At 72.8% G+C, this 54,754-nt stretch carries 51 protein-coding genes, 4 pseudogenes and 1 riboswitch; of the genes and pseudogenes, 32 read left to right on the forward strand and 23 right to left on the reverse strand.

Annotation, left to right across the window (positions count from 1 at the left end):
• From KBY19_RS21500 to KBY19_RS21510, 3 genes and pseudogenes are all read right to left on the reverse strand, one after another.
• Window positions 1–227: pseudogene (locus KBY19_RS21500) on the reverse strand (hypothetical protein); the annotation flags it as partial.
• Between the two features lie 125 nt (window positions 228–352).
• Complete coding sequence (locus tag KBY19_RS21505) at window positions 353–1,693, reverse strand: prenyltransferase/squalene oxidase repeat-containing protein (RefSeq protein ID WP_210966485.1); 1,341 nt, start codon at window positions 1,691–1,693, stop codon at window positions 353–355.
• A 162-nt stretch (window positions 1,694–1,855) separates the two neighbouring features.
• A riboswitch (cobalamin riboswitch) is annotated at window positions 1,856–1,990 on the reverse strand.
• A gap of 117 nt (window positions 1,991–2,107) precedes the next feature.
• The gene (locus KBY19_RS21510) at window positions 2,108–3,349 is read right to left on the reverse strand and encodes an MBL fold metallo-hydrolase (RefSeq protein ID WP_210966486.1); all 1,242 of its coding nucleotides are present in this window, start codon (window positions 3,347–3,349) and stop codon (window positions 2,108–2,110) included.
• A 160-nt stretch (window positions 3,350–3,509) separates the two neighbouring features.
• Here KBY19_RS21510 and KBY19_RS21515 point away from each other — a divergent pair, with 160 nt between their 5' ends.
• The 3 genes from KBY19_RS21515 to KBY19_RS21525 all read left to right on the forward strand — a co-directional run bounded on the left by KBY19_RS21515 (window position 3,510) and on the right by KBY19_RS21525 (window position 6,396).
• Complete coding sequence (locus tag KBY19_RS21515; RefSeq protein WP_210966497.1) at window positions 3,510–4,988, forward strand: aldehyde dehydrogenase; 1,479 nt, start codon at window positions 3,510–3,512, stop codon at window positions 4,986–4,988.
• Between the two features lie 95 nt (window positions 4,989–5,083).
• Entirely contained in the window at window positions 5,084–5,317 is a 234-nt protein-coding gene (locus KBY19_RS21520; protein WP_099880423.1) for a ferredoxin, read from the forward strand.
• A gap of 89 nt (window positions 5,318–5,406) precedes the next feature.
• On the forward strand, window positions 5,407–6,396 hold the full coding sequence (locus KBY19_RS21525; protein ID WP_210966487.1) for an LLM class flavin-dependent oxidoreductase: 990 nt from the start codon (window positions 5,407–5,409) through the stop codon (window positions 6,394–6,396).
• An 82-nt stretch (window positions 6,397–6,478) separates the two neighbouring features.
• On the opposite strand, the gene KBY19_RS21530 is transcribed toward KBY19_RS21525, so the two are convergent.
• The 5 genes from KBY19_RS21530 to KBY19_RS21550 form a co-directional block, all read right to left on the reverse strand.
• Entirely contained in the window at window positions 6,479–7,639 is a 1,161-nt protein-coding gene (locus KBY19_RS21530; RefSeq protein ID WP_307842310.1) for a DUF2891 domain-containing protein, read from the reverse strand.
• A gap of 92 nt (window positions 7,640–7,731) precedes the next feature.
• Window positions 7,732–8,412: a pyroglutamyl-peptidase I gene (gene pcp, locus KBY19_RS21535; protein WP_210966488.1), complete on the reverse strand. Its 681-nt coding sequence runs from the start codon at window positions 8,410–8,412 to the stop codon at window positions 7,732–7,734.
• Between the two features lie 24 nt (window positions 8,413–8,436).
• Complete coding sequence (locus KBY19_RS21540) at window positions 8,437–9,405, reverse strand: DUF979 domain-containing protein (RefSeq protein WP_099880417.1); 969 nt, start codon at window positions 9,403–9,405, stop codon at window positions 8,437–8,439.
• Window positions 9,402–10,178 (reverse strand): DUF969 domain-containing protein, encoded by a 777-nt coding sequence (locus KBY19_RS21545; RefSeq protein WP_099880416.1) that lies wholly within the window; start codon window positions 10,176–10,178, stop codon window positions 9,402–9,404. Before KBY19_RS21545 ends, KBY19_RS21540 begins: the two co-directional genes overlap by 4 nt.
• Window positions 10,179–10,277: 99 nt before the next feature.
• Window positions 10,278–10,982, reverse strand: a complete 705-nt coding sequence (locus tag KBY19_RS21550; protein ID WP_210966489.1) for a GntR family transcriptional regulator — start codon at window positions 10,980–10,982, stop codon at window positions 10,278–10,280.
• Between the two features lie 124 nt (window positions 10,983–11,106).
• Here KBY19_RS21550 and KBY19_RS21555 point away from each other — a divergent pair, with 124 nt between their 5' ends.
• The 4 genes and pseudogenes from KBY19_RS21555 (at window position 11,107) to KBY19_RS21570 (ending at window position 13,515) form a co-directional block, all read left to right on the forward strand.
• On the forward strand, window positions 11,107–11,886 hold the full coding sequence (locus KBY19_RS21555; protein WP_185016766.1) for a LamB/YcsF family protein: 780 nt from the start codon (window positions 11,107–11,109) through the stop codon (window positions 11,884–11,886).
• Window positions 11,883–12,536 (forward strand): annotated as a pseudogene (locus KBY19_RS21560) (allophanate hydrolase subunit 1); the annotation flags it as partial. The gene KBY19_RS21555 and the pseudogene KBY19_RS21560, both read left to right, overlap by 4 nt.
• 1 nt (window position 12,537) lies before the next feature.
• Window positions 12,538–12,885 (forward strand): annotated as a pseudogene (locus KBY19_RS21565) (allophanate hydrolase subunit 2 family protein); the annotation flags it as partial.
• 48 nt (window positions 12,886–12,933) lie between these two features.
• The gene (locus tag KBY19_RS21570; RefSeq protein WP_185016763.1) at window positions 12,934–13,515 is read left to right on the forward strand and encodes a suppressor of fused domain protein; all 582 of its coding nucleotides are present in this window, start codon (window positions 12,934–12,936) and stop codon (window positions 13,513–13,515) included.
• Window positions 13,516–13,586: 71 nt separating this feature from the next.
• On the opposite strand, the gene KBY19_RS21575 is transcribed toward KBY19_RS21570, so the two are convergent.
• A complete protein-coding gene (locus tag KBY19_RS21575; protein WP_247691257.1) occupies window positions 13,587–14,276 on the reverse strand; it encodes a TetR family transcriptional regulator in 690 nt (229 codons plus the stop codon).
• Between the two features lie 261 nt (window positions 14,277–14,537).
• Here KBY19_RS21575 and KBY19_RS21580 point away from each other — a divergent pair, with 261 nt between their 5' ends.
• Genes KBY19_RS21580 through KBY19_RS21590 form a run of 3 tightly spaced genes read left to right on the forward strand, consistent with a single transcriptional unit; the run spans window position 14,538 to window position 17,894 of the window.
• Complete coding sequence (locus KBY19_RS21580) at window positions 14,538–15,977, forward strand: glycosyltransferase family 4 protein (RefSeq protein ID WP_099880407.1); 1,440 nt, start codon at window positions 14,538–14,540, stop codon at window positions 15,975–15,977.
• A gap of 58 nt (window positions 15,978–16,035) precedes the next feature.
• Window positions 16,036–16,830: a methyltransferase domain-containing protein gene (locus KBY19_RS21585; RefSeq protein WP_099880405.1), complete on the forward strand. Its 795-nt coding sequence runs from the start codon at window positions 16,036–16,038 to the stop codon at window positions 16,828–16,830.
• Window positions 16,827–17,894: a prenyltransferase/squalene oxidase repeat-containing protein gene (locus tag KBY19_RS21590; RefSeq protein WP_185016761.1), complete on the forward strand. Its 1,068-nt coding sequence runs from the start codon at window positions 16,827–16,829 to the stop codon at window positions 17,892–17,894. The genes KBY19_RS21585 and KBY19_RS21590 overlap by 4 nt, the downstream gene beginning before the upstream one ends.
• A gap of 61 nt (window positions 17,895–17,955) precedes the next feature.
• On the opposite strand, the gene KBY19_RS21595 is transcribed toward KBY19_RS21590, so the two are convergent.
• The 4 genes from KBY19_RS21595 to KBY19_RS21610 all read right to left on the reverse strand — a co-directional run bounded on the left by KBY19_RS21595 (window position 17,956) and on the right by KBY19_RS21610 (window position 21,753).
• Window positions 17,956–18,963, reverse strand: a complete 1,008-nt coding sequence (locus tag KBY19_RS21595; protein WP_099880401.1) for an LLM class F420-dependent oxidoreductase — start codon at window positions 18,961–18,963, stop codon at window positions 17,956–17,958.
• Between the two features lie 133 nt (window positions 18,964–19,096).
• Entirely contained in the window at window positions 19,097–19,981 is an 885-nt protein-coding gene (locus tag KBY19_RS21600; RefSeq protein WP_099880399.1) for a hypothetical protein, read from the reverse strand.
• 121 nt (window positions 19,982–20,102) lie between these two features.
• On the reverse strand, window positions 20,103–21,017 hold the full coding sequence (locus tag KBY19_RS21605; RefSeq protein ID WP_210966498.1) for an N-acetylmuramoyl-L-alanine amidase: 915 nt from the start codon (window positions 21,015–21,017) through the stop codon (window positions 20,103–20,105).
• A 100-nt stretch (window positions 21,018–21,117) separates the two neighbouring features.
• A complete protein-coding gene (locus tag KBY19_RS21610; RefSeq protein ID WP_099880394.1) occupies window positions 21,118–21,753 on the reverse strand; it encodes a class I SAM-dependent methyltransferase in 636 nt (211 codons plus the stop codon).
• A gap of 235 nt (window positions 21,754–21,988) precedes the next feature.
• On the opposite strand from KBY19_RS21610, the gene KBY19_RS21615 reads away from it, so the two are divergent.
• The 5 genes from KBY19_RS21615 to KBY19_RS21635 all read left to right on the forward strand — a co-directional run bounded on the left by KBY19_RS21615 (window position 21,989) and on the right by KBY19_RS21635 (window position 29,581).
• Window positions 21,989–23,089 (forward strand): hypothetical protein, encoded by a 1,101-nt coding sequence (locus KBY19_RS21615; RefSeq protein ID WP_210966490.1) that lies wholly within the window; start codon window positions 21,989–21,991, stop codon window positions 23,087–23,089.
• A 47-nt stretch (window positions 23,090–23,136) separates the two neighbouring features.
• Window positions 23,137–24,552, forward strand: coding sequence for a hypothetical protein (locus KBY19_RS21620; protein WP_210966491.1), 1,416 nt, complete (start codon window positions 23,137–23,139; stop codon window positions 24,550–24,552).
• Window positions 24,553–24,633: 81 nt separating this feature from the next.
• Window positions 24,634–26,898, forward strand: a complete 2,265-nt coding sequence (locus KBY19_RS21625; RefSeq protein WP_210966492.1) for an acyl-CoA dehydrogenase — start codon at window positions 24,634–24,636, stop codon at window positions 26,896–26,898.
• A gap of 29 nt (window positions 26,899–26,927) precedes the next feature.
• Window positions 26,928–28,121, forward strand: coding sequence for a beta-ketoacyl synthase N-terminal-like domain-containing protein (locus tag KBY19_RS21630; RefSeq protein WP_099880385.1), 1,194 nt, complete (start codon window positions 26,928–26,930; stop codon window positions 28,119–28,121).
• Between the two features lie 29 nt (window positions 28,122–28,150).
• Complete coding sequence (locus tag KBY19_RS21635; RefSeq protein WP_210955390.1) at window positions 28,151–29,581, forward strand: MFS transporter; 1,431 nt, start codon at window positions 28,151–28,153, stop codon at window positions 29,579–29,581.
• A 68-nt stretch (window positions 29,582–29,649) separates the two neighbouring features.
• On the opposite strand, the gene KBY19_RS21640 is transcribed toward KBY19_RS21635, so the two are convergent.
• Window positions 29,650–30,222: a DNA-binding response regulator gene (locus tag KBY19_RS21640; RefSeq protein WP_210966499.1), complete on the reverse strand. Its 573-nt coding sequence runs from the start codon at window positions 30,220–30,222 to the stop codon at window positions 29,650–29,652.
• 418 nt (window positions 30,223–30,640) lie between these two features.
• Here KBY19_RS21640 and KBY19_RS21645 point away from each other — a divergent pair, with 418 nt between their 5' ends.
• The 3 genes from KBY19_RS21645 (at window position 30,641) to KBY19_RS21655 (ending at window position 33,680) form a co-directional block, all read left to right on the forward strand.
• Window positions 30,641–31,498, forward strand: a complete 858-nt coding sequence (locus KBY19_RS21645) for a MaoC/PaaZ C-terminal domain-containing protein (protein WP_099880381.1) — start codon at window positions 30,641–30,643, stop codon at window positions 31,496–31,498.
• A gap of 78 nt (window positions 31,499–31,576) precedes the next feature.
• Window positions 31,577–32,671, forward strand: a complete 1,095-nt coding sequence (locus KBY19_RS21650) for a Zn-dependent alcohol dehydrogenase (protein ID WP_099880379.1) — start codon at window positions 31,577–31,579, stop codon at window positions 32,669–32,671.
• Window positions 32,672–32,708: 37 nt separating this feature from the next.
• Window positions 32,709–33,680 carry a 3-oxoacyl-ACP reductase gene (locus KBY19_RS21655; RefSeq protein ID WP_099880377.1) on the forward strand — a complete coding sequence of 324 codons (972 nt, stop codon included), beginning with the start codon at window positions 32,709–32,711 and terminating at the stop codon, window positions 33,678–33,680.
• Between the two features lie 349 nt (window positions 33,681–34,029).
• Here KBY19_RS21655 and KBY19_RS21660 read toward each other — a convergent pair whose 3' ends face one another.
• Window positions 34,030–35,418, reverse strand: coding sequence for a hypothetical protein (locus tag KBY19_RS21660; protein WP_210966493.1), 1,389 nt, complete (start codon window positions 35,416–35,418; stop codon window positions 34,030–34,032).
• 213 nt (window positions 35,419–35,631) lie between these two features.
• Between KBY19_RS21660 and KBY19_RS21665 the strand changes: the two genes are divergently transcribed.
• The 3 genes from KBY19_RS21665 (at window position 35,632) to KBY19_RS21675 (ending at window position 38,756) form a co-directional block, all read left to right on the forward strand.
• Window positions 35,632–36,561 carry a Nif3-like dinuclear metal center hexameric protein gene (locus KBY19_RS21665; RefSeq protein WP_210966494.1) on the forward strand — a complete coding sequence of 310 codons (930 nt, stop codon included), beginning with the start codon at window positions 35,632–35,634 and terminating at the stop codon, window positions 36,559–36,561.
• Complete coding sequence (locus KBY19_RS21670) at window positions 36,558–37,301, forward strand: zinc ribbon domain-containing protein (RefSeq protein WP_180289901.1); 744 nt, start codon at window positions 36,558–36,560, stop codon at window positions 37,299–37,301. The genes KBY19_RS21665 and KBY19_RS21670 overlap by 4 nt, the downstream gene beginning before the upstream one ends.
• A gap of 252 nt (window positions 37,302–37,553) precedes the next feature.
• Entirely contained in the window at window positions 37,554–38,756 is a 1,203-nt protein-coding gene (locus KBY19_RS21675) for a bifunctional RNase H/acid phosphatase (protein WP_185016753.1), read from the forward strand.
• A gap of 67 nt (window positions 38,757–38,823) precedes the next feature.
• Here KBY19_RS21675 and KBY19_RS21680 read toward each other — a convergent pair whose 3' ends face one another.
• From KBY19_RS21680 to KBY19_RS21695, 4 genes are all read right to left on the reverse strand, one after another.
• The gene (locus KBY19_RS21680; RefSeq protein ID WP_307842311.1) at window positions 38,824–39,273 is read right to left on the reverse strand and encodes a hypothetical protein; all 450 of its coding nucleotides are present in this window, start codon (window positions 39,271–39,273) and stop codon (window positions 38,824–38,826) included.
• 81 nt (window positions 39,274–39,354) lie between these two features.
• On the reverse strand, window positions 39,355–39,999 hold the full coding sequence (eda, locus tag KBY19_RS21685) for a bifunctional 4-hydroxy-2-oxoglutarate aldolase/2-dehydro-3-deoxy-phosphogluconate aldolase (RefSeq protein ID WP_210966495.1): 645 nt from the start codon (window positions 39,997–39,999) through the stop codon (window positions 39,355–39,357).
• A gap of 80 nt (window positions 40,000–40,079) precedes the next feature.
• Window positions 40,080–40,877 (reverse strand): peroxide stress protein YaaA, encoded by a 798-nt coding sequence (gene yaaA / locus KBY19_RS21690; RefSeq protein ID WP_099880360.1) that lies wholly within the window; start codon window positions 40,875–40,877, stop codon window positions 40,080–40,082.
• A 123-nt stretch (window positions 40,878–41,000) separates the two neighbouring features.
• Window positions 41,001–42,509, reverse strand: coding sequence for an FAD-binding oxidoreductase (locus tag KBY19_RS21695; RefSeq protein WP_307843576.1), 1,509 nt, complete (start codon window positions 42,507–42,509; stop codon window positions 41,001–41,003).
• Window positions 42,510–42,709: 200 nt separating this feature from the next.
• On the opposite strand from KBY19_RS21695, the gene KBY19_RS21700 reads away from it, so the two are divergent.
• Entirely contained in the window at window positions 42,710–43,279 is a 570-nt protein-coding gene (locus tag KBY19_RS21700; RefSeq protein WP_210966500.1) for a Uma2 family endonuclease, read from the forward strand.
• A 90-nt stretch (window positions 43,280–43,369) separates the two neighbouring features.
• Entirely contained in the window at window positions 43,370–43,882 is a 513-nt protein-coding gene (locus tag KBY19_RS21705; RefSeq protein WP_099880358.1) for a DinB family protein, read from the forward strand.
• A 34-nt stretch (window positions 43,883–43,916) separates the two neighbouring features.
• Here KBY19_RS21705 and KBY19_RS21710 read toward each other — a convergent pair whose 3' ends face one another.
• The 3 genes from KBY19_RS21710 to KBY19_RS21720 all read right to left on the reverse strand — a co-directional run bounded on the left by KBY19_RS21710 (window position 43,917) and on the right by KBY19_RS21720 (window position 46,488).
• A complete protein-coding gene (locus KBY19_RS21710) occupies window positions 43,917–44,528 on the reverse strand; it encodes a dihydrofolate reductase family protein (RefSeq protein ID WP_185016751.1) in 612 nt (203 codons plus the stop codon).
• Between the two features lie 127 nt (window positions 44,529–44,655).
• Window positions 44,656–45,954 (reverse strand): radical SAM protein, encoded by a 1,299-nt coding sequence (locus KBY19_RS21715; RefSeq protein ID WP_247691263.1) that lies wholly within the window; start codon window positions 45,952–45,954, stop codon window positions 44,656–44,658.
• 330 nt (window positions 45,955–46,284) lie between these two features.
• The gene (locus KBY19_RS21720) at window positions 46,285–46,488 is read right to left on the reverse strand and encodes a hypothetical protein (RefSeq protein WP_099880351.1); all 204 of its coding nucleotides are present in this window, start codon (window positions 46,486–46,488) and stop codon (window positions 46,285–46,287) included.
• A 207-nt stretch (window positions 46,489–46,695) separates the two neighbouring features.
• On the opposite strand from KBY19_RS21720, the gene KBY19_RS21725 reads away from it, so the two are divergent.
• The 3 genes from KBY19_RS21725 (at window position 46,696) to KBY19_RS21735 (ending at window position 48,944) form a co-directional block, all read left to right on the forward strand.
• Entirely contained in the window at window positions 46,696–47,007 is a 312-nt protein-coding gene (locus KBY19_RS21725) for a hypothetical protein (RefSeq protein WP_099880349.1), read from the forward strand.
• Between the two features lie 529 nt (window positions 47,008–47,536).
• Window positions 47,537–48,436, forward strand: coding sequence for a 23S ribosomal RNA methyltransferase Erm (gene erm, locus KBY19_RS21730; RefSeq protein ID WP_210966496.1), 900 nt, complete (start codon window positions 47,537–47,539; stop codon window positions 48,434–48,436).
• A gap of 97 nt (window positions 48,437–48,533) precedes the next feature.
• The gene (locus tag KBY19_RS21735) at window positions 48,534–48,944 is read left to right on the forward strand and encodes a nitroreductase/quinone reductase family protein (protein WP_099880343.1); all 411 of its coding nucleotides are present in this window, start codon (window positions 48,534–48,536) and stop codon (window positions 48,942–48,944) included.
• A gap of 126 nt (window positions 48,945–49,070) precedes the next feature.
• On the opposite strand, the gene KBY19_RS21740 is transcribed toward KBY19_RS21735, so the two are convergent.
• Window positions 49,071–49,319, reverse strand: coding sequence for a hypothetical protein (locus KBY19_RS21740; RefSeq protein ID WP_210955396.1), 249 nt, complete (start codon window positions 49,317–49,319; stop codon window positions 49,071–49,073).
• A gap of 585 nt (window positions 49,320–49,904) precedes the next feature.
• Between KBY19_RS21740 and KBY19_RS37285 the strand changes: the two are divergent.
• The 6 genes and pseudogenes from KBY19_RS37285 to KBY19_RS21765 all read left to right on the forward strand — a co-directional run.
• Window positions 49,905–50,252, forward strand: a pseudogene (locus KBY19_RS37285) (undecaprenyl diphosphate synthase family protein); the annotation flags it as partial.
• A 38-nt stretch (window positions 50,253–50,290) separates the two neighbouring features.
• A complete protein-coding gene (locus KBY19_RS37290) occupies window positions 50,291–50,791 on the forward strand; it encodes an undecaprenyl diphosphate synthase family protein (protein WP_307843577.1) in 501 nt (166 codons plus the stop codon).
• A gap of 2 nt (window positions 50,792–50,793) precedes the next feature.
• Window positions 50,794–51,750: a squalene/phytoene synthase family protein gene (locus tag KBY19_RS21750; RefSeq protein ID WP_185016749.1), complete on the forward strand. Its 957-nt coding sequence runs from the start codon at window positions 50,794–50,796 to the stop codon at window positions 51,748–51,750.
• 266 nt (window positions 51,751–52,016) lie between these two features.
• Window positions 52,017–52,460 (forward strand): hypothetical protein, encoded by a 444-nt coding sequence (locus KBY19_RS21755; protein WP_143674862.1) that lies wholly within the window; start codon window positions 52,017–52,019, stop codon window positions 52,458–52,460.
• A gap of 262 nt (window positions 52,461–52,722) precedes the next feature.
• Complete coding sequence (locus KBY19_RS21760; protein WP_185016747.1) at window positions 52,723–53,358, forward strand: HAD family hydrolase; 636 nt, start codon at window positions 52,723–52,725, stop codon at window positions 53,356–53,358.
• An 82-nt stretch (window positions 53,359–53,440) separates the two neighbouring features.
• Window positions 53,441–54,622 carry a helix-turn-helix domain-containing protein gene (locus tag KBY19_RS21765; RefSeq protein ID WP_185016746.1) on the forward strand — a complete coding sequence of 394 codons (1,182 nt, stop codon included), beginning with the start codon at window positions 53,441–53,443 and terminating at the stop codon, window positions 54,620–54,622.
• Window positions 54,623–54,754 lie beyond the last annotated feature (132 nt).

Consider the following 54,754-nt stretch of genomic DNA (forward strand, 5'->3'; position numbering starts at 1 on the left):
GCCGGCCCCTGGGTGGCGTACGACCAGGAACCGCCCTCCTTCTGCTGCCAGAACGACCAGTAGCGGTAGCCGTTCGCCTCGGCCACGACACGGGCCTCGGCACCGGCACCCGCGCCCGTACCGGCGGCGGGGTGCTGGGGAGCAGTCGCGCTCGCCGTGGCGGCCGGGAGTGCGGCCGGCGAGGCGAGCGCCGTGACCGCCATGAGGGCGACGACCGGCAGGCGCACGCCCCGCCACCCCGCGACTGCCCCTGCCTTCGCCCCCGCCCCTGCCCTGGGCCTGGGCCTGGGCCTGGGCCTGGGCCGGGGCAGGAGCGGCTCCGGCGCGGTGGCGCCGTGCGCCGTCCGGGCCGTCACAGCTGCTGCCTCTTGCGGCGACCGCTGAGCAGGATGCCGAAGCCGGCGCCGATGGCGAGACCGACCAGGATGAAGGCCCAGACGGGGATGGTGGTGCCGTCGTCCTTCTTGTCGGAGGAGGAGTCCGCGTCGTCCGACGGCATCTTTGCGGGCTTCGGGCCGGTGTCGCCGAGGCGGGAGAGGAGATCGGTCCCGCCGAGCTTCGTGGGGTCGCCGCCGGCGGCGCGGGAGGCGAGCATGAGGGAGCTGATGGCGGCCGGGTCGTTCTTGGCCTTGTCCCACTTGTTCACGTTGTCCGCGAGCCACGTCAGGGAGGACCTGGCCGGCTTCCGGTGGCCGCCGGCCGCCAGCGCGACGACGGCGTCCGCGGTGTTCGCGTAGTCGGGCTGCTTCTTCGTGTCGCCCGGAGTCACGGAGCTGAAGTGGCCGCCGTTCTTCTTCAGCGTCGCGGCCAGATAGGCCGCGCCCGCACCCGCCGCTTGCTTGCGGCCGCCCGGAACGCCCTTCTTGTCTCCCTCGTCGGCGTCCGCGTCGGCGTCGGTGCCCGCGTCCGAGGCGCACTTCAGTGGTGTGACCGGCTTGTCCTTGGCGTCCTTGGACAGCGGTTCGGGCAGCGCGCCTTCGCCCAGCGCGGCGAGGGAGGCGGCCGCGGTGGCGTCGTCGTTCGGGGCGAGCTCGCCCTTCTTGTCCGGTTGGTAGGCGAAGGCGCCCTGCTGGCCGGGGGCGTTCTCGATGCCCTTCGCGCCGCAGGTGAGCTGGAAGGACAGCAGCGCGTCGTAGGGAGACCTGCCGCCCTGGGCGGTGGCCTTCTCCGGGTTCCGGCCCGCCGCGTGCAGGGCGCCGATGGCCAGCGAGGTCGAATTGGCGTCCGAGGCGGCGCGCGGGGCGCTGCCCCAGCCGCCGTCCTTGTTCTGGACCGAGGTCAGCCACTCCAGGGCCTCCCGCACCGCGTCGCTCCGGCCGCCGACTGCGGCGAGGGCCTGCACGGCGAGGGCGGTCGCGTTGGTGTCCGAGGGAGTGGCGTCCGGGTCGCATTTCTTGCCGGCGTCGGCGCGGTAGGCGGTGAACGAGCCGTCGGCGCACTGCTGGCCGGCCAGCCAGTCGACGGCCTTCTTCGCGGGGACGGCACCGGCGCCGTCCAGCGCCAGCAGCGCCATCGACTGCCGCCACACCCCGTCGTACTTCGGGTCGGCCGTTCCGTAGAGCCCGTCCGGCAGCTCGGACGGCTTCTCGGCGGCATGGGGCGCGGTTGCGGCGGCGGATGCCACGGGTGCGGCTGTCGCGCACAGCACGGTGGCGGCGGCGAGGACCGTGGCGCGGCGGCGGCGCGGTGACATTGCGAGTGCCTTTCGGTGACGGAAGCGGACCGCAGCCGGGCACGGCCGCCCCGCCGAGGGGGCTCGCGACTTCGCGGCCCCGCACCGCGGCGCACCGGGCTCGGCTCCGTATACCTCGACGGGCCGGTGGCCTGGTTCGGCCACAGGAGCCCACCTCCGCCCGGGTGCTCCGGCTCGCGGCCGGTCACCTGCGCGCATACGCCGGGTCGTGGAGGACGACCCGCGGCCGGCGTACGGCGACGGGGTGACGGACCGCTCACGGTTGCGGGTCAGCGCCGGATTCGCACCGGCTTCCCCCGGTCGGAGGCGTTGTCTGGCTGTCGGCCACTGTAGCCGGACGGGCCACCGGGTCGTTCCGTCGGGCCGGTCCCGCTTCGTCCGACTCCAGATCGCGGTGGCCGTGCGGCAGGGGTCTCAGCCGGTGGCGCGGTAGGTGACCGGGGTGCTGCCGGGGACGGCCTCGGCCCGGCCGAGCTTGACCAGATGGCGCAGATGGGCCTCGGCCTCGGCCACGGCGATGTTGCGGGAGCTGAACGGGATCTCCCCCCAGGGGCGGTTCCAACGCATCGTCTCGGCGAGCTGCCAGGGGGTGAGGTCGCGCTCCGAGAGCAGTGCTCTCAGACCGGAGAGGCGCTCCGCATGGTGAGCGGTGAGCTCGTCGACCCGGGCCTGCGCGTCCGTGAAGGCGTACTGGTGTGCGGGCAGCACCTCGGCGGGCCGCAGCCTGGCTATCCGTTCGAGGGAGTCGAGATAGTCGCCGAGTGGATCGGTGCTCTCGTCGCTGTCCGGGTCCTCGTACAGTCCGATGTGCGGGCTGATCGTGGGCAGCAGATGGTCCCCGGAGAACAGCCGCCCTCCCCGGCCCGGCCCACCCGGACGGCCCCGACCACCCGAGTTGCCAGGGTCGCCGGAGCCGGAGCCGGAGCGGGCCGGGTTGCCCGGGTGCTGCTCCTCCAGGTGCAGGCACACGTGCCCCGGGGTGTGTCCCGGGGTCCAGACGGCGCGCAGCCGCCGTCCCGGCAGGGCCAGCAGCTCGTTCGGCTCGATCTCGCGGTCGGGAAGTGCGGCCCGCGCACCGGGCAGTGCTCCACCCCTGCCCTCCGCGAGGGCCGTGCGCAGCGGCGCCGTATGGGTCTCGGGGGCGCCGGCCGCCGCGAGTTTCTCGGCGAGGTAGCCGAGCCACTGGCCACGGTCCGAACGGCGGGTGCGGCGCACGACGGCGGTGTCCGCCGCGTGCATGGCGATCCAGGCGCCGGACTCCTCCCGTACCCGCGCCGAGAGTCCGTGGTGGTCCGGATGGTGGTGGGTGACCAGTACGCCGTGCAGCGCTCGGACGGAGGTGCCGCAGGCGGTGAGCCCGTCGGCGAGGGTCTGCCAGGAGGTGGGGTCGTCCCAGCCGGTGTCGATCAGCACGGGCCCCGCGTCCGTCTCGATCACATGGACGAGGGTGTGGCCGAGGGGATTGTCCGGGATGGGTACGGGGATGCTCCAGATTCCGCCCCCGTGATCGGTGACCCGGGGCCCGCGCGGGGCTGCCCGCGATCCGGCGTCCACCCGCGGTCCCCCGTCGTCGACCCGCGGTCCCTCGGCGTGCACCCGCGGTCCCTCGGCCTCGCCCCCCGGCCCCTCGTCGTCGGCCTGCGGTCCGTTCGTCATGGCGACGGCTCCCCCCGGTTCGGTGCGCGGGCGTGGCGGCCTGCGGGCCGGCAGAGGCATTGTTCCCTAGAACTAGAACTGGTACTAGTTCTGATGCGCTGTCAGGAGAGTGTCAGGTGTCACACCGACGGGTGGGGCGGAGAGGGAGGGCACGGGCATGATGGACAACCCCAGCGGAACCGGCGGCGGAATCGCGTACGCCGATCACCGGCAGCTCTACATCGGCGGGACCTTCACCGACCCGGCCGGCGGCGAGGCCATCGAGGTGGTCTCGCCGCACACCGAGCAGCCCATCGGGCGTGTCCCGCACGCCTCGCGCGAGGACGTCGACCGCGCCGTACGCGCGGCACGCGAGTCCTTCGACTCCGGGGTGTGGGCGCAGCGCCCGCTGGCCGAACGGATCGAGACGGTCACCCGCATCAAGGACGCCTTCGCCGTGCGCAGCGAGGAGATCGCCAAGGTCATCAGCGCCCAGAACGGCACCCCGTACACCTCGGCCGTCATGGTCCAGTCCCTCGCCGCGATGATGGTCTGGGACACCGCGGTCAAGATCGCCGCCCACTTCCGCCACGAGGAGCGCCGGGCCGGGGTGCTCGGTCCGCTGCTGGTGCGCCGGGAGCCGGTGGGGGTGGTGGCGGCCGTGGTGCCGTGGAACGTGCCCCAGTTCACCGCCGCCGCCAAACTGGCCCCCGCGCTGCTGGCCGGCTGCTCGGCGATTTTGAAGGTCTCGCCGGAGACCCCGCTGGACGCCTATCTGCTGGCCGAGATCGCCGACGAGGCCGGGCTGCCCCCGGGTGTGCTGTCGATCCTGCCGGCCGATCGCGAGGTGAGCGAGTATCTCGTGGGGCACCCCGGCGTCGACAAGGTGTCCTTCACCGGCTCCGTGGCCGCGGGCAAGCGGGTCATGGAGGTGGCCTCCCGCAATCTGACCCGGGTCACCCTGGAGTTGGGCGGCAAGTCGGCCGCAGTCATCCTGCCCGACGCCGATCTGGAAGCGGCGGTCGCGGGCATCACCCCGTTCGCCTGGATGATCAACGGCCAGGCGTGTGTGGCCCAGACCCGGATCCTCGCGCCGCGCAGCCGCTACGACGAGATCGCCGAGCGCTTCAAGGCCGCCGCCGACGGACTGCGGGTCGGCGATCCGCTGGATCCCGCCACCGAGGTCGGTCCGCTGGTCGCCGAACGCCAGCGTCGACGCTGCCTCGACTACATCGCCCTCGGCCAGGAGGAGGGCGCCAAGGTCCTCGCGGGCGGCGGCAGGCCGGAGTCCATGCCCACCGGCTGGTATGTCGAACCCACCCTTTTCGGGGACGTCGACAACGCCATGCGGATCGCCCGTGAGGAGATCTTCGGCCCCGTCATCTGCCTGCTGCCGTACGAGGACGAGGAGGAGGCGGTCCGTATCGCCAACGACTCCGACTACGGGCTCTCCGGCAGCGTATGGACGGCCGACACCGAACGCGGCATCGACATCGCCCGCCGTGTACGCACCGGCACCTACTCCGTCAACACCTTCAGCCTCGACATGCTCGGTCCGTTCGGCGGCTACAAGAACTCCGGTATCGGCCGGGAGTTCGGGCCCGAGGGATACGCCGAGTATCTGGAGCACAAGATGATCCACCTGCCCGCGGAAGCGTGAGTTCCCGGGAAGCGAGGGGCAGGAGTCACCGGACCGAAGACGATACGCAACGGGCCGACGGACGGCTGGGCACCGGCCCGGGATGAGGAGAGCCGATGGCTGACCGCTGGCACGTCGAGGTGGACCGGGACCTGTGTATCGGGTCGGGGATGTGCGTGGGCGGGGCGCCCGAGGAGTTCCGGCTGGATGCCGCCCGCCGGTCCCACCCCGTGGCTCCCGACCGCGAGCCTTCCGAAGAGGTGCTGGACGCCGCCGAGAGCTGCCCCGTCGAGGCCATCTCCATCACCCTGGCGGAGACGGGGGAGCCGGTCTTCCCACCGGAGGACTGACCGGACGGGAGGGGCGGGAAGCGGGACGAGGCCGGATCGGGCCGGTATTCCGTTGCCCGGAGCCGGAACGCCGGGGTAGGAACAGCCGCATGACATCTTTCGGTGCTGACAACGCTCTCGGTGCTGTTTTCCGGCCTCAGCTGCCTCCCGAACGGCTGCGGAGCGTGGTCCGCGCCGCCGACGAGGCGGGGCTGGAGCAGCTGTGGCTGTGGGAGGACTGCTTCTTGGAGAGCGGCATCGCCACGGCCGCCGCCGCCCTCGCCTGGTCCGAACGGCTCCGGGTGGGCGTGGGCCTGCTGCCGGTCCCGCTGCGGAACGTCGCGCTGACCACGATGGAGACCGCGACACTGCGCCGTCTCTTCCCCGGCCGGTTCGCGGTGGGCCTCGGTCACGGCGTACAGGACTGGATGGGTCAGGTCGGCGCACGCGTCGACTCGCCCGTCACCCTGCTGCGCGAACACCTCGACACCATGCGGGCGTTGCTGCGCGGTGAACGGGTCACGGTCGAGGGGCGCTACGTCAAGCTGGACGGGGTCGCCCTCGACTGGCCGCCGCCCGCCCGGACATCCGAAGCGGCCCCGGTGAAGGCCCCGCCAACAGCACCCGCGACAGCACCGGCGACGGACCTCGCGTCGGGCCCCGTGTCGGCCGCCGCCTCGGACACGGCGGTGCTCGCGGGTGCGCGCGGACCGCGTTCGCTGCGGCTCAGCGGCGAGGCGGCCGACGGCACGGTGCTGGACAGCAACACCACTTTCGCTGGTATCCGCCGCGCGCGGCAGCTCATCGACGAGGGACGGGCGGCGGCCGGACGCACCGACCGCCATGAGGTCGTCCACTACCTCAGCACCGCCACGGGGCCCGACGCCGCAGGCCGGTTGCGCGCCGAACTCCTCCGCGAGGGGCACGACCCCGCCACCGGGCCGGGCGTCGCCGGAGACGCGGCGGCCGTGGCCGAAGCGGTCGGGCAGGCCCTCGACGCGGGCGCCGACACGGTCGTCCTCCAGCCCACGGCGGACGAACCCGATCCGGAGTCGTTCGTCCGCTTCGCCGCCCTGGAGGTCCGCCCCCTGCTGCGGTGAACCCGCACCCGCCCCACCGACCGATGGCCCCCGCCCACCGACCGGCGGCCCCCGCCCACCGGTCGGCGGTCCCGCCGCCCGGTCAGCCGGTGGTTCCGCCGCCCAGGGCGAGCGTGGCGAACGTCGCGAGCCAGTGGTCCGTGGTGAAGTCGCCCGAGGTGGCCGACGGCAGTCCCGCCGCCAGGTTGGCCTCGGCCGCCCCGGCCAGGGTGGCGGCGCGCGGGTCGCCGGACGGGAGCGCGGCGGCGATGCCGCGCAGGGCGGCGGCCCGGCTGAGACAGAGGCCGAGCAGGTGCCCGAGCTGTGGATCGGTCGGGTCCGAGACCTGCGGCGGCGGAAGGAATTCCCGCCCGGAGGCGTGGTTCAGCTCGGGCAGGAAGCGCTCCAGCCATGTGGCGAACTCGCCCTGCGGCAGCACCCGGCGCACCGCGTCCGCCTCGCAGAGCAGCGGCGAGAGGAAGTCCTGCCCGGAGGGCTCCCAGCGGGTGGCGGCCCCGTGGTCGGGGACGTACCACTCACGGATCTTCTCCGCCAGCGGCGCCAGCAGCCGCTGTTGGCCGGCCCTCTCGGCGCTGTCGAGCAGCAGCCCGAGCGCGAAGGCGCTGTTGGCGTGCGTACCGTGCCGTACGGGATAGGTCGCCTTCGGCAGCCAGGCCAGCACCAGTTCGGCCACGGCCTCCGCGGCGGGTGACAGGGCGGCACGCCACCGCCGTCCCGCTTCGAGAGCACCGCTTCCGTACGCGAACGCTGCTCCCTGCGCTCGGTGCTCCGAGTGCGGAGCACCGCTCTCGCCCCCCGGCCCCGCTCCCTCACCCCGCCGCTCCGAAACCAGAGCAGCGCTCTCGCTTGTGAGCGCCAGTAGCCAGGCCCAGCCGTAGGGGCGTTCGAAGGAGGGGTGGTTTTGGAGATAGGTGGCCTCGGTCGCGAGGGCCTCCGGGGTCAGATGGGCGTCCAGCGCCCGCACCACGGCCGCGCGCCCCTCTCTGCCCTGTGCGCCGTTCTCGATGTGCCAAGGGATTCGCAGCAGCCGCATGAGCAGCCAGTGCATATGGACGGAGGAGTGCCAGTCGTAGGCGCCGTAGAAGGCGGGGTGGAGCACGCGGGGTGGGACGAGCTCGTGGGGACCGGCGAGCAGATGCGCGGGAGCGTTCGGGTACTCACGGGTGACGTTGGCGACGGCCACCTCCGCGAACTGCTCCGCGTACCGGGCCAACACCGCCTCGTCATGGCTCCGCGGGGGCACCGGCGCCTCCCCTCCGGGCGCCGGCGCCCCCGCGTTCCCTGCCCCCGCGTTCCCTGCCCCCGCGTCTCCTGCCTCCGCGTCCCGTGCTGTGCTCAATGTGTGGCCCCTCCGGGTTCGCGGATGTCGGTGGTGGTGCGGGCGGCGGCCGTCAGGAGAGCGCCCAGTCCGCGTACGGCGTCGGGTACGGACAGCGAGGGCGGCGCCGGGTTCCGGGTCGCGACCTGCGCGGGGGAGTACGGCACGTGCACGAAGCCGCCCCGCACCCGGGGGTGTTCGGTGGCGAGCAGGTGGGCGAGGCCGTAGAAGACGTGGTTGCAGACGAAGGTACCGGCCGTCTGGGAGACGGAGGCGGGCACCCCGGCGGCACGGACCGCGGCGGCGCACGCCTTGATGGGCAGCGTGCTGAAGTACGCGGCCGGGCCGCCGGGGACGACGGGTTCGTCCACGGGCTGCCGGCCCGCGTTGTCGGGTATGCGGGCGTCGTCCACGTTGATGGCGACGCGCTCGACGGTGAGGTCGGCGCGTCCGCCTGCCTGTCCCAGGCAGACCACCAGCCGCAGGTCGTCTCCGGCGGCGTCCACGGCGGTGCGCAGCTCGTCGAGCGCCGTACCGAAGACGCAGCTCAGCTGTACCGCGCTGATGTCGAGTCCGGCCGGGGGCTGGGTGGCGAGGAGTTCGGCGGCCTGCCAGGACGGGTTGACCTCGGCGCCGTCGAACGGTGCGAACCCGGTGACCAGCACCTTGACGGAAGAGACGGAAGAGACGGAAGACATGGGTGTTCGGCTCCGCTCGGCCCGCTAGAAGGCGAAGAGATAGATGATGAGGATGTTGCAGGCCAGCATGGCGCCGGCGGTCGGCGCCTGGGCCTTGATCGGCCCGTACTGGTCCTTGAGCTCCAGCAGGGCGGCCGGTACGAGGTTGAAGTTGGCCGCCATGGGGGTGCACAGCGTGCCGCAGAATCCGGCGAGCATGCCGACGGCGAGCACGGCGGCCGGGTTGCCGTTCATCTGCTCGATCAGCACCGGCCAGCCGACGGCCGCGGTCATGACGGGGAAGGCCGCGAAGGCGTTGCCCATGATCATGGTGAAGACGGCCATGCCCACGCAGTACACGGCCACGGCGGCCAGCTTCTGCCCGTCGGGCAGCACCGATTCGGTGACCTTCCGGACCTGGTCGCCGACGCCGGCGGCCTGGAATATCGCCCCCAGCACGGCCAGCAGCTGCGGCAGCAGCAGGGCCCAGCCCATGGACTCCAGCAGTCCGCGTCCGGCGTGCAGCGGTACGCTCGCGCGGCGTTCGCGCAGCACCCACATGCCCACGCCCAGTGCCACGATGGCGCCCAGGCCGAGGCCGAGGATGGTCTCGCTGCCCTCCTCCAGTAGCGGCCGGCCGCCGATCTTCCACTTGTCGGCGACCACCGCGCACACCATGGCGATCAGTGGAATGGTCAGCGCCGGGATGAACAGCTTGCCGCCGAAGCGGGCGGCGAGCCGGGCGCGTTCGCTCTCACTGGTGGTGTCGGGCCTGCCCTTGCCGGTGAGGTTGAAGCCGCCGAGGCAGATGAGGGCCAGGACGGCCACGCCCAGCGGTTCGGAGGGCAGGGACTTGTCGTTGACCCCGGTGCTGTAGAAGAAGCACAGGCCCAGCAGCCCCCAGAAGGCGGCGGTGCCGAGCCGTTTGGGGTTGGTGCGGTCGAAGACCATCTGCGCCGCCATGGCGAGGAAGACGGCACCGACGAGCCAGAAGAACCACTCGGACTTGATCACTTGGCGGCCCCGCCTTCCTCGCTGCGGTCCAGCGCGTCTTCCCGCTCGACGGCCATCTGCGCGTTCGCGGTGACCAGTTCGCGCTCCAGCGTGCGGTCCAGCCGCAGCAGCCGGCCGCCGTGGATGAAGAAGGCGCACACGGCGCTGGGTATCGCCCACAGCGCGAGGTGCAGCGGTTCCAGATGCGTGTGATAGGTGCTGTTGACCAGGCCGGTGATCAGCAGGATGGAGCCGATGGCGAGGAAGCAGTCCTCGCCGAAGAACAGGCCCACGGTGTCGGTGCCCGCCGAGTGCGAGCGGACCTTTTCGCGGACCTTCTCCGGCAGCGGCCGCCCGCCTCCCCCGGCTGCTGCTGAGAGATGTCCCCAGCGGCGCTCGGTGGCGGCCTCCGCCATCGGCGCGATCATCGGCCGGACGCTCTGCGCGGGTCCGCCGATGGTCTGCAGTCCGACGGCGGCGGTGACCTGCCGCAGCAGCAGATACAGGGTCAAAAAGCGCCCTGTGGTGAGTTTGGTGCCGAGCTTGCCGATGAGCGTACGGGCCTGTTGCTGGAGGCCGTTGCGCTCCAGCAGGCCGATGACGGGCAGCGTGATGGCGAAGATCGTCACCGAGCGGCTGGAGGCGAAGCTCTCGCCGAAGGTCCTGAGGACCTCGACGGGGGAGAGCTTGCCCAGCAGCCCGGTGACGATCCCCGCCACGCCGACGACGAGCAGGGGGTTGCGGCGCGTCGCGAAGCCGAGGACCACCACGAGGACGCCGAGGAGAACGATCATGTCGTCCGCCTTCCGTGAGCGATTCCTCGGGAGGCTAGAGGATTGTTGAACGATCCCACAAGAGTGAGGCATGTCACTCCGGTGGGATCGCGAGGAGGCTCACTCCTCGGCGGCCTCCTGCGGATACGCGTCCAGCAGTTGCTGCAGCGAGTCCTGCAGATATGCGTCCAGCAGCCGTTCGGCGCTCGCGGCGTCGCCCGCCTCGAGGGCGCCGACGATCTCCTGGTTGCGGGTCACATAGGGCTCGTGGAAGCGGTGCAGATCGCCCATGATGTGGAAGGCCAGCCGCAGCTCGGCCAGCACGCCGCGCATCATCTCGTCGGTGCGGGCGCTCCCCGCCAGGGAGGCCAGCGCCTGGTGGAAGCGGATGTTCGCGGTGGAGCACTCCTGCCACCGCCCCTCACCGGCGGCCTTCTCGCCCGCCGAGACGGCCGCGCGCACCTCGGTCACGTCGTACGGCGGCTCGTCCAGTCCGCGGACGGCCGCGCACTCGACCAGGCGCCGTACGCAGTAGATGTCCCGGATGTCGGTATCGGTAAGTACGCGGACGAAGGTGCCCCGGTTGAGCCGGTGGACGAGCAGCCGCTCGTGGGTCAGCAGCCGGAAGGCCTCCCGCAGCGTGTTGCGCGATACTCCCAGGGCGCCGCAGATCCGCTCCTCCGAGAGCCGGATACCGGGCGGGAAGGAGCCCTGGGCGATCCGTTCGCGCAGGATGGCCGCCACGCGCTCGGCCGTGCTGGTGCGCCCGAGCAGCTCGCGGTCGGCGGCGAGCTCCGAGAGGGCGGCGGACGGGTCGGCGGTCATCGTGGTCTCCCTTGGGTGAGCGGGCGCCGGCCGGGCCCGGTGCGGCATGCGGCACGGCGCCCGTGGAGTGCGGGCCGCCGGACCCCCTTGCCGGATTGTTCAACAATCGCTTACGTTGCTGCTGATGGACCGGAAGATCGACCTTAACGCCGACCTCGGTGAGGGCTTCGGCCGCTGGCAGCTCACCGACGACGAGGCCCTGCTCGCCTCGGTCACCAGCGCCAATGTCGCCTGCGGCTTTCACGCCGGCGACCCCGTCACCATGCGCCGCGTCTGCGAGCTGGCCGCCGAGCGCGGCGTCCGCATCGGAGCGCAGGTCTCCTACCGGGACCTGGCCGGATTCGGCCGCCGGGCGATGGACGTACCCGCCGCCGAACTGGCCGCCGAAGTGGCGTACCAGATCGGCGCGCTGGAGGTCTTCGCCCGCGCCGCCGGCTCCACCGTCGCCTACGTCAAACCGCACGGAGCCCTCTACAACCGCGCCGTGCACGACGCCGAGCAGGCGGCGGCCGTCGTGGCGGGCGTGCGGCTGTCCGGGGCCGCGACCGCCGGGGGAGGACCGCTGCCGGTGCTCGGGCTGCCCGGCTCCCGGCTGCTGGCAGCCGCGGCCTCGGCCGGACTGCCCGCCGTCGAGGAGGCGTTCGCCGACCGCGCCTACCGGGCGGACGGCACCCTGGTGCCGCGTACCGAGCCGGACGCCGTGCTCCACGACCCCGACCAGGTGGTCAAGCGCTCGGTGCGGCTGGCCCGGGACGGCGAGATCGTCGCGGCCGACGGCACCGTCCTGCCCACCGGCGCCCGCTCGCTGTGCGTGCACGGCGACACCCCCGCCGCCGCCCAGCTCGCCCGCCGGGTCCGCGACGAACTGGCCGCGGCCGGCGTCCAGGTCCGGGCCTTCACATGAACACCTCCAGCGGCCCGGCCGCCGCCCCTGCCCCGGCTCCCACACCCACTCCCACTGCCGCCCCCGCCCCTCCCGTGGTACGGCCCGTGGGCAGCCGCGGGCTGCTGGTCGAACTCGCCACCGCCGAGCAGGCCGAGGCCCTGCACGCCGAACTGCTGCGCCGCAGGGCCGACGGCACCCTGCCGCCCGTACGCGAGATCGTGCCCGGCGCCAGAACCGTCCTGCTCGACGAGTTCGCCAGCAGCGGCGCGGCGCGGCGGCTGGCCGCCCAGCTGCCCGACTGGCAGGTGCCGCCGCTGACCGGCAACAGCGCGGACGCGGTGGAGATACCCGTCCGCTACGACGGCCCCGACCTCGCCGACGTCGCCGCGCTGTGGGGCGTGGCGCCGCACGAGGTGGCCCGCAGACACGCGGCCACCGAGTTCCGGGTCGCCTTCTGCGGGTTCGCGCCCGGATTCGGCTATCTGACCGGGCTCGCCGAGCGGTACCACGTGCCGCGACGCGCCACCCCGCGCACCAAGGTCCCGGCCGGTGCGGTCGGGCTCGCCGGCGGCTACACCGGCGTCTATCCGCGCTCGTCGCCCGGCGGCTGGCAGCTGATCGGGACGGCGCCCGAGACCGTGCTGTGGGACACCGACCGCACCCCCGCGGGAACTCGTCCTGCCCGTCGTCCACGGGCCGCGGGACGACTGGTTCACGGCGGAGGGGCTGCGCACCCTGGTCACCGGGGCCTACCGGGTCTCGGCCGCCAGCAACCGGATCGGGCTGCGGACCCGGGGCCCGGCCCTGGCCAGGGCCCGGGAGGGGGAGTTGGCGAGCGAGGGCATGCCGCTGGGTGCCGTCCAGGTGCCGCCCGAGGGGCAGCCCGTCATCTTCCTCGCCGACCACCCCACGACCGGCGGCTACCCCGTGATCGGTGTCGTCCCGGCCGAGGCGCTGGACGCCGCCGCGCAGGCACCGCCCGGCACCCCCGTCCGCTTCGTCCCGTCGGGCTCCTGATCCCGGTGCGCCCGGCGGGTGGCGCACGGGCGGGATAGGGTCACGGGCATGTCGGCGCCCCCCATCCTCCGCGATGTCTTCCATGCCTTGCGCGACGAGTGGGGTGATGAACACGACGGCGTCACCTTCGAGCACGGCCCGCCGCCCGTCGAACGCCTCGACGTCATGCTCTTCCGCGCGGCCGACCCGGGCGGGGTCACCGCCTTCGCGACGGTCGGCATGTCGGCCCACCCCATGCCGCCGCGCGAGGGGCGGGCCGGTGGCCGCGCCGAACTCCGCCTCTTCCGGCGCGGCATCCTCCAGCGCGGCGACGAGCAGGGCCTGGCCACCCGGCTCGCCAACCTGGCCGTCTACCCGTGGACGCAGGATCGGCCGCTGGGCTGGGGCGAACTGGTCGGCTTCGGCGACGAACTGCCCGCTTTCCCCGGCTGCAGCAGCGTCCTGCTGGCGGGTGCCTGGGCGGCCGGCCAGACGTCCACCGTCGAGACCAGCGTCGAGCCGGTCCGGATCCTCAACGTCGTACCGGTCAGTGAACCGGAGCGCCAACACGCCCTCACCCGCCGTCCGGAGGACTTCTTCAGCGACCTGCTCAACACCCGGGACATCTTCGCGCCCCCACCGCACGGCTGACCGCCCCGGCGGAGGCGAGCCGCCGCTCAGCGCGGTGCCGCTCCACGCGTGCCGCTCAGCGGTGCCGCAACTCAGTCCCGTGGGGCCGTCACATCGATCAGCTGGCACACGGTTTCGATGTCGATCTTCACCTGGGCGATCGAGGCCCGCCCCGAGAGCCAGGTGATGAGCGCCGAGTGCCAGGTGTGTTCGATGACGCGGACGGCCGAGAGCTGTTCGGGGGTGGGCGGTCCCTCCAGCCCCATCGCGTCCAGGATGATCGCCGTGGTCAGCCGGGACACCGTGTCCACCTCGGGGCTGACCGAGCGGTCGGCGAAGTTGAGGGCGCGCACCATGGCGTCCGCCAGTTGCGGCTCCCGCTGCAGGGCGCGGAAGGCGCGCATCAGGGTCTTGGCGACCCGGGCCGCCGCCCCGCTCTCCTGAGGGGGGCGTTTGTGCAGGGTCTCGTGCATGTGCTGCAACTGGTCCTGCATGGTGGCGACCAGCAGGTGCACCTTCGAGGGGAAGTAGCGGTAGAGGGTGCCCAGCGCCACGTTCGAGGACTCCGCGACCTCCCGCATCTGCACCGCGTCGAACCCGCCCCGGCGTGCCAACTGGGCGCTGGCCTGCAGGATGCGGCGGCGTCTGGCCTCCTGGCGCTCGGTCAGCGGCGGGGAGGGTGAGGCGGAGAGGACCGGCGAAGACTCGGTCCCGCGGGAGCGGGTTCCCCCCGTACGGGTCCCGCCTGTGGACTGGGGCTTGGGCTGCGGCGGTGTCGGCATCGCGTTGTTGGTCCCGTTTCCGTGGCGTTCTTGAAGCCCTGAGGGAGCCGTGCATTGTTGCAGGCGCCGCCGGGGTGGCGCGAATCACCTGCTCCGGCGGCTCGCCCGAAGTGACTGGCCGGTAAATTCTGCAGTCCGGGCGCGGGTCCGCAGCGGCGTTCTTGCCGGACCCGTCCCTTCCGAAAGTCAATCCTGAAACTTGTTCTAGGTTATCGCGAGCGGCTACGCTCCGGCGGAACGCAGTGACGAAGGGGGCCGCGAGTGACCGCAGAGGCCGTATCCGACCGCCCGCTGCGCATCGCGCTGCTGACGTACAAGGGCAACCCCTTCTGCGGCGGCCAGGGCGTCTACGTACGCCATCTGTCCCGGGAACTCGCCCGCCTCGGCCACAGTGTCGAGGTCATCGGCGCCCAGCCCTACCCGGTCCTCGACGACCTCGGCGCGCCGGAGGCCCCCGCCCAGCCGGCGGACCTCGACGGCCTCGGCACACCGCCGGGCGCGCTCGACGGGCGGCCCGGCGCCGGCTCACCCGGTCGGCTCACCCTCACCAAGCTGCCCAGCCTCGACCTGTACCGCCAGCCCGATCCCTTCCGCACCCCCAAGCGGGACGAGTACCGCGACTGGATCGATCTGCTGGAGGTCGCCACCATGTGGACGGGCGGTTTCCCCGAGCCGCTCACCTTCTCGCTGCGCGCCCGCCGCCATCTGGCCGCCCGGCGCGGCGAGTTCGACGTCATCCACGACAACCAGACGCTCGGCTACGGCCTCCTGGGCGGCGTCCGGGCCCTCGGCGCCCCTCTGGTGACCACCATTCACCACCCCATCACCGTCGACCGCCGGCTGGAGCTGGAGGCGGCGGCCGGCTGGCGGCAGAGCGCCTCGGTCCGCCGCTGGTACGGCTTCACGCGCATGCAGCGCCGGGTGGCCCGCAGGCTGCCCTCGGTCGTCACCGTCTCCGGGTCGTCGCGCCAGGAGATCGCCGACGACCTCGGCGTGGCGCACGAGCGCATCCACGTGGTGCCCATCGGCGCCGACACCCGGCTGTTCGCACCCGATACGGCGGTGCCCGAGGTGCCCGGCCGTATCGTCACCACCTCCAGCGCCGACGTCCCGCTCAAGGGCCTGGTCTTCCTGATCGAGGCACTGGCCAAGGTGCGTACCGAGCGGCCCGACGCCCATCTGGTCGTCGTCGGCAAACGCCCCGAGGAAGGCCCGGTCGCCGAGGCGATGGAGGCCCACGGGCTGGCCGGTGCCGTCGAGTTCGTCAAGGGCATCAGCGACGCCGAGCTGGCCGGCCTCGTCCGTTCGGCCCAGGTCGCCTGTGTGCCGTCGCTGTACGAGGGCTTCTCGCTGCCCGCCGCCGAGGCGATGGCCACCGGCACCCCGCTGCTGGCCACCACCGGCGGCGCCATCCCGGAGGTCGCCGGGCGCGACGGCGAGACCTGCCTGGCGGTGCCGCCGGGCGACGCGGGGGCGCTGGCCGCCGGGCTCGTACGGCTGCTGGGCGACGAGGAGTTGCGGGTCCGGCTGGGGGCGGCGGGGCGCCGACGGGTGCTGGAGAGGTTCACCTGGGAGAAGGCGGCCCTGCGCACCGTCGAGTGCTACCGCGCCGCCATGGGGGCGCCCTCCCGGCGGACCTCGCCCGCTCCGGTGGTGCGCCCGCCCGCCGAGGCGGTGCGGGTCGCCGCCGACAGCCGTTGACCGGCGTCCACCACCCCCGCCCCCCGTCCCTGAAAAACATGTGGAAGGCTGATCCCCCGTGCTGACCGTGGACTTCTCCCGATTCCCGCTCGCCCCAGGCGATCGTGTGCTCGACCTGGGCTGTGGTGCGGGACGGCACGCCTTCGAGTGCTACCGGCGCGGCGCACGCGTGGTCGCGCTCGACCGCAACGCGGAGGAGATCCGCGAGGTCGCCACCTGGTTCGCGGCGATGGCCGAGGCGGGTGAGGCGCCCGAGGGCGCCACCGCGACCGCGATGGAGGGCGACGCTCTCGCCCTGCCCTTCCCCGACGACAGCTTCGACGTCGTCATCATCTCCGAGGTCATGGAGCACATCCCCGACGACAAGGGGGTGCTGGCCGAGATGGTGCGCGTTCTGCGGCCGGGCGGTCGGCTCGCCGTCACCGTGCCCCGTTACGGGCCGGAGAAGGTGTGCTGGGCGCTGAGCGACGCCTACCACGAGGTCGAGGGCGGTCACATCCGCATCTACCGCGCCACCGAACTCCTCGCCAAGCTGCGGGAGGCCGGACTGCGCCCCTACGGCACCCACCACGCGCACGGCCTGCACGCGCCCTACTGGTGGCTCAAGTGCGCCTTCGGCGTCGACCGCGACGGCGACCGGGCGGCCCTGCCGGTGCGCGCCTACCACAAGCTGCTCGTCTGGGACATCATGAAGCGTCCGCTCGCCACCCGCCTCGCCGAACGCGCCCTCGACCCGCTGATCGGCAAGAGCTTCGTCGCCTACGCCACCAAGCCCCATCTGCCGCACCTCGCGCAGCCCGCCGGTCTGAGCGACCCGTCGGCGCGCGACACCTCAGCCGCGGCGGCCAAGTGACCAGCCCGGAGCGGACCGAGAAGCTGGTGCTGCCCGGCGTGCTGACCGCCGCGCAGGCCCGGTCGACCGTCGAGGGCATCCTGGCCGGACAGCGCGCGGACGGTGCCATACCGTGGTTCCGCGGCCACCACCTCGACCCGTGGGACCACGTCGAGGCCGCCATGGCGCTGGACGCCGCCGGGGAACACGACCGCGCCGAGGCCGCCTACCGCTGGCTGGCCACCCACCAGCTGCCCGACGGCTCCTGGTACGCCGCCTACGCCGACGGAGACGCGACCGCACCGACCGACCGCACCCGTGAGACCAACTTCTGCGCGTACGCGGCCGTCGGGGTGTGGCACCACTACCTGGCCACCGGGGACGACACCTTCGTCGACCGGATGTGGCCGACGGTCGTGGCCGCCGTCGAGTTCGTGCTGCGGCTCCAGCAGCCCGGCGGCCAGATCGGCTGGAAGCGGGACGCCGACGGCACCGCCTGCACCGAGGCGCTGCTGACCGGGTCCTCCTCCGTCTACCAGGCCCTGCGCTGCGCACTGGCCCTCGCCGAGCGGCGGGAGGAACCGCAGCCCGACTGGGAGCTGGCCGCCGGATGGCTCGGCCACGCCATCCGCCGCCACCCCGAACGGTTCCTCGACAAGAGCCGCTACTCCATGGACTGGTACTACCCCGTGCTCGGTGGTGCGCTGCGCGGCCCCGCCGCCAAGGAGCGCATCGAAGAGGGCTGGGACCGGTTCGTGGTGCCCGGTCTCGGTGTGCGCTGCGTGACCCCCAACCCGTGGGTGACCGGTGGCGAGAGCGCGGAGCTGGCGCTGGCCCTGTGGGCGACGGGCGAGTCGGACCACGCGCTGGACATCCTGCGCTGGATGCAGCATCTGCGGGCGGATGACGGCATGTACTGGACGGGGTACGTCTTCGAGGACGAGGCGATCTGGCCCGACGAGCGCACCACCTGGACGGCGGCGGCCCTGCTGCTGGCCGTCGCGGCGCTGGGCGGCGACGACGCCACCGTGCAGGTTTTCGGGGGCGAGGGTCTCCCTCAGGGGCTGGAGCCCGACTGCTGCTGAGCCCCGCGCGCGGAGCCGCACACATCACAGCCCCGCGCCCCTTCGGGACATCCCGTCCCGGTCAGTTCAACTCCGCCAGCACCCGCAGTGTCCTCGGGTCGGGCGCCGTCACCAGCAGGTCGGTCACCGGCCCGGAGCGCCACAGCTCCAGCCGCTCCGCTATCCGCCGGCGCGGGCCGACCAGCGAGATCTCGTCCGCGAAGGCGTCGGGCACGGCGTGCACCGCCTCCTGCCGCCGCCCCTCGGCGAAGAGCGCCTGGACGCGGGCGGCGTCCTCGGCGTATCCCATGCGCCCCATCAGCTCCGCGTGGAAGTTGCGGCGCGCGTGGCCCATACCGCCGATGTAGAAGCCGAGCATCGCCTTGACCGGCAGCAGCCCCTCCGCGACGTCGTCGCAGACGCGGGCTTGTGCCATCGGGGCTACCAGGAATCCGGGCGGTGCCTCGGCCAGCGCGGCCTCGTACACCGGGGCCCGGGTGGGCGACCAGTACAGAGGCAGCCAGCCGTCGGCGATACGGGCGGTCTGCGCGACGTTCTTGGGGCCCTCGGCCCCCAGCAGTACCGGCAGATCGGCGCGCAGCGGGTGGGTGATCGGCTTGAGCGGCTTGCCCATGCCGGTGCCGTCCAGGCCGGCGTACGGGTGCGTGTGGTAGCGCCCGTCCAGCCGTACGGGCGCCTTGCGGCGCAGCACTTGCCGTACGACGTCCACGTACTCGCGGGTCAGGGTGAGCGGGGAGGCCGGGAACGGGCGCCCGTACCAGCCCTCCACCACCTGCGGCCCGGACAGTCCCAGACCGAGCAGCAGCCGGCCGCCGGAGAGGTGGTCGAGGGTGAGCGCGTGCATCGCGGTGGCGGTCGGGGTGCGGGCCGCCATCTGGGCGACCGCGGTGCCCAACCGGATATGTGAGGTGTGCGCGGCGATCCAGGTGAGCGCGGTGAACGCGTCCGAGCCCCACGACTCGGCGGTCCACACCGAGTGGTAGCCCAGCTCCTCGGCCTGGCGGACGAGTTCGAGGTGGCGCGGGTCGGGGCCGCGCCCCCAGTAGCCGAGCGCCAGTCCCAGCCGCATCCGCCCGCCTCCCTCTTCCGCCGCAGCACCGCTCCGCCCTGAGCTGACAGGACGTCAGTTCGCTGGTCCGGCAGCGTACGGCAACGGCCCCCCGCCCGGAAGGGCGAGGGGCCGCTGTGCTGCCGGCTGCGGCTCAGCCGCGCTGGATGTTGGAGGTGTCCTGCAGGACGCCGCGGCGGCCGTCCTGCGTCTGCGCGATCAGTGCCTGACCGCGCTGCTCCACGGCCAGGTACCAGGTGCCCGGCGCCAACTCGGCGATCGGCTGCGGCGAGCCGTCCTCGGGGAAGAGCGGACGCGCCATCGGGACGGCGAACCAGAACGGCTGGAAGTTCGGGTCCGGGGCGCCACCGGCGGGACCCTGGGCGCCGCCCGCGGGCTGCGCCGGGCCGGGCTGACCCGGCTGGCCGGCCTGCGGCTGGCCCGGCTGCTGCCCGTACGGCTGGCCCTGACCGGGCTGTGCGCCGTAGGGACCCGGCTGGCCGGCCTGCGGGCCGCCCGGGTAGCCGTAGCCGCCGCCCTGCTGCGGGTACTGCCCGCCGTAGGGGGCGGGGCCCGCGCCGCCCGCGGGCACCAGCGGGGCGCCGAGGGCCGGGACGATCGGCGTGATGAACGCGGCGACCGCGGCGATCAGGGTGGCGAGCAGCGCCAGGATGGCACCGGCGCTGACGTTGGCGCCGTCCGGCGCGAGCATCAGCGACCACACCGCACCCCACGCGGAGGTCAGGATCAGGCCGGTTCCGAGCTGCGGCAGCGTCACCGGGCCCAACTTGCGGCCCTCCGGCAGGAAGCGGCCGATGACCAGCAGCGCGGCACCGATGATGCCTGCCAGGAACACCGAAGGCAGGACGATCAGCAGCTGGTCCGTGTCCTCCCAGGCGTTGAAGCTCGGCGCCTTGTCACAGTACTCAGCAGGGCCGTCGCACTCTGTCGAGAAGTAATCGAGGAACGAAGCGATGAACAGCAGCACCGCTGCTCCTATCACCGCGCCGTCGCCTCGCGTGAGCGAGCGGATGTTCACGTGGGGTCCTTAATCGGTCTTGTCATGGTTGAGGTCTGCCGGGGGTGAGCACCCCATCGTACGGATGACACTACGGGCCGCGCCGGGGGGTTCGCCTGTCGGTTTCATGCTTCCCCGTCTCTCAGTCGAGGAATGCGGTGATGCCGTCCGCGACCCCGCGCGCCGCCTTTTCACGCCACTTCTCCGACGTGAGGAGCGCGGCATCGGCCGGGTCACGCATGTTGCCGCATTCGAGGAAGACTTTGGGGACTTTGCTGAGGTTGAGTCCGCCCAGATCGCCTCTGGTGTCCAAACCGTTGCCGTCGCCCAGGTAGTTCGCGGGCGGCTCGTCGGTGGCTTTGCGGAACGCGTCGCGCAGGTCGGTGCCCAGCTGCCGGGAGGGGCCCACGATCTTGCGGGTGTCGGCCTCCCCCTTGTGCACGGATGCGGGGAGAATCACATGGAAACCGCGGCTTCCGGCGGGTGCGCCGTCCGCATGGAGCGAAATGGCGGCGTCCGCTTGTGCTTGATTCCCTTTCCTCGCACGTTCGTCCACGCACGGGCCGTACGGCTCCTTGCCGTCATGGGTGAACTTGACGGTCGCACCGCGTTCTCGTAGCTGTGTACGGACGCGGCGCGCCAGATCGAGAGTGAACTCGGCCTCCGCGTAACCGGAATTGGTTGCGGTGCCCGTGGTGTCGCATTCCTTCTTTCCCGTGCCGATATCGACGTGCCGGGAAATCTTGCCGGGCTGGTCGCGATTGCGCGGATTGTGGCCCGGGTCGAGGACGATCACTTTGCCCCGCAGCGGTGAGGCCCCGGGCTTGCGCGCCCCCTGGCGCCCGTCGTCGTCCTTGCCGCCGCGCTCCTCCTTGCCGCCGTGCTTGTCGTCGTCGTGCTTGTCGTCGTCCTTCTCGCCGCTCCGGCCCTCGCGCTCGCCGGTCGCGGTCGGTGAGGAACGGGACGGCCGGTCGCTCCCGCCGTCCTCGCTGTCGCCGAACGCCCCGCACCCGGCGGCACCCAGGCACACGGCCCCCGCGACCAGCACGGCCGCCATACGCCGGCCTGCTCGCCGCCGCCCCACGAAGCATCCATTCGACACGGGCACCGATGCTAGAGCCTCGGGGCCGCCCCGCCTCCGTCCGGTTCCCGGATCGTCAGCCATGTCGCAGCACCCGCAGCGAGCCGGTGGCGGGGCCGGCGGTGTACTCGCCCGAGGCCAGGGCGCGCTCGTGGATGTGGTGCGGGGCCTGGCCGCCGTCGGCCGGGTCGGGGAAGACGTCGTGGATGACCAGCAGCCCGCCCGGCGCCAGGTGCGGCGTCCAGCCCTCGTAGTCGGCGGTGGCGTGCTCCTCGGTGTGGCCGCCGTCGATGAAGACGAGCCCGAGCGGCGCCCCCCACACCGCCGCCACCTGGGGCGAGCGGCCCACCAGCGCGACCACGTGCTCCTCCAGGCCCGCCGCGTGGAGCGTACGGCGGAAGGTGGGCAGCGTGTCCATCCTCCCGACGACCGGATCGACCACCTCCGGATCGTGGTACTCCCAGCCCGGCTGCTGCTCCTCGCTGCCCCGGTGGTGGTCGACGGTGAGCGCCGTCACACCGGTACGCCGGGCCGCGTCGGCCAGCAGCAGGGTCGAGCGCCCGCAGTAGGTGCCGACCTCCAGCAGCGGCAACCCCAGCGCGCCCGCCTCGACAGCCGCCGCGTACAGTGCCAGGCCCTCCTCCAGCGGCATGAACCCCTTCGCCGCCTCGAACGCGGCGCGCGTACTGGCTTCGGGGGCGGGACGGTTCATCGCTCGTTCCTCTGCTGTCGTCGGCCGGCTCACGCTCACCGGGTCCGCTGTTCATCCGGGAGGGCTGGGCTGCTGCCGTGCGGTGGGCTGCTCCATGCTGCCCTACCGGCAACGGCCGCACGGGCGGCAGGTACCCTCACCGGACTGTTACGGGACACGGGGGAGTGGAGTGACGGGAAGCGACAGGTCCGATACGTCCGCCGGCGGGGCGTCCCGGCGCCGCAAAGGTCTCGCGGTGCTGCTGGGACTCGGCGTACTGGCCGGCGCCGGGCTTGGCACCTGGGCCACCGGTACCTGGCCGTTCGACAAGGCGAGTTACTGCTGGGGTGCCTGGCAGGAGAGCGACGGCGACGTTCCCGACCTCCTCGACAGCGACCTGGACGGGTACGAGCGCACCGGCAAGCAGTCCGCCGCACCCCGCAAGGGCGGGCGTGCCACCTGCTCGGTGACGTTGAAGGAGAAGTCCGCCGCCGGTGACAGCAGTACGCAGACCGGCGACCCGTACGGCGGCTCCGTCCAGGAGACCGACCACCAGGAGCGGGTCACCGCCGAGGTCGCACCCGTACCGCGCGGTGCCACCGACCGGCGCGCGTGGCTGCGGGACTTCCTGGACGCGGAGTCGGCGCCGCTGCCGGACGGTCTGCCCGGGCTGGTGGGCAACCGGCGTGCCGTCTTCGTCCTCCCGGAGAAGTGCGACACCTCCGACGGGCGGCCCACCGTGGTGACCGTCGAGGGCTCCTCGAACTCCCCCCTGCGCTCGGCGGCTTTCGTGGGCTCCGAGGCGCAGGTCGCCGAGCTGCTGCTCTCCCTCGCGAACAAGGCCGCGGGGCAGGCGGGCTGCGCGCCCGGCGAGCCGTTCGCGGTCACCTCGCCGCTCGCCGCCGCAGACGCCGACGACGACCTCTCCGCACAGGGGCGGGAGCTGTGCCGCATCCCCGGCTTCCGGTTCGATCTGGACAAGAACGACCGCTACAAGGCGCGGATCGGGGCCGTCCGCGACGATCTGCAGACCTGTTCGGTGATCGACGAGACGGACGTGCGCAATCCCACCTCCGCGGCCCTGTTCGTGATGGTCTCCCGGCCCCGGCTCGCCGCCCTCTTCACGGGGCTGGCGCCCGAGGCGTCACCCGGCAAGGGCTGGCGTGGCAAGGGGAAGGTCGGCGACGAGCGCGGGCTGCTCACCGTCACCTGCAACGGCAGGCCCACCGTCTTCTTCATGGAACTCGACGGCCTCCTGTCCGCCGCCGCCGATTCCGGCCCGCGCCGGGTGTTCGCGGCCACCGCCGGCTCCGTCGCCGACCGCCTCGGCTGCGCCCCGGTGGCGCCCGCGTCATGAGCGAACAGCGGCCCGAAGAACAGGACAGGGACAGGGAGAGGGACCAGATGCCTCAGGAGGAGCCGGACCCCACCCGGACCCCGGCACCCGCACCGGCCCCGGAGTCCGACGCGGGACCGGAGTCCGACGCGGGACCGGAGTCCGACGCGGGACCGGAGTCCGACGCGGGACCGGAGTCCGACGCGGGACCGGAGTCCGACGCGGGACCGGAGTCCGACGCGGGACCGGAGACCGATGCGGGACCGGAGCCCCACACGGAGCCGGAGTCCGACGCGGAGCCGAAGTCCGTCCCCGGCCGGGAGGAGCACGAGCCGCAGCGGGAAGCTGTCTCGGCCCCGCCCCCGGCCCCGCGGGGTGGGCGGCTGCGGCGGCTGCTCCGCGGCAGGCCGGGCGCGGCCGTCGTCGGCGCCGTCGTCGGGGCGCTGCTGGCCGGGGGAACCGCGGCCTGGCGCGCGGGGGAACTGCCCTTCATGTCCCGGGACATGTGCTGGGGCTCGCTGTCCGCCGACACCGTGGACCGCCTCGTCACGAACGGGGACATCAGGTCGGCCGAGTTGTCGCTGCGGACGACCGGCGACATCGGCGGCTCCAGCACCGAGTGCCGTGTCCAGCGCTGGGAGGACGACGAGCTCAAGTGGGAGATCTCGGCGCAGGTCCGAAGGCTCGAACAGTTCAACGGCCGGGGCGCGCGCGAGTGGACCCGCCAGTTCCTCTCCCCGGCGATGGTTCCGCTGGGCGGTGACACCCCGGGCATGGTCTCCCCCTCCCGTGCCTGGGTGGCCCTGCCCGAGAGCTGCACGGGCGGCGGGGGTCACGACGATCCGCCGACGGTGGTCTCGCTCTCCTCCGGCTCGCTCGACTCGTTCGAGGAAGACCCGGACAAGGCACGCGAGTACCGGACCGCGATGGCCGACGCCGTGATCGAGCTGACCAACGGTGTGCTGGCCGAGAAGGGGTGCCAGGGGCGCTTTCCGCAGCCGGGCGAGTTGGCCCGGCTCCCGGAGCGCCGGCCCCTGGACGAGCACGGCGCGGAGGAGCTGTGCGGCCTGAAGGGCACCCGGCTGCCCGCGCTGTTGAAGGGCTCGGGGGACGATGCCAAGGCGATGCGCGTCACCACCGACGTCTCGGGTCCGGCGCACTCGTGCGAGTACGGCCGGAACTTCGACCTGGACGCGACCCGGTTCACCACGATCGAGAACCCGAACCTGGCCGGCTTCGTCATACCGTTGGCCTACAGCAGCCCCGTACGGTTCCGCGGCGACGGCTTCGGCGGGGTCTTCGGCGACATGAGCGTCTACATCGCCACCTGCCAGACCGGTCCCGTCGCCTTCCTGGTGCAGCAGGAGCGGGTCGACGGCAAGCGCGAGCCGATGGTGGAGCTGCTGCCCGCCTACGTCTCCGCCGAGGCCGAGCGGATCGGCTGCGGAAAGGTGAAGGTGACCGGCCCCGAGCCCGCCATGTGACCGTACGGCCCGGCCGCCGGACGCCTTTCCCGCCTTTGCCCCGCCTTCCTTCCTACTGGAACGTGTTCTACTGTGCCCCGCATGGGCATCGGCAGGGGAGCGGGCAGGCGGAACGGGAGCACCGACAGCATCGGGACCACGCTGGAGCAGCGGGAGTTGGCCGAGTCCGTGCGGGGCTGGACGGCGCGCGCCCTGCCGCCCGAGGAGCGGCGCAAGCTCTTGGACACCCCACCGGGCGCGGGCCGGCCCGGCTTCTGGGACGGGCTCGCCGGGCAGGGGCTGTGCGGGCTGCGGCTGCCCGCCACGTACGGCGGCGCGGACGGCTCACTGCTCGACCTGGCCGTCGTGCTGGAGGAGACCGGCCGCGCCGCGCTGCCGGGCCCGTATCTGCCGCACGTGATCGCCGCCGAACTCCTGTACACGGGGGGCGGCCGGCCCGAGCTGGTCCGGTCCCTGGCCGCAGGTGAGCGCATCGGCGCCGTGGCGTTCGCCGCGGGCTCCCTCACCGCGACGGAGGGCCCGGACGGCTGCTGGATACTGGACGGCACCGCGCCACCCGTCCTCGGCGGCGCCCAGGCCGATCTGCTCCTGCTGGCCGCCGACCGGGCCGGGGAGGCGCCGGGGGGCGGCCCCGGCGCGCCCTTGTGGTTCGCCGTGGACGCCGCCGCGCTCGGCGTACGCGCGCACGAGAGCACCGACCCGCTGCGCCCCACCGCCGAGGTGGAGGCGCACCGGGCACGGATTCCGGCCACCCGCGTACTGGCCCTGGACAGCGCCTGTGTACGCGACCTGGCGTGCACCCTGCTGTCGGCCGAGGCGTGCGGGGTGGCTGCCTGGGCGCTGGAGACGGCGACCGTGTACGCGGGCACCCGCGAGCAGTTCGGGCGGCCCATCGGACAGTTCCAGGCCGTCAAGCACCTGTGTGCCGACATGCTCGTCCGTGTCGAGCAGGCCCGCGCCCTCACCTGGGACGCGGCGCGCGCGGCCGGCGAGGAGGCGGTCACCGCGCAGGTACGCGGCCTGACGGCGGCGCTGGCGGCCTCCACCGCGCTGGAGGCCGCCTACAGCTGCGCCAAGGACTGTGTGCAGATCCTCGGCGGTATCGGCTTCACCTGGGAGCACGACGCCCATCTGTATCTGCGCCGGGCCGTGGTGGCGCGGCAGTTGCTCGGCACCGGCACCGCGCACCGGCTGCGGGCCGCCCGGCTCGCCGTCGACGGGGCACGCCGCGAGGTGCGGATGGAACTGCCGCCCGAGGCGGAGGCGTACCGCCCCGCCGCGCGCGAGGCCATAGCGCCCGCCCGCGGCCAGGACCCCGCCACCGCCCGCCGCACGCTGGCGCCCACCGGCTACGCCTCCCCGCACCTGCCGAAGCCGTACGGGCTCGGGGCGGGACCCGTCCAGCAACTGGCCGTGCAGCGGGAGTTGGCGGAGGCCGGGGTGAAGGTCGCCGACCTGGGCATCGCCACCTGGGTCGTGCCCTCCCTGCTCACCTACGGCACCGAGGAGCAGCGCGCCCGGCACCTCCTGCCCACGCTGCGCGGCGACGTGCTGTGGTGCCAGCTGTTCTCCGAGCCGGACGCCGGCTCGGACCTGGCGTCGCTGCGCACCCTCGCCGAGCGCACCTCGGACGGTGGCTGGCGGGTCGACGGGCAGAAGGTGTGGACCTCCGCCGCGCAGCGGGCGGACTGGGGCATCCTGCTGGCCCGCACGGACCCCGCAGCGCCCAAGCACCAGGGGCTGACGTTCTTCCTCGTCGACATGAAGCACACCGCCGGCATCGAGGTCCGCCCGCTCAAGGAGATGACCGGGGACGCGCTGTTCAACGAGGTCCGCTTCGACGAGGTGCGGCTGCCCGCCGACGCGGTGGTCGGCGAGGTGAACGACGGCTGGCGGGTGGCCCGGCACACGCTGGGCAACGAGCGCGTCCACATGGCCGACCAGCTCACCTTCGGCACCGGCCTCGAAGCGCTGCTCCAGGGGCTGGGATCCGCCGACGACACGGTGCGCGCACGGCTCGGTGCGCTGGCCGCCGAGGCGCACGCGCTGGCCTGCATCTCGCTGCGCACCACGCTGCAGCGCGTCGAGGGCCTCGACCCGGGCGCCGGCGCCAGTGTCCGCAAGCTGATCCAGACCCCGCACCAGCAGAAGGTCGCCGAACTCGCCCTCGAAGTGCTGGGCCCCTACGGCGCGGTGTGCGAGGGCGCGGGCAGCGGCGCCGTACACGGCTTCCTGATGTCCCGGTGCCTGACCATCGCCGGCGGCACCACCCAGATCCAGCGCAACGTGGTGGCCGAGCGGCTGCTCGGCCTGCCCCGCGACCCGGAGCCCCGCCCCCTCATCTGACCGGACCGGCCACAGCCCAAGGAGCACGGATGACCGGTACAGCGTTCGTCGTCGGCGTCGGGATGACCCGGTTCGTCAAGCCCGAGTCGCGTGAGTGGCGGTACTGGGAGATGGCCCAGGAGGCGGGCGGCGCCGCGCTCACCGACGCGGGGCTCGACTACGGCCTGATCGAGCAGGCCGTCGTCGGCCACTGCCAACAGCCCTCCACCGCGGCCCAGCGCGCCGTCTACCAGCTCGGTCTCACCGGCATCCCCGTCTACAACGTCAACAACAACTGCGCCACCGGCTCCACGGCGCTGCTGATGGCCCGCCAGTTCGTGGCCTCGGGGCTGAACGACTGCGTGCTGGCGCTGGGTTTCGAGCAGATGAAGAAGGGCGCCCTGGGCGCGGGCGCCGGCAGCGGCGACTTCGCGGCGTCCCCCGTCGCACGGCACTACGGCGTCATGGCCGCGCGGCACGGCTTCGGGACGACACCGCCCACCGCGCAGATCTTCGGCAACGCGGCCCGCGAGCACATGGAGCGGTACGGCACCACCCGCGAACAGCTCGCCGCCGTGGCGGAGAAGAACCACCGGCACTCGGCGGCCAACCCCTGTGCCCAGTTCCGGGACGTCCACACGCGGGCCGACATCCTCGGCGCCCGCACCGTCCATGACCCGCTGACCAAGCTGCAGTGCTCGCCGACCTCCGACGGTGCGGCGGCGGCCGTCCTCGCCTCCGAGCGCTTCGTACGCGAGCACGGGCTCCAGGACCAGGCGGTGGCCGTCGCCGGGCAGGCGATGACCACGGACACCGAGGACAGCTTCGCCTCCGGCTCCTGCATCGATGTGGTGGGCCGCCCCATGTCGCGGGCCGCGGCCACCCGCGCGTACGAGGAGAGCGGCCTGGGCGCCGAGGACGTGGACGTGATCGAACTGCACGACTGCTTCTCGGTCAACGAACTGCTGACCTACGAGGCGCTGGGCCTGTGCGCGGACGGGGAGTCGGGCGAACTGGTGGCCTCCGGGGCGACGACGTACGGGGGCCGGTGGGTCGTGAACCCCTCCGGCGGCCTCATCTCCAAGGGGCACCCGCTGGGCGCCACCGGGATCGCCCAGTGCGCGGAGCTGACCTGGCAGCTGCGGGGCCTGGCGGGCGGCCGGCAGGTGCACGGCGCGCGGGTGGGCCTCGCCCACAACATCGGACTGGGCGGCGCCGCGGTGGTCACACTGCTCCGCCGCTGACCGGCCCGGCCAGGTGTCACACTACGCGCATGCCGCAGACCGCACAGCCCGCGAGTTCCCCCTCCATATCCGGCTCCGCCGCCAAGGCGCCCCGCTTGTGGGCGGTCGTACTGGCCGCGTGTGCCGGTCAGTTCCTCGTCGTGCTCGACGTCTCCGTCGTCAACGTCGCCCTCCCCTCCATGCGCGACACCCTCTCCCTCTCCCCGACCGGCCTGCAGTGGGTGGTCAACGCCTACACCCTCACCTTCTCCGGGCTGATGCTGCTCGGCGGCCGGGCCGCCGACCTGTTCGGCCGCAAGCGGGTGTTCCTGACGGGGCTCGCGCTGTTCACCGCCGCGAGCCTGGCCGGCGGCCTGGCCCAGGAGCCCTGGCAGCTGCTGGCGGCCCGCGGTGTCCAGGGGATGGGTGCCGCGATACTGGCACCCGCCACACTCACCCTGCTGACGACGTCCGTCCCGGAGGGCCCGGCCCGTACCAAGGCGATAGCCACCTGGTCGGCGGTCGGCGCGGGCGGCGGTGCCGCGGGCGGGCTGGTGGGCGGTGTGCTCACCGACGCACTGTCCTGGCGCTGGGTCCTGCTGATCAACGTCCCGGTGGGGGTGCTGGTGCTGGCCGCGGCGGCCGGGTGGCTGACCGAGAGCCGCGAGGAGTCGGTACGGCGGCTGGATGTGCCCGGCGCGCTGCTGGCGACGCTGGGCCTGGGCGCTGTGGCCTACGGCATCGTACGGACGGACAGCGCGGGCTGGACGGCGGCCAGCGCACTGGGCCCGCTGGCCGCCGGGCTGTTGATGCTGGCGCTGTTCGTCGCGGTGGAGGCCCGCTCCCCCGAACCGCTGGTGCCGCTGCGGCTGTTCCGCAGCCGCGCCGTCTCCTCGGCCAACGTCGCCATCTTCATCAACGGGCTGGCGATGTTCGCCATGTGGTACTTCCTGTCCCTCTACACCCAGAACGTGCTGCACTACACGCCGCTGCAGGCCGGCTTCGCGCTGGTGCCGCACTCGCTGACCATCGTCCTGGGCTCCAAGATCGCACCGTTTCTGATGGCGCGGATGGGCGACCGCCACCTTGCCGTCGCCGGCTCCGCGATGGCGGGGCTGGGCTATGTGTGGCAGGGCACCATGGACGCCGACGGCGCCTATGTGACGACGCTGCTGGGGCCCGGCGTGCTGATGGCGCTCGGTGCCGGGCTGGCCGCGACGCCGCTGGCCACCATCGCCACCGCGACCGACGACCCGGGCGAGGCCGGCCTGCTGTCGGGGCTGTTCGGCACCGGCCGCACGATGGGCGGCGCACTGGGACTTGCCGTGCTCTCCACGGTCGCCGCGGCCCGCACCGGCTCCGACGAGGGCCCCGCGGCGCTGGCCGCCGGATACGGCACGGCCTTCTACGCGGGCGCCGCACTGCTCGGCGCGTGTGTGCTGTTCATGCTGATCGCGCTGCCGCGCACGGCGAAGGACTAGGGCTTGCCCTTCCTGCGCAGCCGGCGACGCTCCCGCAGGGGCACCCCCTCATCGGAGCAGGCGAGGACTCAAAGCCATCCGTTGCGGCGGGCCGCGGACAGCGCCTCCATCCGATTGCGGGTGGCGGTCTTGCCGATGGCGGCGGACAGATAGTTGCGCACGGTCGCGCTCGACAGATGCAGCCGGGCGGCGATGTCCGCCACGGTGGAGCCGTCCGCGGCGGCGGACAGCACCTCGCGTTCCCGCTGTGTCAGCGGGTTGGGCCCGGTGCTCAGCGCCGCCGCGGCCAGTGCCGGGTCGATGACGCGTTCGCCCGCCAGTGCCTTGCGGATCGCTCCGGCCAGTTCCTCGACGGGTCCGTCCTTGACGAGGAAGCCGCGGGCCCCGGACTCCATCGCGGGGCGCAGATGGCCGGGCCTGCCGAACGTCGTGAGGATCAGCACCGCGCACGAGGGCAGCCGCTCGCGCAGCTCCGCCGCGGCGTCCAGCCCGCTGCGGCCGGGCAGCTCGATGTCGAGCAGCGCCACGTCGGGTTCCGCGTCCAGCGCCGCCCGCATGATCTCGTCACCGGAGGCGACCTGCGCGACGACCTCCATGTCGTCCTCCAGGTCGAGCAGCAGGGAGAAGGCGCCGAGTCCCATGAAGAGCCAGGGCAGGAAGGTGTACTTTCCCGGCCCCTTGCCGTCCCGCGCGGGCCGCGCCCGCGTCACCGCCGTTGTGGTCACGCCTAGTGCTGTCGTCATGGCGTCGACGGTACGGCGCGCTGCCGTGAGCTGGGCAGATACGAATGTGGGCGGCCGGGTGGGACAAATGTCACCGGTTCCGGCCGCGGCGCGGTACCGGCTGCGCCGGCCAGCAGCTGACGGTACGTCAGCTCTTCCCTTGTCCAGGGGACTGCGTTATACAGGTAGCCGATCGATGAGAACGTGTTCTACTGCGGCCGTTCTCCGGCGGGGGGCGTCCGGCCGGTCCCCAGCGGCCCTGGCCCGGCCGACGGTGCGGACGGCCGGGCCAGGGTCTTCCGCCCACAGGCCCGAGCGACAAGGAGCCCAGCTTCCGATGCCCATCGACGTAGCGAAGGCCCTCGCGGCCGAGCCCCGCAGCACCGAGATCTCCTGGGGCCACAAGGACGTCCAGCTCTACCACCTCGGACTCGGCGCCGGTGTGCCGGCCACCGACCCGGCCGAGCTGCGCTACACCCTGGAGAGCAGGCTGCACGTCCTGCCGTCGTTCGCCACCGTCGCCGGTGCGGGCATGGGCGTGGTCGGCGGACTCTCGGCGCCCGGCATCGAGGTCGACCTGGCCGCCGTACTGCACGGCACCCAGTCCATCGAGCTGCACCGCCCGATCCCCGTCGACGGCCACGCCACCGCGACCGCGCGCGTCGCGGACATCTACGACAAGGGCAAGGCCGCGATCCTCGTACTGCGCACCGACGTCGCCGACGAGGACGGCCCGCTGTGGACCAGCCGGGCCCAGATCTTCGTCCGCGGCGAAGGCGGCTTCGGCGGCGAGCGCGGACCCTCCGGTCGGCTGGAGCCCCCGCAGCGGGAGCCCGACCTCGTCGCCGAGCGTCCCGTCCGGGAGGACCAGGCGCTGCTGTACCGTCTCTCCGGCGACTGGAACCCACTGCACGCCGACCCTGACTTCGCCCGGCTCGCCGGGTTCGACCGGCCCATTCTGCACGGGCTGTGCTCGTACGGGATGGCGCTGAAGGCCGTCGTGGACGGCGCACTCGACGGGGACGTGGCGCGGGTCTCGTCGTACTCCGTGCGGTTCGCGGGGATCGTCCACCCCGGGGAGAGCCTGCGGGTGCGGGCCTGGCACTTGGACGAGGGGCGCCTCCAGCTGACCGCGACCGTCCCGGAGCGGGAGGACGCGCCGGTACTGGGGGACGGCGTGGTGACCTACGGCTAGCCGCGCCGCGGTCGCATGCCACCGGGAGGGACCCCGCCCGGCGGAACCTTCGCCCACAACCTCGATGGGAGCTGAACCATGCGCGCAGCGGTACTGCTCGAAACAGGCCAGGACAAACTCGAAGTCGTCGACGACATCGAGCCGGCCGCATTCGGTCCCGGCAAGGTGCGGGTCCGGATCAAGGCCACCGGACTGTGCCACTCCGACCTCTCCGCGATGAGCGGAGTGCTGCCGCAGCCGGCCCCGTTCGTGCCCGGACACGAGGGTGCGGGCGAAGTGCTGGAGACGGGGGAGGGGGTGACCCACCTCGCGCCGGGCGACCGCGTCGTGGTGTGCTGGCTTCCCCCCTGCAACAGCTGTCCCGCCTGCCGCCGCGGCCAGCGCCATCTGTGCCTGGCCGGATTCATGAACGCGGGCACCCCCAACTTCCGCCGCACCACGGGCGGTACCGCCGAAGGGGGCGAGGTCTTCGGCTTCGCCGGCACGGGTACCTTCGCCGAAGAGGTCGTCCTCGACGCGCCCTGCGCGGTGCCGATACCGGACGACGTGCCGTACGAGGTCGCCGCGCTCATCGGCTGCGGTGTCACCACAGGGCTGGGAGCGGTCTTCAACACCGCACGGGTGGAGGCCGGCACGTCGGTGGCCGTCATCGGCTGCGGAGGCGTCGGCATCAGCACCATCCAGGGGGCCCGGGTCTGCGGGGCCGCGCATATCGTGGCCGTCGACCCGGTCGCCGGGCGCCGCGAGGCCGCGCTGCGCTTCGGTGCGACGGAGGCGGTGGCGCCGCAAGAACTCGCCGACGCCAAGCGCCGGATCACCGCGGACGAGGGGTTCGACCACGTCTTCGAGGTCGTCGGGAGATCGGCGACGGCCCGCACCGCCTACGAGGCCACCCGGCGCGGCGGCACGCTGTGCGTGGTGGGGGCGGGCGCCATGGACGACCAGCTCCAGTTCAACATGTTCGAGCTGTTCTTCGACGAGAAGCGCATCCTCCCCTCCCTCTACGGCGGCGGCGACGTGCTGCGGTCCTACGACCGCGCGGTGGCGCTGTGGCGCGCCGGGCGGATCGAGCTGGAGGGGCTGATCACCCACCGGGTGCGCCTCGAAGAGATCAACGAGGCCATCGACCAGATGCGCACGGGGGAGGCGCTCCGCACCAGCATCTCCCTCTAGCGCGACCCGCGAGCGCGAGCCACCGAGGAAGGACCGTATGTCTGTGCAGGGCTGTTTGCAGGGCAGAACCGCCATCGTGACCGGTGCGGGGCGCGGTTTGGGGCGCGCCGAGGCGCTGGAGTTGGGGCGGCTGGGCGCACGGGTCGTCGTCAACGACGTGGAGGGGGCGGGCCAGGGAGCACCTTCGGGGTCCCCGGCAGCTGGGGAAGGCGGCGGGGCAGCGAGGACGCCCGCCGAACAGGTCGCCGCCGAGATCCGGGAGGCGGGGGGCGAGGCCGTCGCCCACCACGGCGACGTGGCCGACCTCGCACAGGCCCGCGAGCTGGTCCGGCTGGCCCTGGACACCTTCGGGTCGCTGGAGGTGCTGGTCAACAACGCGGGCATCCTGCGGGACCGGATGGTCTTCTCGATGAGCGAGGAGGAGTGGGACGCGGTCGTCCGCGTCCATCTCAAGGGCCACTTCGCCACCACCCGTTTCGCCGCCGCGCACTGGCGCGCGGCGGCGAAGGCGGCGGGCGGACCCGTCTACGGGAGGATCGTCAACACCTCCTCCGAGGCCTTCTTGGCGGGCTCACCGGGCCAGCCCAACTACGCGGCGGCCAAGGGCGGCATCGTCGGTCTGACGACTTCCACGGCGGGCGCGCTGGCCAAGTACGGGGTGACGGTGAACGCCATCTGTCCTCGGGCGCGCACCCGGATGACCGAGGACGTCTTCCAGGGGATCGAGGCACCGGCGGACGGCGTCGACCCGCTGGCGCCGGAACATGTCTCACCGCTGGTGGGCTATCTGGCCTCCCCGGCGGCGGCCCGGATCAACGGGCAGGTGCTGGTGGTGCACGGCGGCACGGTGGCGCTGCTGGAGCGGCCCAAGGTGGCCGCCAAGTTCGACACCGGCAAGGACATGTTCACCGTCGAGGAACTGGACGAGCGACTGACCCCGTACTTCGCCGAGCGCTCGGCGCAGGAGAACTTCGCCGCGGTCGAGGTGCTGGGCCTCAAGAAGGACTGACACGGACGGCGAAGCCCCGGCCCGCCGCGCCGTTCCGGGCGGCGGGCCGGGGCCCGTCACGTGCTCGCACGGGGTGGGCGACGAACCGTCCGCCCGCCCCGCCGGTTACTGCGCGGGCTCGGGACGGCGGTGGCGCCCCCGGGCCGCTACGGTCTGCTCCTCATGTGCGGCGGCTTCCCCCCTGTGCTTCCCCCGGTGAGTCCCCTCGCCGGCCGTCTGCGTGTCGCTGGGCGTCTCGGTCTGGGTGTTCGACATCGTGATGGCACTCCGTCAATCTCTTGCTCTGCCGTCGTACCCGGCGGAGTTTATCGACCCGACCGAGCGCCTCTCGATCCGTTTCACCGGCCGGTCACGCCGTTCCGCTGGTCAACGGGGCCTGCTGGAGGGGGACCGGTTTGGGCACCGGTTCGGCCCCGGCCCCGAACGAGCGGGCACTGCCTGCGGAAACCCTTCTGCGCACCATGGAACCCAGCAGTCCGGACGGCGGTACTCCGTGATCACGATGTTGTAGAGCCGTGACGTCACCACCGGCCGGAGCCGTCGGCTCCGCCCGCTCGGCCGCCCTCGGCGGCGCACCCGGTGCCGGTCCGGGAACCGGTCCGGGAACCGGTCCGAGCGCCGCCCCGGGAGCGGGCACGGGGGCGGGGGCGGGCGGCGGCCCGGACGGTGGGTCGGCGGCGCCCTCCTCCTCGTCCGGCAGCGGTGTGCGCATCCGCGCCAGCCCGCACGGGTTGTGCGCCGTCGAACAGGGGACGCGCAGCTCGCCGTCGGCCGTCCACAGTGCGTGCCCCGTCAGCCACCCCGGCGGGCCCGCCAGGTGCCGCAACTCCCGCAGCCCCGGCCGCCACACGGCCAGCCAGGCCCCTCCCGGGCCGCCGGCTCCCGAAGGCCCGCACGGCACCCTTGGCGCGGGGTCCACGCGCAGCGCCACCGCGCACCGCTCGGGCAGCAGCGTCTGCCCGGGCTGCACGGCGATTGGCGTCAGCCGGGTGTCTTCGGGATGCAGCGCCTCGGGGAACCGGACCGGGCGGTGGCTGCCCAGCACCCCCCAGCCCAGCCGCTCCTCACCCGGCGCGTTCGAGCGGACGAGCAGCAGGCCGCTGTCCCGGTCGGCCAGCAGCAGCCGGTCGTCGCTCTCCTCGGTGATCTCCAGTAGCGGTGAGACGTCGCCGCCCGCGCCGAGGTCCACCGCGACCGACTTGACGGGCCCCTCGCCGTCCGGGCCCGCGGCGTCGAGGGCGAGCAGCCGCCCCTCGGGGTCCAGCCAGGCGCCGCCGGAGCACCGGCCGCCCAGGCGTGCGACCCGGACAGGCGGGCGGCAGGAGCCGTCGGCCACCAGCCAGACGCCGGTGGCGCGGCCGTCCGGCTCCCGGGCCAGGGCGTAGGCGCGGACGCCGCAGGGCGCCGGGGGCAGCAGCCGCAACTCGTCCGTCTCCACGGTGCCCAGCCGTCGCTCACCGGTCTCCGGGCCCGAGGGGTAGAGCAGCGCCAAGGAGTAACGTCCCTGCGCCCGGCGGGCGATCAGCACCCGTCCGTCCGCGAGCGGCAGTACACCGCTGTCGGCCTCCTCGGGCTGTTCCACGGGCAGCGGCACCGCGTACGGCTCCGGGCCGTCGAGCGTCCAGCGCTCCGGATACCACAGCTCCGAGCCGGGCTGCGTGGTGAGCCTGGCGGCGTAGGAGCCGTCCGCAGCGACCGTGAAGCTCTCGTTCATGACCCTGGCAGCACTCGCAGTCATGCCTCGATCACCTCCGGTGACGAAGCTAGGCGTCGTACTCGCAGTCGAACAGCGACAGTTGCACCGCTTCACGCGGACGGGTGACCGAATACGGCGTTCCACTGCGAGGCGCCCGGGAGTGTGCTGACGGCCTTCCCGCACCCGGCGCCCCGGGCCGGGCGGGCGCCGACCGGGCCGACGGCGCCGCGGCCGTGGACAGGTAGCCTTGCCCCCGTGCCAGCACAGCCCACACTCTCCGAAGTCATCGCAGCGCTCGACACCCTGTGGCCACGCGACCGCGCCGAGCAGTGGGACGCCGTCGGCACCGTCTGCGGCGAGGTGTCCGACCCACAGGCGCGCGTCAGCCGCGTCCTGTTCGCCGTCGACCCCGTGCAGCAGGTCGCCGACGAGGCCGTCGCCAAGGGCGCCGAGCTCCTGGTCACCCACCACCCGCTCTATCTGCGCGGCACCACCACGGTCGCCGCCGACACCTTCAAGGGCCGTGTCGTCCACACCCTGATCAAGAACGGTGTCGCACTCCACGTCGCCCACACCAACGCCGACACCGCCGACCCCGGCGTCTCCGACGCGCTCGCCGGAGCGCTCGGGCTGCGCGTGCTGCGCCCCCTGGTGCCCGACCCCACCGACCCCGCCGGGCGGCGCGGCCTGGGCCGGATCTGCGAGTTGGAGCGCCCGCTCGCGCTGGGCGACTTCGTCGAGCAGGCCGCCGCCTCGCTGCCCGTCACCGCACAGGGCATCCGCGCCGCCGGCGACCCCGCCGCGACCATCTCGACGGTCGCCGTGTGCGGCGGCTCCGGCGACGGTCTCTTCGACACCGTACGGGCCGCGGGCGTCGACGCGTACCTCACCGCCGACCTGCGCCACCACCCCGCGTCCGAGGCCCGGGAGCACTCGCCGCTCACCCTGCTGGACGCCGCGCACTTCGCCACCGAATGGCCCTGGTGCGAGCAGGCGGCCGCGCAGCTCGACGCCGTCGCCGAACGGGAGGGCTGGGACCTGCGCACCGAGGTCTCGCGCACCGTCACCGACCCGTGGACCGCGCACGCCCCCTCGCTGCCGCAGGAGACACCCTTCTCCGGACGGTCCACGGCACAGCAGACCGCACTGACCGACAACGACCTCACCCCGGGAGCCCCCAACTGAATGCCGCGCCCGCCGATCAGATCCGCCTGCTGGACGTCCAGGCACTCGACACCCGCCTGACGCAGCTCGCGCACAAGCGCAGGACCCTGCCCGAGCACGAGGAGATCCAGCAGCTGGAGGCCGACCTCGCCCAGCTCCGCGACCTGCTCGTGGCCGCGCAGACCGAGGAGAGCGACACAGCGCGCGAACAGACCAAGGCGGAGCAGGACGTCGACCAGGTCCGTCAGCGGGCGGCCCGCGACCAGCAGCGTCTCGACTCCGGCGCGGTCACCAACCCCAAGGATCTGGCGAACCTGCAGAGCGAGATCGCCTCCCTCGCCAAGCGTCAGAGCGACCTGGAGGACGTCGTACTGGAGGTCATGGAGCGCCGCGAGTCCGCGGCCGAGCGCGCGGCCGAACACGGCGAGCGCGTCGAGTCCGTCGGCGCCAAGCTGCAGGAGGCCACCGCCCGCCGCGACGCCGCGCTCCAGGAGATCGAGGCCGAGCTCGGCAGCGTCCGCAAGGAGCGCGACACCGTCGCCGGCGCCGTCCCCGACGAGCTGCTCAAGCTCTACGACAAGATCCGTGAGCGCGAGGGCGGGGTCGGAGCGGCCAAGCTCTACCAGCGGCGCTGCGAGGGCTGCCGCCTGGAGTTGAACATCACCGAGATGAACGACGTCCGCGAGGCACCCGCCGACGCCGTGCTGCGGTGCGAGAACTGCCGCCGCATCCTGGTGCGCACCCCGGAGTCCGGACTGTGAGCTGGGGGCACCCCCGGCCGGAGTCCCCCAGCTACCGCTGGGAGGCGCCCCGAGGGGGAGCGCACGCGGCTGCCGGGGTGCAGCCGGCGACGATGCGCGCACGCTGCCGCGTGGGCGGCAGTGACATGAGCCGCTGCCGCGGCGGGGCGAACGGAGGGACGTCGTGAGCGACGCGCACGCGGCTGCCGGGGTGCAGTCAGCGACGATGCCGGCACGCTGCCGCGTGGGCGGAGAAGTGAACAGAGGGACGCTGTGAGTGGCGCTCGGGCGCGCCGCACCTTTGTCGTCGAGGCCGACGGCGGCTCCCGGGGTAACCCGGGCCCGGCCGGATACGGCGCCGTCGTCAAGGACGCGGCCTCGGGCGAAACCCTGCGCGAGACCGCCGAGTTCATCGGCCGGGCCACCAACAACGTCGCCGAGTACCGCGGCCTGCTCGCCGGGCTGCGCGCCGCCTACGAGCTCGACGCGGACGCGGCGGTGCTGGTGCGGATGGACTCCAAGCTGGTCGTCGAGCAGATGTCGGGCCGCTGGAAGATCAAGCACCCCGACATGCGCCCCCTCGCCATGGAGGCCGCCGCCGTCTTCCCGCCGGACGCCGTCACCTACGAGTGGATCCCGCGCGAGAAGAACAAGCACGCCGACCGCCTCGCCAACGAGGCGATGGACGCCGGCGGGCGCGGGGAGCGCTGGGAGGCGGGCGCCTCCCGCGCGGAGCTCGACACGGCGTCGGACGCCGGGGCCGTGGGAGGCGCGGTGCCCGCACCGCAGCCCGCCGCGACCGATCCCGGCCCCACGGCTCCCGCCGCCCGCGTGGGCTGGGGCCCCGACCTGGGCACACCCACCACCTTCGTACTGCTCCGGCACGGTGAGACGCCCCTCACGCCCGAGAAACGGTTCTCCGGCAGCGGCGGCCGTGACCCCGAACTCTCCGCCGCGGGGCTGCGGCAGGCCGCGGCCGTCGCCGAGGCGCTGGCCGCACGCGGCACCGTCCAGACCGTGGTCTCCTCTCCGCTGCGCCGCTGCCAGGAGACGGCCGCCGCCGTCGCGGACCGCCTCGGGTTGAGCGTCGGCACCGACGAAGGGCTGCGCGAGACCGACTTCGGCGCCTGGGAGGGCCTGACCTTCGCGGAGGTCCGCGAGCGCCACCCGGAGGACCTCGACGCGTGGCTGGCCTCCGCCGCCGCCCGGCCCACGGGGGGCGGCGAGTCGTTCGAGGAGGTGGCCCGGCGGGTGGCTGCGACCCGCGACGAACTGCTCGCCCGCCATACGGGCCGCACGGTGCTGCTGGTCACCCATGTGACGCCGATCAAGACGCTGGTCCGGCTCGCCCTGGGCGCCCCGCCCGAGTCCCTGTTCCGCATGGAGCTGTCCGCCGCGTCGCTGTCCGCCGTCGCCTACTACGCCGACGGCAACGCCTCGCTGCGGCTGCTGAACGACACGGGACATCTGCGCTGACGCCGCGTCGCCACACCCCCTGTCGAAGAGACGCTTGTCAAAGGGGCGCTTGTCGAAGAGACCCCTGTCAAAGGGACGCTTCCTTGGCGGGGCCCGTGAGCTGGTCCGCGTAGCCCGCCTCGGTCCACACATACTTCTTGAACTGCTCCGGCGTCAGCGCCCCCTGCCAGGGGACCCCGCCGGGGCAGAAGACGCACTCGCAGCCGTGGCAGTAGAACGCGGGGTCCCACACGCGAGCGGCGCGCTCGGCACCCGCGGTCTCGGCCGCACGTTCGCGGCGATCACCGCGCACGACGGCGAGGGTGCCGAGGAAACACACCAGTGCCAGCGCGATTCCGCCCGCGAGGTAGAGCGGCTTGTCCTGCTCGGTGCCCGTGTAGGCGAGGGCGACGCCGATACCGGTGAGGACCATGCCCTCCAGAAAGTGCAGGCAGCCGTCGCCCGCCTTCTGCGGACCCGGTGCCAGCCGCGTCAGCAGATCGTTGCGCAGACCGCCTTTGCCGCGTGCCTCGGCCACCGGGCGCGTCTTTGTCCCACCGCAGCCGGGGCATATCGGCCCGGAGCCCCCACCAGTGCTTTCCCTCGCCATGGAGGCAATCTACCGGGCGGCTGCGGCCCCCGACGCCTCGGCCGCCAGCGCCTGCACCCGGTCCCAGTCCTTGGCCGCGAGGGCGTCCTGCGGCAGCATCCAGGTACCGCCGACGCAGGCGACGTTGGGCAGTTCCAGATAGCCGGCCGCGTTGGCCGCCGTGACGCCGCCGGTGGGGCAGAAGCGTGCCCGGGGCAGGGGCGAGGCCAGGGACTTCAGATAGGCGGTACCGCCTGCCGCCTCCGCGGGGAAGAACTTCATCTGCGTGACCCCGCGCTCCAGCAGCGCCACGACCTCCGAGGCCGTCGAGACGCCGGGCAGGAACGGCACGCCGGAGGCGCGCATGGCCTCCAGGAGTGTGTCCGTCCAGCCGGGGCTGACCAGGAAGCGCGCACCGGCCGCCACGGCGGTGCGCACGCTCTCCGCATCGAGCACCGTGCCCGCGCCGACGACCGCCTCGGGCACGGCGTCGGCGATGGCGCGGATCGCCTCCGGCGCGGCCTCGGTGCGCAGTGTCACCTCGATCGCGGGCAGCCCGCCCGCGGCCAGCGCCCTGGCGAGCGGCACGGCGTCCGCCGCGTCCTCCAGTACGACGACCGGGAGGACGGGGGCGAGGTCGAGCACGGAAGGGGAAGCGGAGGGCGCTGGAGGCATGCCCGTATCGTGCCCGGCAGTAGCAGGCTGCGCAACAGCCGTTGCACTGCGCGCAACACGTGCCTCTGGTCGAGCCGGAGCTACAGCTCCGTCACCACCACGTCCAGCGCCGTGGCCCCCGGCTTGTCGTCGCCCTCGACGACATGGCCCAGCTCGCGCAGTGTCCCGGCCAGCGCCGCCGGGGTCTTCGGCGCCGCTCCCGTCTCCAGCAGCGCGCGGACGATGCGGCCCTTCGTCGCCTTGTTGAAGTGGCTGACGACCGACCTCTTCTCCACCCCGTCCACCAGCCGCGACTGCAGCACCCGCACGGTGGCTGTGCGCCGCGCCAGGTCGCCCTTGGGCTTCCACATGCCCGCGTACGCCGACGAGCGCAGGTCCAGCACCAGACCGCCGCCCGCGGCCTCGGGCAGCACCGACTCCAACGGGCCGCGCCAGTAGGGGCCCAGCGCACCGATGCCGGGCAGTTTCACCCCGCCGGAGAGCCGGTAGGAGGGAATCCGGTCCTTGATCCCGACCGCCCCCCACAGCGCGGAGAACACCAGCAGTGAGCGGGCGGCGCGCCGTTTGGCGGCCGGGTCGAGGGTGGCGAGCCCCAGCGCGTCGTACAGCACACCGGTGTAGATCTCGCCGGCCGGCAGGGTCGGCGCGGTGCGCAGCCGGGCGTTCTTGACGACCTCGCCGCGCAGCCCCTGGCTGAGCCCCAGCACCTCGCGCGCCTTCTCCCGGTCGTCCTCGTCCCCACGGCAGAGCGCCACCAACTCGTCCAGCACCGTCTCCCGCGCCCGCGTCAGCTCCGGCAGCGAGAGCGAGTCCAACTCCAGCGGACGGCCCCTGGCGCCCTCGGCCTTCCCCTCGGACGGCGGCAACAGCACGAGCACGGCACTTCTCCTCGGTTCCTCGGTACAGCGTCGCCGCAGATCCGGCGATGGTGCGCCTCCCCGGCCTCCGGCCGGGGGTTCCCCAGCGTACGGGCCGGGGCGGACGGCGCCGTTCCGGGGCGCTCACACGGCGTGCGGGAAGGCGAAGACCCGATCCGGGTCGTACACGGCCTTGGCCTTGGCCAGCCGGTCGGCGTTGGCGCCGTAGTAGGCATGCCGCCAGTCGCGCAGCGCCGGGTCGGGGCAGTTCTGATAGGCGAAGCCGCTGGCCCACCGGCGCATCGCCGTATGGGTGCCGTCCAGCCAGCCGCGGTGGCCCGCCACCGTCTCGGCGTCCGCGGCGTCCGGCCAGGAGACGAGGTACTGGGCGAGGAAGCGCGCGTCCCGGTGCACGAACGCCGTCGCGTCCGGGCGGGGCCGGCTCACGGCGCCGCCCAGCGCGTCGAGCGCGACGCCACCGGCGCCCCCGTCCCGCAGCCCGGCCAGCCGTTCGACGCGCTCGACCAGCGCCCGTATCCCGGAGTCGGGGAGGGAGCGGGTGTAGAAGTCGGAGCGGACCGCGTACGACTCGCGGGCCACCTTCCCCCGCTTCGTACGGCCCGGCAGCGTGCCCCGCTGGTGGGCCTGGGCGAGCGTCCAGCCGGACACCCCGCCCATCACCTTCATGGCGTCCAGGTACGAGTGCCGCCGCAGCGAGACATCCAGGGCAGGGGCCCCGACCCGGCCCGCGAGCCGGTCGAGCTGGTTCTCCAGCTCCCGGCGCGCCCCCAGCGACAGCCCGCCGACCCGCGCACTGCCCGGACGCCCGCCGGCCGGTGCCGACAGCTGGAGGTTCGCCCAGATCTCCTCGGGTGCGGCCGGAGCCCACCGCTGCCACTCGCGCACCACGGCCGCGGCCCGCGACCACGGCCAGGACAGGAAGAAGGTCTGGCAGGTGGGCGCCACCTGGGTCCGGAAGTCCAGCGAGGTGACGACGCCGAAGTTGCCCCCGCCCCCGCCGCGCAGCGCCCAGAACAGATCGGCGTCGCTGTCCTCGGTGGCCTCGCGCAGCTTGCCGTCGGCGGTGACGACCGCGGCGCCGGTGAGACTGTCGCAGGTCAGCCCGTAGGCGCGGGCGACGGCACCGATCCCGCCGCCCAGCGTGAGCCCCGAGATGCCGACCGTGGGACAGGAGCCCGCCGGTATCGTCCGCTTGCGCGCCGCCAACCCGGCGTAGACATCGATGAGTTTCGCCCCGGCGCCCACCGTGGCACGGCGCCCGGACGCCTGCACCGCCGCCATCTTCTGCACATCGATGACGAGTCGGCCCTTGCCGCTGGACCAGCCGGCGTACGAGTGCCCTCCGCTGCGCACGGCCACCGATATGCCGTTGCGGCGTGCGAAGGACAGGCACTCGGCGATGTCGCCCGGCCCCGCGCAGTACGCCACCGCGGCCGGGCGTACGACGTCGAACCGGGGGTTGAACAGCTTGCGCGCCGCGGTGAAGTCCCGGTCGCCTGGCCGCAGCAGCGTCCCGTCCAGCCCCTCACCGAGCGCGGCCCACCCGGCGTTCTGCTGCGTCCCGTGCGCACGCCCCGTCATCCACGTCCCTCCGGCCGCCTTCGCCGCCCCCTGCTGCCCCGTCGGCACCACCGGCCGTCCTCCTGCTCCGCGACGAAGATCGACTCCGTCGTGGGAGGGGACGGATGTGCGGATAACGCGGTTCCACGCGGTGAGCCGGCTCGCCGCCCCTTCTGTGCCACGATCGGGTGATGGACGATCCGTCCTCCGGCACCCGCGCGGGCGGCAGCTGAGACTGACCGCGACCGAGGAAAGGGTGTGACATGACTGCCATGGCACACGAGCCGCTTTCGCCAGAAGAGCTCCTGTTGGAGGGCTTCTTGGCCCTGGATACGCCCGAGGGCTACCGGGCCGAGTTCATCGAGGCGGACATCGTCGTGAAGCCGCCGCCGGACGGGGACCATGAGGGCTGCATCAGTGTGGTGATGAGACAGGTGGCACGGAAGTCCGTCACCGACATGGATGTCTCCGGGCACAAGGGCCTCAGGCTGACCAGCGGAAGCCGCTGCCCGAAGAACCATGTGATTCCGGACGCCACCTGGGCCCCCACCTCGGCCGGTCTTCTCTGGGGCGCCGAGCCCTGGATGCCCGCCGACGGGGTGGCGATGGTGGCCGAGGTGACCTCGCTCCGGGCGGACCGCGACCGTGAGGTCAAACGCCACTGCTACGCCCTCGCCGACATCCCCCTCTACCTCCTCGTCGACCGGGAGCGCGGGTCGGTGACCCTCTTCAGTGAACCCGGCCACGACGACTACCAGCAGGTCGTCACCATGCCGTTCGGCAAGGAGATCGAGCTCCCGGAGCCCTTTTCCATGACGCTGGAGACAGCCGACCTCGCCTAGCGGCAGGGGGTTCTTCGGGGTGACGGTCACCCGGGAAGCCAACCAGCACCACCGCACCCCCGCCAGCCAATTCTGGTTACAGTCGGCGGCATGACTGATGTGACCGGATTTTCCGCGCGTGGCGATGTCGGGCCTCCCTATGCGATGGGCGGCGAGAAGGAAACACTGGCGGCGTTCCTCGGCTATCTGCGGGAGGCGGTGATCGCCAAGGCGGCCGGGCTCACCGACGAGGTCGGCCTGGCGCCGGGCGTCCCCTCCGGGACGAGCCTGCTGGGCCTGGTCAAGCATCTGACCCGGGTGGAGCGCAACTGGTTCGGCTGGGCGTACGCCGGGCTCGGCCACCAGCCGCTGGACGACGACGAGCCGCCCCGGCCGGGTGAGACCGGCGAGGCCCTGATCGCCGCGTACCAGGAGGCGATCCGCGCGTCGGACGAGACCATCGCCGCCTGCGACGACCTGGACCGCACCGGCGCCCGTTCGCTCCGTGACGCCGAACCGCCCACCATGCGCTGGATCCTCGTCCACATGATCGAGGAGACGGCCCGGCACGCGGGGCACGCCGACATCCTCCGCGAGCAGACCGACGGCGCCACCGGGCGGTAGGGGCGGTAGGGGCGGCGCCACCGGCAGCGGGTCCTCAGAAGGAGCCGAACGTCGGCCGCCCCGCCGGGGTGTAGGTCTGCATCGTGACGCCCGAAGGGAGGGCGTCGGTGGCCTGCAGGCGGAGCGCCGTGGGCACGGCGCCCTCCGCGAAGAGGCGGTGCCCCTTGCCCAGGACCACCGGGTAGACCAGGAGGCGGTACTCGTCGATCAGGTCGTGCGCCATCAGCGACTGGGCGAGTACGCCGCTGCCGTGGATCTGCAACTCGTCGCCCGGCTGCTGCTTCAGCTCCCGTACGGCGTCCACCACGTCGCCGCCGAGCACCGTGGTGTGTTGCCAGTCGGCGTGCTCCAGGGTGGTCGAGGCGACGTACTTGGGCAGGTTGTTCAGCCGGCGGGCGATCACCGGGTCCTCCTCGTCGCCGACCTGCGGCCAGTACGCCGCGAAGATCTCGTAGGTGCGCCGCCCCAGCAGGAAGGCGCCCGCGCGTTCGAACCAGGTGCTGATGTGGTCACCCATGCCCTGGTCGGCGTAGGGCACCACCCAGCCGCCGAGGTCGAAACCGTCGCGGGGGTCCTCCTGGGGCCCGCCTGGCGCCTGCATCACTCCGTCGAGCGACAGCATGGCGGTCAGTGTCAGCTTCGCCATCGTGCATCTCTCCTCGCTGCTTCTCGTTCCCCGCGGCCTTCCGCGGTTGTCCACGGAAAGGGCTCCGGTCCTTCCCGTGGAAAGACCGGAGCCCTCAGCAGAACTCATCGGCGAGGAGCCGCCCGGCTCATGCGACCGGCGCGCCCTCTTCCGCCGGCAGCGTGTCCATGAACGAGCTCACGGAGAAGACCGCGCGCCCCGCGCCCGCCGGGCCGTATCCGGGCGGCGAGGACAGCCCGTGCCGCTGCATCGCCGAGCGGTAGGCGTCCAGCATGCGGATGTGGTACTCCAGCGGGGCGCCCTGCGGATTCGACTTGCCCAGCGGCGTCGTCGGCTCCGGGCACCAGGTGGTGAAGCGCGGGGTGATGCCGTGGGACATGAAGAAGTCCAGGCCCTCGGTGGTGGAGGCGATGGCGTCGTCCACCGAGTCGAAGCCGTACGGCGCCGCCATCTCCACTCCGGCGACGAAGTTCGGGATCACGTTCCGCGGCCCGAAGACCTCCGCGGAGTCGAGGATGCGGCGGTGCCACTCCTCGCGGCCGACGTAGCGCTCCTTGCCGGGGCAGTACAGCTCGAACAGCCGCTTGTCCCACACCTCGAAGTTGGGGTGGTAGATGCGGATGCCGTAGTCGTGGAAGCGCTTGACGTCCTCCTTGGGCAGCGCCTGCGCCACGACCTTGCCGGTCCAGCGGCCCGGGAAGCGCTCCTCGATGGCCTTGGCGTACTGCCCGTAGAAGTCCGCCTCGTCCTTGCCCTGCACCTGCGAGGTGATCGATCCGCCGGTGAGGGTGTAGGCGCTGGAGGCCCCGAGGGTGTCGTGGTCGGAGATGATCTGGAGCGCCTCCAGCACCTCCTCGACCGGCTTCACCCCGGTGTACGGGCGCCCGGCGGCCTTGTGCTGGCGCCAGTTGTGGTTGATGTCGCAGTACTGGCACTCCTCCTTGGCGCCGAAGTACTGGCACACCCGGAAGACCGTCAGATAGATCAGGTAGCCCCACTGGATGGTGGGCGCCACCTCCATCACGGACTTCCCGTTGGCGAGCGTGTGCCGGTAGTAGTCCGGCATCGGCGGCAGACCGACGTCCGCGATCCGCCGTCCGTCCAGATAGAGGCCCAGGGAGCCGTCCTCGCCGGCCTGGACGCGGTACGGCGAGCTCGGGTTCACCCGTACGGAGACCACGGTGCGGCTCAGGTCGTACGGGCCGCCCGTCAGGACGACCTCCTCCGGCGGCCTGCGCAGCGCGGCCTCGCCCAGCTCGGGCAGGGTGCGGTGGTCGAAGGAGAAGATGAAGTACGACTTCGGCTTGACCTCGCCCGTCGCCTTGTCGGCGGTGTCGCTGAGCGCCGAGTCGTCGAAGGCCATCCCGCCCCGAAGCAGGTCCTCCTTCAGCACGGCCTCCCGCGGGATGTGCGGGAAGCGCTCCATCAGGTCCTCGACCAGTGCGGTCCGGTTGCCTTGCTCCTGGTCCCGCTGGCCCTGCCGGTTCCGCCCCGAGGGTGCGGGGGACGGCATCGGCAGGGGAGTCGGCGTTGGCGGCATGGTGTGATCAAGCTCCTCACTTCGCGGCCCGGGGGCGTACCCGACGGTACTCCGGTGCCCGAAAGAGCCGCACACCTGGCCTCTTGTTCCGTACGTCGTCCCCGCGTCGTCCCTGCGTCGTCCCCGCGTCTTCGCCGGGGACGGCGCAGGGACGACCTACGGGGGCTGCCGTACGGGGGCTGCCGTACGGGTGGCGCGGCGCGGCGGGCCGGTCGGCTACGTCCACACGTCGGGGCCGCCGCCGCGCCACTCGATGAGGTTGGGATCGTCCAGCTGGATGTCGGCCGGGTCCAGCCCGGCGCGGCGCAGGAACTCCACGACGTCCTCCGGACGGTGTGCGAAGCCGAGACTTTCGGTGTGTGCGGTCACTTTCCGTCCACTGGTTCCGGACGGAGGGTGCACGACGATGGGTGGGGTCATACCTCCAGCGTGCAACTGTGGCCAACGGTCCGCACCTGTGCGGAAGAGACGGAAGGGGTCGAGGGTGCTGCGAGGGCTTCCGTCCGGGTGACGAGCCATCGGGTGAAGTGCGGATACGTCCCGAATGACCGGACCGTGCCTTGGGCAGCCCGCACGTGTTCGGTGGTCCACCAGCCCCACCGGGGCACCACAAGAAAGGCACCCCCCATGCTCAAACGCACAGCCCTCGCCGCCGCCGCACTGGCCGCCACCGCGCTCCTCGCCGGTGCCGGGTCGGCGGCCGCCTGCCCCGAGGACGAGAACGGCCGCGACGACCACGGAATGACCCAGCCGCAGCAGGCCCAGCAGCCGAAGCAGCAGGCCAAGGACAATCAGGGCGCCATGACCTCGCCGGCGGACCAGGGGGCCATGCGGCCGCAGCAGCAGGGCCGGATGGATGGCCAGGGCCGTACGGACGGCATGCACGACAGCATGCGCCCCATGAGCCCCATGGGGCCGGGGAGCATGCCCGGCATGTGACGGCCGGCTGCCATCCGGCAGCCGTCCCGCAGACGAAGGGTGCGGCCTACGTGGGAGCCGCGCCCTTCCTGCGAGCGGGGGCACCGGGTGGGGGCCCTGCCGGGAGAGGACCTGGCGAGCGAGGGCGCCGGGTAACGAGGGCCCTGCGTGAGAGGGCCCACGAGCGACTGCCCGGCGCGCCGGACCGCAGTGCGCCGGGAGTCCCGCACTGCGGTCCGCGGCGCGCGGCAGCCTGCGTCCCCACGGGCCCGAAATCCGGTTGGCGCTGCCGAGGACAGCACCTACAGTGCGCCTCATGTCTGCTTCTTCCTGCGCCTGCGCGGCCTGCACCTGCGCCGCGTGCTGCGCCGTCACGCGGATCCGCCGCCCTTAGCGGCGGCCCACTCTCCTCACGAGCTCTCCTCACGAGCACCCCTTCGGGAGCTGACGGGAACACACGAGCGTCCCCAGGAGAAACCGCCGCTTCAGCGCGTCAGCGCCGGGCGGCCCGTCGTGCTGCCCGGCTTCCCACGAAGCCGCGGAGGACCCCGTGCCCAGGCACAGCACCCGACACCACGAAGGCCGTCACGAGCTCGGCCAGAACTTCCTCACCGATCCGGCCACGATCGGCACCTTCGTCACTGCCGTCGCGGAAACCGCGGGTCCCGTCGTCGAGATCGGCGGCGGTGACGGCGCGCTGACGCTGCCGCTGCAGCGCCTCGGCCGCCCGCTGACCGTACTGGAGACCGACGCCCGCACCGCCGACCGCCTCCGGCGGCGTACGGCCGCCTCGACCACCGTCCTGCACGCCGACTTCCTGCGGTGGAAGGCGCCGCGGGCACCCCATGTCCTGGTCGGCAACCTCCCGTTCCACCGCACCACCGCGATGCTCCGCCGCATCCTGCACGCGTCCGAGTGGACCGACGCGGTACTCCTCGTCCAGTGGGAGGTGGCGCGGCGCCGCGCGGGTGTGGGCGGCGCGACGATGATGACGGCGCAGTGGTGGCCCTGGTACGACTTCCGGCTGATCCAGCGGGTACCGGCGGCGGCCTTCCGGCCCCGCCCCGGGGTGGACGGCGGACTGATGACGCTCACCCGCCGTGCCGAACCGCTGCTGGACTCCCATGAGCGGCACCGCTACCAGGACTTCGTCCACCGGGTGTTCACCGGCCCCGGCCGCGGCCTGGCCGAGATCCTTCCGGCGGCGGTACGCGGCAGCGGCGGCGGACACGGTGGCGGGCACGGAGGCGGACCGTCCCGGGGCCGAATCCACGGCTGGCTGCGCGGTCACGGCGTCCGCCCGGACGCGCTGCCCAAATCGCTGACGGCGACGCAGTGGGCGGAGCTCTACCACCTCACCGCCCGTACCGCCCGTACCGCCCATACCGCGAACGGGCGGCAGGCGGGCGGCACTCGCGTCCGGCGCCGAACGACTGTCAGTGGCGAGTGACAGACTCCTGAACATCCGTAACCATCATGCTGGCTGCGTGTGGACGGAAGGCCCCGCCGACAGCGCGGCGGGGCCGCTCAGCGAACGGAGGGACGGGATGACGGACGTGTCAGGCAGTGGGGGAGGCAGGAAGTTCCGAGCCGTCACGGCGCTCCAACGTCATGTGGTCAACCCGCTCTCCCGCCGGATGCCCGGCCAGATCCTGCTGGAGACCACGGGCCGCACCACCGGCCGCCCGCGCCGCACCCCGGTCGGCGGGCGCCGGGTGGGGCAGCAGTTCTGGCTGGTGTCCGAGCACGGCACCAGGTCTCAGTACGTCCGCAACATCCAGGCCGACCCGCGTGTGCGGGTGCGCCTGTCCGGCCACTGGTACACCGGTACGGCCCACCCCCTCCCAGAGGACGCCCCGAAGGCCCGCCTCGCCACCCTGCCCCGCCTCAACAGCGCCGTGGTCCGCGCGGTCGGCACCGAGTTGCTGACCATCCGCGTCGACCTCGACGCCGACTGAGCCGATCCGTGCCGCCAGCCGCGCCCGGACTCGTCCCTGCGGCCCAGGTGCGCGGTCACCGCCGGAGCGGTCGACAGACGTGCCCCTTCATCCACCCCCGGCAGCCCCACCGCTGTCCGGGGCCGGTCATGTGAAGGAGGTCTCGTTCCACGTGTCGTTGTCGCTCAAGTCGTCGCACCGGGTGGATCGCCCCTCGCCCGGGGACTCGAGCACGAGTACGTCAACGCCCTGGGCCGTCGAGCACAGGACGGGCAGCCGGTTGGCGGGGTCGGTCGTGTGCGGGGGTGCGGCAGCCAACGTCGCCGCCACGGCGAAGCCGCCCAGCAGCCCGGCGCGCAGCCGGCGGCGCCGACCGGTGAGAGTCTGGTGGACCATGAGAACCTCCGAGAGCGAGTGCGGGCCCGCTCGGGCCCTGCACCGTGCTTCCCGGATCTCCTGTGTCCGCCAACCGCACACGGTGCGTCATCACCCCGGCGAGTGAGGTTTCAGGTCTGACCGGAAGCTGCACGCTGCAGGACGGATACGTGCGTCGCCGGTCCCCGTTCCCGTGCTGCGCCGCCCTTCGGCCCGACCAGATGGCCGCCGTCGCCCCCTACCCGCCTCCGCCGAACGGCGCCCCGTCCCGCTGCTGCCGCACGGCGGGCCCGCCGTGGGCGCGAAGAAGCTTGCCGGTGGGCCGATGTCGAGCGCGGAGCCGGAACCGGACGGCTCTCGAAACCCCCGCCGCGTCTCAGCGAACGTGTGGGTCTCAGCGAAAGCGCGCGTCTCGTCGGAAGGCGGCCGGGTGGCACCGTCCCGGGCCGTCGGCCGACCGGTCTGATTCCCCCATAAGAGGACCACAGCGCATGGATACGGCCACTCGCACCTGGGCATGCACTCGTCGGATCGAAACAGTCGCTCTGCGTGTTCACTGGAGGGCAGATGGCATCCCGGACCCCTCCCAGGCATGTCGCCTGCATCATGGACGGCAACGGCCGCTGGGCCCAGCACCGCGGACTGGAGCGCACCCAGGGCCATATGGCCGCCCTGGCCGCCCTCGACGCGGTCGTGGACGGTGCGTTGGAGCAGGAGATCGAGTGGCTGTCACTGTTCGCCTTCTCCACGGAGAACTGGTCACGCCCGGAGGAAGAGGTCAGCTTCCTGGTGAACTTCCTCGCCCAGCACTTCATCGGCCGGAAAGCACAGGCCATGCACGAGCGCGGGGTGCGCCTGCGCGTGCTGGGCGGCGAGGATGCCCGCATCCCCGCAGTGGTGATGGACGGACTGCGCGCGACCGAGGAACTCACCCGCGACAACAGCACCTTGCAGGTCAGCCTGGCGTTCAACTACGGAGGCCGCCAAGACCTGTGCGAGGCCGCGCAAACGTCTCCCGGAGGGTTCCGGTCCGGGAGATCACGCCCGAGATCTTCGCCCAGCATATGCGGCTGCCCGAACTGCCCGACGTCGACCTGCTGCTGCGCACCGGGGGCGAGCACCGGCTGTCGAACTTCCTGCTGTGGCACTGCGCCTACGCCGAACTCGTCTTCCTCGACGTGCTGTGGCCCGACTTCCGCGTACCGCACTTCCGGCACGCCCTGGAGCTGTACCACCAGCGCCGGCGCCGCTTCGGCACCGTCGACCCGACGGACGCAGCCGACGCTGCCGCCCCCGCGGCGGTCACCAGTGCCCCTGGCGCACCCGGTCCCAGCACGTTGCCCGGCTCCTCCGGGTTGCTGGGCCTGCCCACGGCGATCGCCTCCCACCTGGGCGCCACCTTGTGGGGCGGGCTGAAGGAGACCGCCCGCTTCACCCTGCAACAGCTCAACGCGGAGTCCGCACAGTCCGTGCGCTCGGACCGCCCGGAGTGACCGTGCCCGGTCTGCCAGTACTGGGCCGGCTTCTGCCTCAGGTCACACCCTGGCAGTACGCACTGCACCTGGCCGGGATCCCGCGGGGCCGGCTGCGCGACGACTACACCGCCGCAGCACATGTGGTGGCCCGCAGATACCCCGGAGCCTATGCCCCCGCCCGCCTCCTGATCCCACCGGCCTGGCAACCGCATCTGGTCGCTGTGGGCGCCCTCGGCATCCATGCCGACTGCCTGGCGGACGCGCCGGCACACCGGTGCGATCCGGCGGCCTTCCACGCCTGGACCGAGCAGGTCCGACAGGGGCTGGCCACCGGCCGGGCCGAACAGCCCCTCCTGCGAGCCTTTCTGCACACCGTGCAGGTGCGGTCCATCGAGCCCGCCGACGTCCACACCGCCCTGGCAGGACAAGCCGGCCGCCTGGGAATGACCGGTTACGCCACCGAGCAGGACCACCACGACAACACCGAACTCAGCAACGTCCCAGCCGGCCGCATCCTGCTCGCCGCGTGCGGGGTCCCGGCCCACCCCCGCAACGAGACCGCGCTGCGACTGGGCGCCGACGCGGTGCAACGCTGGGACGATCTCGCCGACCTGGCCGACGACCTGCGCAACGGCTTCCTCACCATTCCCGAAGCCGACCTGCTGCGCTTCGACGTCACCCGCGCCGACCTGGAGGCCGGCCGTGACACCCCCGCCGTCCGAGCCCTCCTCGCCCACGCCTGCGACAAGGCCCGCGCCGCCTTCGAGGTCGCCCAAGCCGCCCTGGGCGACGCCGACCCAGCGGTCCAATACATGTGCCGCCCTTGCCTGATGTTCCTCTCCCAGGGACTCAGGGGCCTGGAACAACGCGGCACCGCGCTGCTCCGCCCCAGCCGCCGCTGGCACTTCCGCCTCTCGCCCGCAGAACTGGTCGACGGCACTGTTCGCACCCTCCACCACCGCCTCCACCTCCCCTGACCCACCCCACCATCCCCCCACCACCACACCGGTCGACGGCGGCCCGACGTGCGTTCGGTGGCGGGGGCCACGGCATCGTGCCGACTGAAGGCGGGACCATCACGACGCCGGCAGAGAGCGGGGGCACAACGACCCGGCGTTGCCGGCCCGGGGCGACGACAAGCCGGGGGCCGCGCCGACGTTGGCTCAGGCTCGCACAGAGAACACTCAGCACGGGTCGAGCATTTCGGCCCGTCTGCACAGGCACGGCGGCGAAGATGGGCGGCATGAGTGACTGGACGGTGATCGGCCTCATCGATGAGGACGCCCGGATCCTGCACGTGGCCGCAGTCTTCCCCGGCGATGTCACCCGGGCTGCCGAGACCCCACGGACTGAGGGCTTCCGGCCCATCACCCGAGCAGTGGCCGCAGCGACGAGCGCGGAGGCCGTGTCCCGGGTGCGAGATGAGGTCGAGGGCGCCGAGCCGATGCCTGCCGGCGGGGGCTGCTTCTCCTGTCGCGACCTCCGGAGTGGCGATCTGCGCGTCCGTGACGCGCTCGGCCACGACAAGCACGGGCACCGGCTGTCGAACCTGATGATGCGGGAGGGCTACGGCGACCCCGCGTCGTTCCTCGCGGCCGACCTCACGGTGCTGGATGCGCTGCGGGGCATGGGCGACGAGTCGAGGGCCCGGGTACGGCGAGCCCGCCGCCGACTCCGTGGCGCCTGACTCGTGATCTACGGACGGGTACCTTTCCGCACAGGCGCGAGCCTTCCCGGACCGGTCCCATACCCGGGCGGCCAGGCGGACGTCCCGCACCCCGGATGTCCTGCCTTCGGCCTCCGCCGCCCCGCCCGCCGTCTTCGTCCGGCGGGTACACGGTGATCGGTGCAGCCATGACACCACCGTGCGCCCGCACCGTGTGGCCCGCATCTCGGAGGCGCCTGCGCCCCGCCGCAGTCAGAGGCACGACAGCCGTAGGCTGACGCCGATGATTACCAGTATCGTCTTCGACGTCGGTGAAACCCTCACCCGTGATGACCGTTACTGGGGGCGCTGGGCCGACTGGCTCGACGTTCCCCGCCACACCCTCTCCGCCCTCGTCGGAGCCGTTGTCGCCCAGGGTCGGGACAACGCCGACGCCATCCGGTTGCTCCGCCCTGGCGTGGACCTGGGTGCCGAACGGGCAGCGATGGAGACCGCGGGCCTCGGCGAGGTCCTGGACGACTCGGACCTGTACGACGATGTGCGGCCTGGCTTGGCAGCCCTCCGGTCTGCTGGCTACCGGGTGCACATTGCTGGGAACCAGACAGCCCGCGCCGGCGAGCTGCTGCGGAGCCTCGACCTTCCGGCCGACACGATCTCCACGTCCGGCGAGTGGGGGTGCGCCAAACCGACGGCCGCGTTCTTCGAGCGGGTCTTGGCCACGGCGGGAAGCGACCCGGCCGCCACTCTTTACGTGGGTGACCACCCGGCGAACGACGTGGCGCCAGCTGCACGGGCGGGACTGCGGACCTGCCTGCTACGCCGTGGACCGTGGGGGCACCTGTGGGTGGACACCGCTGATCCTGCACCGGACTTCCGCATCGACGGCATCCTCGACTTGCCCACGGTGCTGACCTCATAGGCGTGGTGCCCCGTCAAAGACGCAGCCTGACGGGGCACCAGTCGCTACCGTTCTATGTGCCTGCACAGAACGGAGTATCCGTATGCCCGTTGATCCGCGCTGGGGAGTCGGGGAACGCGTCGCTGCCGCACGCGGGCTAGCCCGTATGACTCAGAAGGAACTGGCCGATGCGTCGGGAGTCTCCTACAGCATGGTGCGTGCCATTGAGCGAGGCGCCCGAATGCCAGGGGAAGACGTGCTCGATGCGCTCGCCGACGCCCTGGGCGTCGATCCGGGTCGCCTGCTTGGGCACCGTGGTCCTACCGACTCCCGCGTGCACGACGAAATTCCCGAGCTGTCCCGGGTGATCGCAGCGTACGACCTGCCGGAGGACGGGCCGGTCCGGCCCCTCGAAGAGCTGCGCGGCGCTGTCTCGAAGGTGACCGACTGGCGGGTGGGGGCCCAATACCTGCGCATCGCCCGCACCGTGCCGGGGTTGCTGGACGAACTTGCACGGGCCTTCGACCGGGCCAACGGTGCTGATCGACCAGAGATCGCCCGGCTGCTGGTGTCGGGGTACCGCACTGCGGACGCGGTGGCCTACAAGTTCGGCTACAGGGACTTGTCGGCGCGACTGGTGGAGCTCATGAGATGGGCTGCGCCAACAGCAGAGGACCCGCTACTTGATGCGGCTGTCGCCTACGTGCGCACCGAGACGTATTTCGCGGCCCAAGCCCACGAGCCAGGGCTACGCGCGCTGGAAACAGCCCTGGACACTGCTCCTCGCACATCCGGCGCCGCAGAGGTCGCCGCCCGGGGGACCTTGCACTTGCGGGCAGCGATCGTTGCAGGCCGCGCAGGGCGCGAGGACACTGCGATGATGCATATCGGCGAGGCGCGCCGCTGCGCCGATGCAGTACCCGAAGCGGTTTATTACGGGACGGCGTTCGGTCCTTCATCGGTTCGCGTCCATGAGGTTTCTCTGGCCGTGAGCCTCGGGGACCGGCACCTTCAGCGAGCGCTGGACATCGCGCACGAATGGGCTCCCCCTCGTGATCTACCCGCTGAGCGGCGCTCGGGCTTCTACATCGAGGTAGGTCGCGCCCAACTGTGGGCTGGCCTGGCGGACGACGCGTTCGAGTCGCTGAAGGTCGCGCGCCGGATCGCCCCGCAGCATGCTCGCGACCACAAGTGGGTTCGTGAGGACATCGCCACGCTGCGCCGGCTGAAGCGTGCTGACCGCGAGGATCTCTCCAACTACGCGGGTTGGTGCCGCGCGGTATGACCAACTAGGACTTGTCCGGTCGATCATGTGACTACTTCGTGTCCGGGTCGTTGATGTGGACATGGGGCGGGGTGATCTGACTGATGCCGAGTGGGAACGGCTGCGGCCGTTCCTGCCGGTCAGCAACGGACG

Origin of the sequence: Streptomyces sp. B15, from assembly GCF_018070605.1 — a bacterium.
Lineage (GTDB): Bacteria > Actinomycetota > Actinomycetes > Streptomycetales > Streptomycetaceae > Streptomyces > Streptomyces smyrnaeus.

Excerpts from the sequence above, each read along its gene's own strand:
- KBY19_RS21505 (WP_210966485.1), bottom strand. The coding sequence starts at position 1,693 with ATGTCACCGCGCCGCCGCCGCGCCACGGTCCTCGCCGCCGCCACCGTG.
- KBY19_RS21510 (WP_210966486.1), bottom strand. The coding sequence starts at position 3,349 with ATGACGAACGGACCGCAGGCCGACGACGAGGGGCCGGGGGGCGAGGCC.
- KBY19_RS21515 (WP_210966497.1), top strand. The coding sequence starts at position 3,510 with ATGGACAACCCCAGCGGAACCGGCGGCGGAATCGCGTACGCCGATCAC.
- KBY19_RS21520 (WP_099880423.1), top strand. The coding sequence starts at position 5,084 with ATGGCTGACCGCTGGCACGTCGAGGTGGACCGGGACCTGTGTATCGGG.
- KBY19_RS21525 (WP_210966487.1), top strand. The coding sequence starts at position 5,407 with ATGACATCTTTCGGTGCTGACAACGCTCTCGGTGCTGTTTTCCGGCCT.
- pcp (WP_210966488.1), bottom strand. The coding sequence starts at position 8,412 with ATGTCTTCCGTCTCTTCCGTCTCTTCCGTCAAGGTGCTGGTCACCGGG.
- KBY19_RS21545 (WP_099880416.1), bottom strand. The coding sequence starts at position 10,178 with ATGATCGTTCTCCTCGGCGTCCTCGTGGTGGTCCTCGGCTTCGCGACG.
- KBY19_RS21550 (WP_210966489.1), bottom strand. The coding sequence starts at position 10,982 with ATGACCGCCGACCCGTCCGCCGCCCTCTCGGAGCTCGCCGCCGACCGC.
- KBY19_RS21555 (WP_185016766.1), top strand. The coding sequence starts at position 11,107 with ATGGACCGGAAGATCGACCTTAACGCCGACCTCGGTGAGGGCTTCGGC.
- KBY19_RS21570 (WP_185016763.1), top strand. The coding sequence starts at position 12,934 with ATGTCGGCGCCCCCCATCCTCCGCGATGTCTTCCATGCCTTGCGCGAC.
- KBY19_RS21575 (WP_247691257.1), bottom strand. The coding sequence starts at position 14,276 with ATGCCGACACCGCCGCAGCCCAAGCCCCAGTCCACAGGCGGGACCCGT.
- KBY19_RS21595 (WP_099880401.1), bottom strand. The coding sequence starts at position 18,963 with ATGCGGCTGGGACTGGCGCTCGGCTACTGGGGGCGCGGCCCCGACCCG.
- KBY19_RS21605 (WP_210966498.1), bottom strand. The coding sequence starts at position 21,017 with ATGGCGGCCGTGCTGGTCGCGGGGGCCGTGTGCCTGGGTGCCGCCGGG.
- KBY19_RS21610 (WP_099880394.1), bottom strand. The coding sequence starts at position 21,753 with ATGAACCGTCCCGCCCCCGAAGCCAGTACGCGCGCCGCGTTCGAGGCG.
- KBY19_RS21620 (WP_210966491.1), top strand. The coding sequence starts at position 23,137 with ATGCCTCAGGAGGAGCCGGACCCCACCCGGACCCCGGCACCCGCACCG.
- KBY19_RS21625 (WP_210966492.1), top strand. The coding sequence starts at position 24,634 with ATGGGCATCGGCAGGGGAGCGGGCAGGCGGAACGGGAGCACCGACAGC.
- KBY19_RS21630 (WP_099880385.1), top strand. The coding sequence starts at position 26,928 with ATGACCGGTACAGCGTTCGTCGTCGGCGTCGGGATGACCCGGTTCGTC.
- KBY19_RS21635 (WP_210955390.1), top strand. The coding sequence starts at position 28,151 with ATGCCGCAGACCGCACAGCCCGCGAGTTCCCCCTCCATATCCGGCTCC.
- KBY19_RS21640 (WP_210966499.1), bottom strand. The coding sequence starts at position 30,222 with ATGGGACTCGGCGCCTTCTCCCTGCTGCTCGACCTGGAGGACGACATG.
- KBY19_RS21645 (WP_099880381.1), top strand. The coding sequence starts at position 30,641 with ATGCCCATCGACGTAGCGAAGGCCCTCGCGGCCGAGCCCCGCAGCACC.
- KBY19_RS21650 (WP_099880379.1), top strand. The coding sequence starts at position 31,577 with ATGCGCGCAGCGGTACTGCTCGAAACAGGCCAGGACAAACTCGAAGTC.
- KBY19_RS21655 (WP_099880377.1), top strand. The coding sequence starts at position 32,709 with ATGTCTGTGCAGGGCTGTTTGCAGGGCAGAACCGCCATCGTGACCGGT.
- KBY19_RS21660 (WP_210966493.1), bottom strand. The coding sequence starts at position 35,418 with ATGACTGCGAGTGCTGCCAGGGTCATGAACGAGAGCTTCACGGTCGCT.
- eda (WP_210966495.1), bottom strand. The coding sequence starts at position 39,999 with ATGCCTCCAGCGCCCTCCGCTTCCCCTTCCGTGCTCGACCTCGCCCCC.
- KBY19_RS21700 (WP_210966500.1), top strand. The coding sequence starts at position 42,710 with ATGGCACACGAGCCGCTTTCGCCAGAAGAGCTCCTGTTGGAGGGCTTC.
- KBY19_RS21705 (WP_099880358.1), top strand. The coding sequence starts at position 43,370 with ATGACTGATGTGACCGGATTTTCCGCGCGTGGCGATGTCGGGCCTCCC.
- KBY19_RS21710 (WP_185016751.1), bottom strand. The coding sequence starts at position 44,528 with ATGGCGAAGCTGACACTGACCGCCATGCTGTCGCTCGACGGAGTGATG.
- KBY19_RS21715 (WP_247691263.1), bottom strand. The coding sequence starts at position 45,954 with ATGGAGCGCTTCCCGCACATCCCGCGGGAGGCCGTGCTGAAGGAGGAC.
- KBY19_RS21720 (WP_099880351.1), bottom strand. The coding sequence starts at position 46,488 with ATGACCCCACCCATCGTCGTGCACCCTCCGTCCGGAACCAGTGGACGG.
- KBY19_RS21725 (WP_099880349.1), top strand. The coding sequence starts at position 46,696 with ATGCTCAAACGCACAGCCCTCGCCGCCGCCGCACTGGCCGCCACCGCG.
- KBY19_RS21735 (WP_099880343.1), top strand. The coding sequence starts at position 48,534 with ATGACGGACGTGTCAGGCAGTGGGGGAGGCAGGAAGTTCCGAGCCGTC.
- KBY19_RS21740 (WP_210955396.1), bottom strand. The coding sequence starts at position 49,319 with ATGGTCCACCAGACTCTCACCGGTCGGCGCCGCCGGCTGCGCGCCGGG.
- KBY19_RS21755 (WP_143674862.1), top strand. The coding sequence starts at position 52,017 with ATGAGTGACTGGACGGTGATCGGCCTCATCGATGAGGACGCCCGGATC.
- KBY19_RS21760 (WP_185016747.1), top strand. The coding sequence starts at position 52,723 with ATGATTACCAGTATCGTCTTCGACGTCGGTGAAACCCTCACCCGTGAT.
- KBY19_RS21765 (WP_185016746.1), top strand. The coding sequence starts at position 53,441 with ATGCCCGTTGATCCGCGCTGGGGAGTCGGGGAACGCGTCGCTGCCGCA.